Here is a 56,360-nt window from a genome sequence, read left to right on the forward strand (position 1 = left end):
GCTACTGCCGCACTGAGCGTGGCCGCACGCTACTGCCGCACTGAGCGTGGCCGCACGCTACTGCCGCACTGAGCGTGGCCGCACGCTACTGCCGCCTCCGGCGATTCAGGACGTCGGCATGAGGTCTTCAGCGAGGTCGGCGATATTGACGTACATGTCGTTGCTGAGGACGACGACCATGTCATTGGTCGGAGACGGCAGGATCATGAGCGATCCGTACCCGCCGAGCCGCCCTTCGTGGTGGATCATTCCGCCCTCGTCCTGCATGAGTCCCAGCCCGACGCCCATCCCGTCTTCGGCCAATGAGAAGTCGGTCATCTCAGCCAGGCTTTCGGCAGAGACCAGTTGACCATCGGCCAGCGCGGTGGCGAAGGTGACAAGGTCCGCGGCTGTGGAGACCATCCCGCCCGCAGCGCCTGTGGCGGTCTCCAACGCCCGGTAGGAAATACCCTCGGTGTTCCCCCCAGGCAGCGCGGGGGCGAAGCCGGTGACCGGTTCTGGCCGGTCCGGCCCCAACCCCGTATGGCCCATGCCCAACGGCTCGGTAATGCGGGCACGCAAAACCTCTGACAAGGGCTGTCCGGTGACCTCTTCCACGAGCATGCCAGCCACCAAGTAGTTCGTGTTGGAATAGCGGTGCTGGGCGCCCGGCGGTTCGAACTCGCGCTCCCCCTTGTCCAGCCGTGCCACGACCTCGGCCGCGGTCCAACTGCGGGCGAAGTCCTCTCGCACGGCCTGCTCGAAGGAGGTGTCGAGGAACTCTGGCAGGCCGCTGGAATGGTTGAGCAGCTGTCGAACCGTCACGCCCTTCGCCATCGTCAGATTGGGCAGCACGTCCGTCACCTGGTCCTCCAAACTCACGCGTCCCTCCTCGACCAGCTGCATCACCAATACCGCCGTGAACGTCTTGGTGACGCTGGCGATACGAAACACGTCGCCGGTGCTCAGCGGGGTACCGGCAGAGTCCGCGCGTCCGGCAGCGCAAAGCAGCACACCCTCAGCGGTGCCGAGCGCGACCACCACACCCCCGGACATCGACTGGGTGGCCTTCTCAAGGTGGTCCTGCACAGACAACGGGTTTGCGGTTCCGGCCGTGCTCGCCCCGCCGACGGGGGCCTCGCAGTCCAGTGGCTGGATCTGCTGCGAGGCTGCGGCACCCCCGTCCGAGGTGACCGGCCCCTCGGATGAGCACCCAGTGATCAACAGGCCCGAGGCCACCACTGCCATCCACGCCCGAATCATCAGCCGCCCACCGCCCTGAACCGTCTTCCTCGATGGTGCACCCACCGCCACACCCTGCACAACGCCTCACACGCCCGCAGCTCACGAAGGTGCCGTGCGTCCGCCTCCTCGTAGCAGCCGCCGAACCATCCGGAACTGCCGCGGGTCGGGCGCTAGGCCCAGGGATGAAGGAGTTGCGTCGCGTCCTCGGACCCGTTCCCGAAGATCACCAGTGCGGCGGCGGTAGGGTACCGGGCTACTGAGCGGTGAGACGGGTGCGCAGAGAGGGGATCGTCATGTGGGCACGTCGGCAACCACAGTCCCCGGAGTTCGACTTTTTTCAGCAGCGGGTAGGCCGCCTATTGCTGCGAGGAGAGCAGGTCGGACACGTCGCTTCTGTGCTCCTCTGGGCAGGCACGGGATTCGCCTTTCTACGCCGTGTCCCGATGCCGACGTTCGTGATCACCTGGCTAGACGGCACGCACGAGTTCTGCATCGAAGACACCGAGGCGTACGAGTTCTCCAAGGACGCGCGTGCGGGCCGAATGCGCTGGGAGGTGAAGCAGCTGCACGTCATGGCGGCTCTGGGTCTGCCGAGTGGAGCAGAGACGGACTTCACGATCTCTTGGTTGGACGAGGCGCAGTCCAAGGCGATCTGGGATGAGACCGGGATACCGGAGGACCCGCCATATTGGGAGCTCGGCCCGTGGGAAGAACCTGACTCCGACGAGCCGATGTCGGGCCCCCGACATTGAGATCGACCGGCGGCCCCGGCGAAGGTTGGTGGGTTTCACGCTCATGCCGCTGTCGGCGCGCAGCGTCCGACCATGAGTCTGGTGAGGAGGCTCGGATCGCCGTCGAGATGCGGACGGGTCTGGTCGCAACGTCACGGTTCGGTCGCGTTCTACCCTCTGTCCTGGTGCGGTCAGACGAACTGGCGCTACGTTCAGTCATGCGCAGCAGGGGAACCGCCGTCCTCGTCCTCACCGCCAGCTTCGGCCTAGCCTTCTGGCTCGGCACCGGACCACTGGCCCTGCTCTACACCCCCCACTGGGCCGCCGAGGCAATCCCCGTTCTATTTGGGCCCTTGGCCCTGATCGCGGCCCTGCTCGCGCCCCGCTCAGTGCCTTGGAGCCTTGGTGGATACGGCGTGGGAGTCATCCTCGGTGAAGTGATCGGCGAGCATACTTACGCGGCACAGCAGGCGCACTTGAACGCGCAGTTGGGCGACCCCGCGTACTTGCAGGACTGGGAACCGAGCCACCCCGGATGGTGGATCGCAACCCTTGCTTTTCTGACCCTGACCGGAACCGGCTGCTGGCGAGGGCGACGAGCCGCCCGCCGCTCGGACACAGCATCGAACCGGACTGCCGCCCTCGTCGGTTCATCTCCGGTCACTGGTCCATCCATCGCTCGCGGTTCCCGAAGGCTGCACTGAGGCCGACGTCCCGGCATCCTCTTCTGCCGCGCTCCGTCATGCGGGCAGACGGTATGCGGAGATGTGGCTGGTGCTCTCGGAGGTGAAGTCCGATCGGGCCCAGTCGGCCCACCGTCCGGCCGGTTCGAGCCCGGCGAGCTGGGCCATGAGGTCACACTCGGCCGGCCAGACGTAGCGGAAGTTGCTCGTCGAGTACCGGTATGACCCGTCGGGCTCCCTCGAGTAGTGGTGCGACGTGCCTTGCTGGGTGGTCATGTCGTAGGTGTCGAAGCCGGTGTGGCGTTCAGTGACCTCGAAGGGCACGGCCGTCTGCCCGGGCGGGAAGCGACGGATGCCCGGGACCCACAGCTCGATCACGAAGTGTCCACCAGGAGCGAGGTGGCGCGCTGCGTTACGGAAGCATGCGACGTGCTCCGCCTGCGTGCGCAGGTTCCCCAGTGTGTTGAACACGAGGTACACCAGGGAGAAGACGCCCTCTACCTGGGTGGTGGCCATGTCGCCGATAACTACGGGGATCTCGGTAGTGGATGCTTTCCGTCGCAGCTGCTCGACCATCGGTTCCGAGAGCTCGATTCCAGTCACTGGCACGCCGCGCTGGAGCAGGGGGACGGCTACCCGACCGGTCCCGATGGCGAACTCCAGCGCCTGCCCGTTTCCGGCCAGTTCGGCGAGAAAGTCCACCGTGGGGTCGAGGATCTCCGGGCTGAACATGGGCGACGAGGCGTCGTCATAGCGCCTGGCGGTACCGGCGTCCCACAAGTCACTGGAGGTCATCGCCCGAGCCTGACGAAGCGGCTCAACCTGAGCAAGTAGATATGCAAAACGTGCGGACTGCCGCGAATGGGGTCACGTCGGCCAGGCCACGCTTGCCGGAGGCCGGCATCTTGTACTGGTGGCCTCCCGTCAGACGGCAGCGTGAGTGAAGGACATTCAGCGCGCTTCACGTGGGCGCCGAACTTTGGGCAGCCACCTCGTCACCGCGTCCTCATCCGCGGTCGTCAGTCCGTGGCCGACGGGTAGCACGACCAGCGACGGTTCTGCGCCCGCGGACTCGAACTGACGCGCGAGCTCGGGTCCATCAGATGGGTTACGCCGTGCGTCGCTCTCTCCACTCACGAGGAGGACCGGATAGCCGCTCAGAGGCGGGAAGACCCTGTCAGGAAACGGGGACAACGGCCGCAGCAGAACCGCACCCGCTGACAGATCCGGGGCGCGCACGACTGCCGCCGCCGCTGCGATGGCCCCGTTCGAGAAACCGAGCAAGATCGGCAACTCGGAGTACGCGTCTTGTAGACCTTCAAGCAGGTGTTGGATGGCCGCAGCTCCGTGCTCGAGATCCTTCTCATCGAGAGTGCGGTCGGGGTTGCGGCGGAAGAAGGCGAACCCCTCCCCCCACGCGATGCGCCCCCGCACAGAAATGATCGTGTGGCCCGGGCAGGCGGCCCGGGCGAAGCTCAGAAGCGTTTTCTCGTCCTGTCCGCTGCCGTGCAGCAGGACCACAGGCGCCAGGTTCTCAGGCGTCGGCCATATCCACGAGCGCAGTTCGGTGGATTCGAGCACCACGCCATGGTGCCCCAGATGCTGAGGTTGGGGCGTCCGGACGACGACGTCAGGATCGGATGCAGTATCCGCTCCTAATGGGTTCTGCCGATGCCTCTGGCAGGCTCGGTCCTGGTAGCGGCCGGCGGGTCAGCACTCTCCGCTACTGACCCTCGAGGTCTCGCGGCAGACCGTGCGCCCGCCGGTCGTGAGGAGGCGTGACCGCTGCTGGGATGACGTGCCCCCGGATGGTGCGGGTGAGCACTTGACCATTAGGACGCCGGGAGTCTTCCGCCACGCTGCCGAGCAGAGGTCGCGACGAGGCGAGGGAGAACGGTGCGATGTTGTTCGTGGGTGATGACTGGGCCGAGGACCACCACGACGTCGAGATCGTCGACGAGCACGGGAAGGTGCTGGCGCGAAGACGACTACCCGAGGGGCTGGCCGGGGTGACGCGGTTGCACACGCTGCTCGGCGAGCACGCACCACCGGAGTGGGCCGACCTTGACCCGGCCAGCGCGGCCGCCCAGGTGGTGGTCGGCATCGAGACCGACCGTGGCCCGTGGGTCGGGGCGCTGGTCGCGGCCGGGTACACCGTGTACGGGTTGAACCCGATGTCGGTGGCCAGGTACCGGGAGCGGTACTCGACCTCCGGGGCGAAGTCGGACACCGCGGATGCTCACCTGCTGGCCGAGATCGTCCGCCTGGACCGGGCCCACCACCGCCCGGTCGCCGGCGACAGCGCCACCGGGGAGGCGGTCAAGGTGAGCGCACGCGCCCACCAGTCGCTGATCTGGGACCGGACCCGGCACGTGCTGCGCCTGCGCTCGGCGCTGCGGGAGTTCTTCCCGGCCGCGATGAGGGCGTTCGAGGGGCTGGACGCCCCGGAGGCACTGCAGCTGCTCGCCCTGGCACCGGACCCGGACACCGCCGCCAGGCTGTCCCGGGCAAAGATCGTCCGCGCGCTGACCGCCGCGAACCGTCGCGACGTGACCACCCGCGCCGAGACGATCCGGGAAGTGCTGACCGCACCCGAGCTGCGACGACCTGCCCCGGTGCAGGACGCCTACGCCGCGGTCGTGGCCTCCGAGGTAGCGCTCATCACCGTGCTGAACACCCAGATCGAGCGGCTCGGGCAGGTGGTGGACGAGCATTTTGGCCGGCACCGGGACGCTGACATCTACACCAGCCTGCCCGGTCTCGGTGTGATCCTCAGCGCCCGGATCCTCGGTGAGTTCGGTGACGACCCCGACCGCTACGCCGACGCCACGTGCCGCAAGGCCTACGCCGGCACCGCGCCCATCACCCGCGCCTCCGGCACCCGAAGTGGTCCTGGCCAGGTACGCCCGCAACCGGCGCCTCGGCGACGCCGTCCAGCAGTGGGCCTTCTGCTCCATGCGCGGATCGCCCGGTGCCCGCGCCTACTACCAGTCATTGCGTGCCCGCGGCATCGGTCTCCAAACCGCGCTCCGCCAGCTCGCCAACCGCTGGGTCGGCATCCTCCACGGCTGCCTCCGGCACCGCACCTTCTATGACGAGAACACCGCCTGGGCCCACCACCTCAGCACCGCGGCTTGACACCGCCAGAACCTGTGATGTCTGCCGCTGTGAACGCGTAGCGTCCGACCATGCCGCTTGCGGCACGTTGCGTCCGGGGCAACCCAGTTGGTGTTCTAGCTCAATTTACGGGAGGGATCCGTCGCAGTTTCTTGCGCAAATGCGGACCTGAGAGAGGGGTCGGCGGGTGCGGCGAGGGGGAGAGCGACTGCTCCGACGAGTGCGGCGAGGGCAGACTCTTTGTGCGTTCGAGCCCCGTGGCCGCTGCCGGACCGTCGACAGGTCGCTCGGGCGGGAGTAGCCTGAAAACTACGCGGCGTTCGCCGTGCAGGGCGGAAGGAATGCACTGATGCTTGTCATCCTCGGCCTGGTTCTCCTGCTGATCGCCCTGATCGTTGGCATCGCAGGGGTACTCACTAACAGCGATCCACTGACCGACGCCTTCTCTGTGTTCGGTTTCGCCGTCGACGGTACGACGGGGACGCTCTTCCTCTATGGCATCGTGGTCGGGGCAGTGGCGATGCTGGGCCTGAGCCTGGTCCTCGCTGGCGCGAGCCGATCCTCGCGCCGCGGTCATGACGCTCGCCGTGGGCTCAAGGAGTCCCGCAGGGAAACTGCTTCGGCGGTCCACGAACGGGACAACATGCGCGATCAGCGGAACGTCGCACGCGGGGGCAGTTCGACCTGACGCGTCGAGCGTGGGCCGCACGCGAGGGCCTCAGTCCGTGGGACGCGCCGGCTCGAACACGCAGAGCTCGGGCGGTTGACACCTCCGTTCATCCAACGTGTCCGGACGGTGGATGAACGGTGTCAGTGTGTGCCTAGCGCGTCCCGCGCCGCCGGTGCCCCAGTTCATCACTGATGGGCGCCTGCACCGGCAGACTCTCGTTAGTCCCGACGCACGAAGCGCCTCCATCGGTCGGCGCCGACGGCGAGTGCGTGCTCGACCCGGTCGTAGAGGGCCCCTCTAGCCTGACGACGATTGACGCGGCAGCCAGCACGCGGCGCGTGTCAGTCCTTCGCCTCAGGCGCGTCGTCTTGGCTCACCCACCAACGGTGACCGCCACGACCCCACCGCTCATCTCCGAGCGGCGGGCCAGGACGAAGGCGTGCCCAGAGATGAATCCGCGCAAGTGTCAGTACTTCTCAGGTGCATCCGCTCATGTAGCCGCACTGCGGACGCGGTAGCGTCCGCTCCTGCCGCTGACGGGATGGGCCGGACTCGTCGATGGACGCGCCGGCACCGGCGAAGCGGCATGTCCTGTCACACTGCTGTCGGGCGGTCACCGGAACGGCTTCGGGCGGCTTGCCGTGGCACGAGAACCAGCTGACACCGTTGAAGTCTCCTTCGAAGGTGCGCTAGCCGAAACGCGGGCCTCCCCATCGTTCGGCCCCTCGCCGACGCAGTTGTCTAAACATTTCACCCAGTGCGACTCCCGGACGTTGAGTTAGTGATTGTGCAGTGGAACCAGCTGGGCCGTTGCTCCTCGGAGGGTCGGCCACTGGCGTTGCAGCATCTGGGCCGGAGCGGGCCAGCCTGGTCCTCGGGGTGCTGGAGGCAGGGGCCGAGAAGATCGTGAGTGGAGGGAGGCTGACAAGCGCCGAGTTGCGGTCTGAGCGAAACAGCGCTGACTTGCCGCAGCATGTACTGGTGTGAGTCCTGATGCGGAGCACTTCGAGGGCGTCTTCCGAGCGACGTACGTGGACCTGACCCGGTTCGCGGCTCGTCGCGTGGAGTTGTCTGTCGCCGAGGATGTCGCGGCTGATGCCTTTACGGTCGCGTGGCGACGACGTGGCGACCTGCCGGACGACCCCGGTCAGGCACGGGCCTGGCTGTTCGGTATTGCGCGCAACCTCATCCTGGCCCGGCACCGACACGTCCGTCGTGACCAGGCGCTCACCGTCCGACTCATAAGCCACGATCGCGCCTGTTCGACAGTTCCCGGGCACGAAGCTGGCGTGATCGCGGGCGCGGACCTGGAAGCCGCATGGACCCGGTTGACCACGGCCCAGCAGGAAACCATCGCCCTGACCGTGCTCGACGGGCTCAGCAGCCAGCAGGCGGCCATGATTCTTGGCGTCTCACCCGTGGCGTATCGCCTGCGGTTGATGCGGGCGCGGCGTGTGCTCGGGGCCCACCTGCGGGTGTCCAAGGACCCGGCTCCCCCCACCACCGCCCGTCAGCAGCACACTCCACCGGACACCTACCAGAGCGAAGGGCGTTGACATGACTCTCGAGGACCGCATTCGTGAGCTGGACCCTGGGCGCCACGTCGACGCCGACCTCGCGGAGGGAGCCCGGGCCCGCAACCTCCTGCGCGAACTCATCCGCGAGAACCCCCACTGGGCCTCAAGCAGTTATACAGATTCTTCCACGACACCAGCGCCTCGAACCCTGGCCCGCACCCGCTGGCTGGTGGCCGCTGCGGCCGCCAGCCTGGGCGTGACCACCTTCGTCCTGCTCGACTCTGATGAGGGTGCCTACGCCTCGTGGACCGCCTACCCCAGTGGTGTTGCTGCCAGCACTGACAGCGCCGGGGCGCAGTGGTGTGCCACCTGGTGGCGAAGTGGTCCTGAGACCGTGGGCACCGACCTCCACCCGGTTCTGACCGAGCAGCGGGGCGACCTCACACTGGTCGTCGGTGAGGGCACACGGGGCCACGAGTCCACTTGCCTGGTGGAAACCAGCGCAGATGACCCGGAGGCCATTGGGGCCGTCGCCGCTCAGGCACATCCCGGACCAGCGCAGCCATCCCAGCGTTCCATCACCCTGACCCTCTACGACACCATATCCACCGGGTCGAGCAACCCCTCGCCCGACGACGTCGTCGAGGCGATCTCAGTCACAACCGGACGCGTCGGTACCGACGTCGCCCGGGTCGTCGTGAACACGCCCTATCTGGGTCCAGTCCAAGCAAGCATCGTGCATGACAGGTTCGCCGCGTGGTGGCCGTGGGAGAAGGCCTGGTCCGACAGCGGATACCCAGCCCTGACGTTCGACCTCGAGCTGAAGGATGGAACAGTGCTGGAGAAAGTGCCACTGAGCCAGGTGGACGATCGACCGAACGTCCCGTAGTCGCCTCACCGAACGCACTCATCTGCCGCGAACCGGTCGCTCCAAAACCGACTCTGGGTGTTCCGCGGAACACCCCTTGCCGCGTGGGGATGGTCGCAAACGGGGTGTCACTCGCCGTAAGCGGCGTCAAGGGCGCTTCGGAAGGCGGTGACCTCGTCGGGTTCACCACTGAGGACCCAGAAGCTGATCGTGTCGGCGTCTTCGAGCTCCCAGGCGATTCGAAGCGAACCAACACTCAGGTCGCCCGCGTCATCGGTCAGTGCGCCTGAAGGCATGCTCACGAGCTGTTCGAAGAGGTCTCGGTCGACGGAAGCGGAGAACAGGTCAGCGGGCGCTGTTGGTGGCCCGCTCTCTGGCGCAGCGCTTGACGTGAGCGGCGCGCGCTGCAACGTGAAAACCTCGTAGTCATCCATCATCGGCTCGTTGAGGACTGGCACGAGGGCGACGAGACCGTGTCGTTTAGCAGCAGACTGCCAGCTCTTGTTGCCGGTGAGGCGAACGAGGACGCCGTTGGTTCCCGCGCCGGCCACGGATAAGGCACCTTCTTGACGTTGCTGCCGGCCTGGGAGCGGCTCGGCCAGTTCAAACTCGACGTCCAAGTCGGAGCGCAGTTGCTCTAGCAAAACCGGGGGCAGCGCATCGGGAGCGGTCCTGATTACAGCCACCCGTTGGTCGAGCACGTAGACGCACGAGGCGATCTCCTCCTGGCCCAAGCCCATGCGGGCGACACTAACGTTGATGGCTCGAACGCGCACTCATCTGCCGCACTGAGCGTGGCCGCACGCTACTGCCGCGTGGAGCGTGCGCGCACGCTGCCGTGTGCGGTGCTGTCATCGCCTGCTGGCTCAGCTCAGTCTGACGAGTCCGTACCCTTGTGAGATGCAGGTTGTGATCGTCGACGGGGCCAATGTCGTGGGCAGTCGCCCTGACGGCTGGTGGCGTGATCGAGCAGGCGCAGCCCGGCGGCTTCATGATGCTCTCTCAGCCACCGACCTGGCCGGCCAGGACGAGGTCGTCTTGGTCCTCGAGGGAGACGCCAGGCGTGGCCCCCGTGCCGGCCAGGAAAGACGCCTACGCACGGTCCATGCCGCAAAGTCGGGCGACGACGCCATCGTTGAAGAGGTCAAGAGTGAGATCGCCATCGGCGACGGGCGCGGAGTCACTGTGGTGACCGCCGACCGGGCGCTGCGCGACCGGGTCGAGGCGGCCGGCGCCAGCAGCAGAAGCCCGCGGTGGCTTCTCGATCAGCTGTGACCGAGCAGCCGCCAGGACGTCCCTAAATGCCGCCAACATTGACGAGACTGAGCGCCCTGGTGCTGAGTCTGGGGGCGGGCGACGAGGTAGCCTCGGATCGTGTCGAGCAAGGCGGATCGGCGAGCTGCGAGGGAGGCCGTCGCTGCCTATCACGAGGCCCAGTTAGCCCGATTGCTGCACCGGGTCGGTGAGGCCATCGATGCCTTCCGGTCGGACCAGCTGGACGCCTTTGAGGTCGACCAGGTGCTCTTCCAGTACTCGCGGGCTGCCAAGGAGTTGTGGAAGTTCTGCAACATCGGGTCGGTCGAGTTGACTGCGTCCCTAGTCAACCGCAACGAGCCTTCGATCGATTGGTGGGATCGTGGCGCACCAAAGGGGCGATGATCCTCCAGTCAGAGGAGCCATCCCTGCGTCCGACTTTGCAGGGTTGAGGCAGTAGGCGTCCGACCGCGGACCTCGAGCCATACGCGACGGTCGCGTGGCAAGGTGGTTACGTGGCGCAGGTGGAGAGGTTCCTTCTCGAGGGCTGTTCCTTCGATCCGTTGTTGGATGATGAGGAACAGCGGGAGCGGGTCCTAGAAGCTGATCGGCGCGGGCTCGTAATGCTCCTTGTCACCGAACTGACGTACCAGGACCTGTGGGCGATCAAGGACGACGCCCGGCGTGAGAAGCTCCTCGCGATTGTGGAGCAGATGTCACCGCTCGTCGTGGGGCTGCCCGCTGTAGTAGTGGACCCAGGTACCAAGCGGGCGCGCCCGACCTACCCGGGTGCTGTCTACCCTGTGGGCGAGGAAGATGCTCTCCTTCTGAGGAGGCTAGGCCTCAGTCAACGAGCGGATGCCCGCCAAGCTGTTGCGGCCCACTGGGCTGGCGCTTGCCTGGTCACAGACGACCAGACCCTCGTTCGCCGAGCGCGGGCAGAGGCGATACACGCCATGTCGACGTCCGAATTCACCGCCGAGATCGCGCGGTTGCTTGGAGCGGCCGCCAAGAACTGAGCACCCTGTTTTGCCGCTGGTCGCTCGGCGGTTGCGCTGGGGACCCGAGTCTTCGGGCGTGGTTGGGGCCATGAACCCCTTCCGCCGCACCTTCGTTACATGTAACGTGGTGGGTATGACGGTAAAGCATCGAGTCAGCGAGTACCGGCGCAGGATGCGCGCACGCGGCCTTCGACCTGTGCAGATCTGGGTGCCGGACGTTCGTAGCGAGCGCTTTGCACTGGAAGCGGAACGTCAGGCGGCCCTGGTCGCCAGGGCGGACGAGCAGTCCGATGACCAGGAGTTCGTCGAAGCCGTCACCGCCCCCTGGGACGAGGAGTGAGGCGCGGCGAGCTGTGGACCGTCGCCGGGGGTGTCTACGCCTCCAAGCCGAGGCCCGCGCTGATCGTGCAGGACGACCTCTTCGAGGGCACTGCCTCGGTGACCGTGGCGCCCCTGACGACGACCCTGGTCGACGCCCCTCTGCTTCGCGTACGCGTCGCCGCCGATGATCTCACCGGTCTTCAGCACGACAGCCAGGTCATGATCGACAAGGTCACCACAGTCCGCCGCGAGAACGTCGGTACGCGCGTTGGCCGCCTGGCGCCTGAGAGTCTCGTGGAGGTCGAGCGCGCCCTGATGGCTTTCCTCGGCCTGGCTAGGTAGCTGAGGAGCGAGACCACTGCGAACGTCCGCATTTGCCGCCGCGAGCTCATCCGTAGTGGTACCGACAGGCGGCGATCCGAACCTCATCCCCTGCGAGCTTGTACACCAGGCGGTGCTCATCGGTGATGCGACGCGACCAGTAGCCGGCGAAGTCGTGCTTGAGCGCTTCCGGCTTCCCTATTCCCTCGTTGCCGTTCCGCTGGATGTCCTTGAGCAGCAGGTTGATGCGCTTGAGGACCTTGCGGTCCTGCGACTGCCACCAGAGGTAGTCCTCCCAGCCGTTCTCGTCCCAGACCAGGAGCACTCGGTCAGTCCGTCTCGAGCAGCTGGCGCGTCTGCCCCCGGCCCGCCTCGAGGCGCTCCATGGCATCAAGCAGCCGCCGGGCGTTGGCGGGTGAGCGCATGAGGTAGGCCGTCTCGCGCAGTGACTCGTAGTCCGCCAAGGAGACGATGACGACCGGTTCATGCCCCGCACGGGTGATCACGACCTCCTCGCGGTCATCCGTCACGCTGTCGAGGACCTCCGCATACCGGGCTCGCGACTCGGTGTAGCTCATCGTCTTCATGTCGACCTCCTGTACAGATAACCGTACGTCGTCGGGACGCGTGCGTCAACGCTTGGCCACAGGCCCCACGACCGTTGAGTCCGTCGCCTCGGGACGCCGCCGCTGATCCCTTGGATGGGTCGCCGGTCATTGGGCCGGTAGAGACCCACCACGGACCGCGCCCATCCGACACGTATCCGACACGCGGGAGAAACAACTCACGGCCTGCCCCAGCGTTTCCGCTGGTCAGGCCGTGATCGGTGGTGTGGACGTGAAGGGACTCGAACCCCTGACCTCTCGCGTGTGAAGCGAACGCTCTAACCAACTGAGCTACACGTCCAGGCACGCCCTGCGGGCGCGAGGACACACTTTAGCGGCCATCACCCCCCGGGCGAAATCCGGGTCCTCACGGGTCCAGGTCCTCGGCGCTGCGGCGGGTGAAGACGTCCTGGGCCAGCCGGGCGACTGGCCCGGGACTCTCCCCCAGCACCCGGGCGGCCACCGGCGGGGCGGGCAGGGTCACACCGGCCGGCGTGCTGGCCGGACCCGTCACCTCCAGCCGGGTCACCGCGCACACGTCGCGCACGCTGGAGGTGATCCACACCTCGTCGGCGTCGTCCAGGATCGTCATCGGCAGGTGGTCCTCGACCACCTCCAGCCCCTCGTCGCGGAGCCACTCGATCGTCAGCTCCCGGGTGACCCCCGCCAGCGGACCGCTGCGCAAGGAGGGCGTCATCACCACCCCGTCCAGGACGACGAAGACGTTGGACCCGGTCCCCTCGCACAGCCAGCCGCCCGTGTTGGGCAGGAGCGCCTCGCTCGCCCCGACCCGCGCTGCCGCCGCCAGGGCGACGACGTTGTCGGCGTAGGAGGTGGTCTTGAGGCCGGCCAGCGCCCCGACGTCGTTGCGGGCCCACGGGACGACGGCGACGGTCGCCACCCGCGGAGGGCGCGGGACCTCCGTGGCGGTCACGAGGTAGGTGGCACGGCCCGGCTCGCGGGCGCTGCCCAGCGGCCCGGGACCGGCTGTGACGGTGTAGCGCAGCCGCCCGAACGGCAACGGCCCCAGCGACAGGACGGCGTCGATGCCCTCTTGGAGCCGGTCCCGGTCCAACGGGGGCAGCCCGAGACCGGCGAGCGAGCGCTCCATACGCTCCCGGTGCCGGGTCGCGGCGAACAGGTGGCCGTCGACGAGCTTGCCCGTCTCGAAGACGCCGTCCCCGACCGTGATGCCGTGGTCGAGCGCGCTGAAGGACGGCTCGTCACCGACGACCCGCCGCCCGTCGACCCAGACCCGTACCTGTGGCACCGCGGAACCCATGCGCCCCACTCTGCCACCTGGCAGGTCCGCCCCGGGGGCGGCCCGGCCGCACGGCTAGGGTGGCGCTCGTGGCGACAACGCTCTACCTGTCCTCGGCCGAGACCCAGTCCGGCAAGTCCGCCCTCGCCGTCGGCCTGCTGGCCGAGCTGTGCGCCAGAGGGGGCAGGGTGGGTGTCTTCCGCCCGGTGGTCGGCGACACGGCCCACGACCCGCTGCTGGAGCTGCTGCACCCGATGTCCACCTCGCCCAGCAAGATCGGCGCCGCCGTCGGGGTCACCTACGACGACGTGCACCACCGGCACGACGCGGCGGTCGGCACGGCCGTCGAGCGCTTCCACGCCTACGCGGCCGACCACGACACGGTGCTGGTCGTCGGCTCCGACTTCACCGGGGTGCCGGCACCGACCGAGTTCGCCGTCAACGCCGCCGTGGCCGCGCACCTCGCAGCACCCATGGTGCTGGTCGTCCCCTGCTTCGACCGGTCTGTGGAGGAGAGCGTCACCGCCGCGCAGGTCATCGTGCACGAGGCGCGCAGCCGGCACGCCGAGGTCGCGGCGGTCGTGGCCAACCGCGTCCCGGACGGCCAGGCCGAGGCCGTGCGCGCGGGCGTCGTCGAGCGCCTCGTGTCCGAGACCACGCCGACCGGCAAGCGCCGGGGACGGGTCTCCGGACCCGTGCCGGTCTTCACCCTGCCGGACGACCCGCTGCTGAGCGCCCCCACCGTGCGCGACCTCATGACCGTCGTGGACGGGCGGCTGCTGCTCGGGGAGGAGAAGCTGCTCGACCGCGAGGTCACCGGCATGGTCGTGGCCGGCATGACGATGCCGCACGTCCTGGACCGGCTCACCGAGGGGTGCGCGCTGATCTGCGCGGGCGACCGCGAGGAGGTGCTGCTGGCCAGCCTCCTCGCCCATCGCTCCTCCACCTTCCCCTCGCTGTCCGGAATCGTGCTCAACGGTGGGTTCCTGCCCAGCGAGCAGGTGCACCGGCTCGTCGAGGGTGTCGGTGTGGAGCTGCCGATCGTGCACTGCAGCACCGGCACGATGGACACGGCCACCGCCATCTCCCGGGTGCAGCCCCGCATCGGCCCCGGCTCGGCACGCAAGATCGAGCGCGCCCGAGCCCTGGTGCACCAGCACCTGGACATCGACACGCTGCTGCCGGCCGACGGCCACCAGCCTCCTCCCCCGCCCGGCGGTCGGGTGGTCACCCCCTTGATGTTCGAGCACGAGCTCACCGCCCGCGCCCGCGCCGCGGACGCCCACATCGTGCTGCCCGAGGGCACGGAGGACCGGATCCTGCAGGCGGCCCACACCCTGCTGGCCCGCAGAGTCGCCCGGATCTCGCTGCTCGGTGACGAGAAGGCGGTCCGTGCCCGCGCCGCGGCGCTCGGCCTGCACCTGGACGAGGCTGCGGTCGTCGACCCGCAGACCAGCCCCTGGCGCAAGGAGTTCGCCGAGGCGTATGCCGAGCTGCGGGCGCACAAGGGCGTCACCCTCGACCACGCCCACGACGTGGTCGCCGACCCCGCCTACTTCGGCACCATGATGGTCCGGGCGGGCCGCGCCGACGGGATGGTCTCAGGGTCGGTCACCACCACCGCCCACACGATCCGGCCGGCCCTGGAGGTCATCCGGACCGCCCCGGGCGTCTCGGTCGTCTCCAGCGTCTTCTTCATGGCCCTGTCCGACCGCGTGCTGGTCTACGGCGACTGCGCGGTCAACCCGGACCCGACGGCCGAGCAGCTCGCCGACATCGCCATCTCCTCGGCCGGAACGGCCGCGAAGTTCGGTGTCGAGCCGCGGGTGGCGATGCTGTCCTACTCCACCGGAGGCTCCGGCTCGGGCGCCGACGTGGACAAGGTGCGCCGGGCGACGGCCATCGTCCGCGAGCGTGAGCCCGACCTTCTGGTCGAGGGGCCGCTGCAGTACGACGCGGCCGTCGACCCCGGGGTCGCGGCGACGAAGATGAAGGGCTCCCCCGTCGCCGGCCACGCGACGGTGCTGATCTTCCCCGACCTCAACACCGGCAACAACACCTACAAGGCCGTGCAGCGCAGCGCCGGCGCGGTCGCCATCGGACCCGTGCTCCAGGGTCTGAACGCCCCGGTCAACGACCTGTCCCGCGGTGCCACCGTGCGCGACATCATCAACACCGTGGCCATCACCGGCATCCAGGCGAAGGGCTGACATGACCACTGCGCACACCCGGCGCGTCCTCGTCGTCAACGCGGGCTCCTCCTCGTTGAAGTACCAGCTGGTCGACCCGGACACGGGACGCTCGGACGCCACCGGGCTGGTCGAGCGGATCGGCCTGCCCGCCGGGCGCGCACGCCATACCTGCTCCTCCGGCACGCACGTGCACGAGCTGACCGTCCCTGACCACGCCCGGGCCATGGAGCTGCTGCGCGACGCCTTCGCCGAGCACGGACCGGACCTGGCCGAGGTCGAGCTCGTCGCGGTCGGTCACCGCGTCGTGCACGGCGGTGCCGACTTCAGCGAGCCCACGCTGATCACGCCGGCCGTGGTCGACGCCGTCCGCCGGCTCATCCCCCTGGCGCCCCTGCACAACCCCGGCAACCTCGAGGGCATCGAGGTGGCCCAGCGGACCTTCGCCGACGTGCCGCAGGTGGCCGTCTTCGACACCGCCTTCCACCAGACCATGCCGGCCGAGGCCTCCACCTACGCGGTGCCGCGCGCGTGGCGCCTGCAGCACCGGGTCCGCCGCTACGGCTTCCACGGCACCTCCCACGCCTACGTCTCCCGCCGCGTCGCCGAGCTGCTGGGGCGCCCGGTGGAGGAGGTCCGCTCGGTCGTCCTGCACCTGGGCAACGGTGCCAGCGCCACCGCCGTCGACGGTGGCCGCAGCGTCGACACCTCCATGGGGCTGACCCCGCTGGAGGGTCTGGTCATGGGCACCCGGCCCGGTGACCTCGACCCCGGCCTGCCGCGTCACCTCGCGGAGGTCGCCGGCATCAGCGTCGAGGACTACGACCGGGCGCTGTCCAAGGAGAGCGGCCTGCTCGGCCTGACGGGCTCGGCCGACATGCGCGAGGTCATGGAGCGCCGCGAGGCCGGTGACGCCGACGCGGCCCTGGCCTTCGACGTCGTCGTGCACCGGCTCCTGCACTACGTCGGAGGGTATGCGGCCGTGCTGGGCCGGCTGGACGCGCTCGCCTTCACCGCCGGCATCGGCGAGCACAGCCCCGAGATCCGGGCCGCGGTCCTCTCCCGGCTGGCGGGCTTCGGGGTCGAGCTGGACGAGGCCGCCAACGCCTCCGCCGACGGCGAGACCCTGATCACCACCCCCGGCAGCAGCGTGGCGGCGTTCGTGGTGCCGACCAACGAGGAGTGGGAGATCGCGAGCCAGGCCGCCGAGGTCGTCGGGGCGGGCTGAGGCGCTGCTGCCCGGCCGAACGCCCCCGGCGTCCTCAGGCGAGGTCGACGACCAGGGCGACCGCCCCCAGCAGGACGGCGAAGCGCAGGGTGCGCCCGACCGCGATGCAGGTCACCGTGGCCCACCGGCCCGCCCGCAGCTGGCCGGCGATCGTGGGGGCGACGGCCAGCGGAGGCAGCCCGGTCAGCGCCGAGGCCAGCACCATGACCAGCACCAGACGCGGCCTGCGCTCGAAGGCCGCCAGCCAGCGAGTGTAGGAGGCCTTCACCCGCGGACGTTCGAGCCAGTCGCGGAACCGCTGCGAGCGGTGGGCCGCGACGCCCACCTCGTACCAGGCCAGCTTGCCCACGGCGTGGCCCACGCCGGCGAGCGTCGCGACCAACCACAGCCCGACCCCGCCCCCGACCAGCCCGAGCCCGGCCAGATAGGCCTCGATCGGCACCACCTGCGTCACCGCCGAGACGACCGAGACGCCGAAGGCGCTCACGGCGGCGAGCACGGGGTCCACGGGCACACGGTGCCACACCTGCCTGGGCGCTCGCCGAGCCGCCGGGGGCCCTGCGTCGCTACAGTGGTGAGGTGCCTCCCCGGCACCACCGGCTCGATCCCGACGGACGGAAGGCCTGCCACGGCGACGTCCTTGACCCCAGCGGCCCGAGCAGCCGTCCGACCGCGTGCGCGGCTGCTGGGGATCGACGCCGCCCGCGGGCTGGCCATCATCGGGATGATCGTCGTCAACGTCGGACCCACCAACGCCGAGTCGGTGCCGGAGCGGCTCTACCTGCTGCCCTTCGGTCGTGCCTCCGTGCTCTTCGTCGTCATCGCGGGCCTCGGGATGGGCCTGTTCCTGCGCAGCCGCAGCGGGACCGGGCTGTGGGGCCCCCTGCTGTGGCGCGTGCTCCTGCTGCTGTCGGTCGGCCTGGTGCTGCAGACGGTCACCGACAGCGTCAGCGTCATCCTCACCACCTACGCCCTGCTCTTCGTCGTGGCACCGCTGCTCCAGCGGCTGTCGCTGCAGGGACTGGGGGCTGTCGCGCTGGCGATACTGGTTGCCGGTCCGGTCTGGATCGTGGCGGACGACGTCACGAGCCCCGGTGAGCACGCCAAGGTGGGGGTCAGCCTGACGACCCCGCCGTCCGAGGCGCTGCACTCGCTGTTCCTCTCCGGGCCCTACCCCCTCGCCAGCTGGACCGTGCCCTTCGTCGTGGGGCTGGCCCTCGCCCGCGTGGACCTGGCCGACCGCGGGGTGCTGCGTCGGCTGGCCGTCGGCGGCGGCGTGGCCGCGGTCGTCGGCGCGCTCGTCGCCACCGTGTCCTACGACCTTCTCGGCCCGCGGGCCGACACCGGGTGGCTGCGGCTACTCACCGGGGCCGCGCACGGCCAGATGCCGCTGTGGCTCGTCAGCGCCACCGGCAGCGCGATCTTCGTCGTGGCGGTGTGCGTGCGGGTGGGGCAGGCCGCTCCCCGGTTGCTGCGCTGGCTCGCGGTCCTGGGCACCTACGCCCTGACCGTCTACGTCGCCCACGTGCTCGTGCTGGCGGTGGTCAAGCCGCCGGACGGCCTGCCCTCCTTCCTGCTGGGAGGGTCCATCAGCGCCGGCCTGGTCGCCACGTTCCTGCTCGCCTCGCTGCTGTGGGCGCGGACCGGCCGCTCGGGGCCCCTCGAGTGGGTCCTGCGCCACCCCTGGCTGCGTCACCCCGACGCGTGGGGCCGCACCGCCGGCGAACGGACCGCACGGTGAGGCCCGGACGCCCGGTGCGGGCCGGCCTCCTCGCGGCGCCCCTCGTCGTCATGCTGGTCGCCTGCACGGGCACGGGCACCGACGGCACCGTGCTCCCTCCCCCCGGGGCGACGTCGGCGCCGGCACCCTCGACCCCGGAGACGGTAGCCACGTCGACGCCGCCCGCGCCGACCCCCGACGACGCGTCGCGGACCAGCGAGGCCCCGGCGGCCGACCCCGAGCCGGCGCTGGGGGCGGCGGGGGTCTCCGCGGGCCACCCCCTTGCCGCGGACGCGGGTATGCAGATCCTCGAGCAGGGGGGCAGCGCCGTCGACGCGGTGATCGCCGCCGCGTTCGCCGACGCCGTGATCCAGCCCGTCACCTCCGGGATCGGCGGAGGAGGCGCGGCCCTGGTGCTCGTCGACGGCGAGGTGACCAGCTACGACTACCGGGAGGTGGTCAACGCCGAGGGGGACATCCCGTCCACGGGCGTCGGCATCCCCGGGTTCGTCGCCGGCATGGCACGGCTGCACCGGACGCACGGGACCCTGCCCTGGCCCGCGCTGCTCGCACCGGCGGTCGAGCTCGCCGAGGAGGGTGGGCCGGTGTCAGGCTTCCTCGCCATGACCCTGTCCATCCCGACGGGTCAGCAGTACACCGCATCCCTGGAGCACTTCCGGCGCGCGGACGGCGCGCCCCTGCGCGAGGGCGACAGGCTCGTGCAGCAGGAGCTGGCACGGACGATGCAGGTGCTGGCGGACGAGGGTCCCGAGGCGTTCTACGAGGGAAGCCTCGCCGAGGCCCTGCTCGAGGAGCCAGGCATCGACGCCGGCTCGCTGGCCGCCTACGAGGTGCAGGTGGCCGAGCCGGCCTCCGGCCCGGTCGACGACCACGTGCTGGTCTCGGCGGCCCCAGCCCTGCCCGGGGCCGCTCTGGTGCAGCTGGTGCAGCTCGCCGAGGCCGGCGGCATCGGTGAGGTGGCCCCCTACTCCCCCGACTTCGTGCGGCTGCAGTCCCAGGCATGGTCGGTCGCCGAGCGGTCGGTGCGCGAGCTCTTCGGCGACCCGGCCTTCGTCGACGTGCCGGTGGACAGGCTGACCGACGCCGGGCGCAACGCCGCGATCGCGGCCGAGGCGGTCGGCGCGGGGCTGCCCCTGGGGGCCTCCGGCTCCGACCCGTTCCGTGGGGGCGGCAACACCACGCACATCTCGGTGGTCGACGAGGACGGCGACGCCGTCTCGATGACCAACACGATCACGCACTACTGGGGCAGCGGCCGCTACGTCGACGGCTACTTCCTCAACGACCACCTGACCCGCTTCACCGACCTGAGCAGCCCCGGCAACACCCCCGCGCCGGGGCGGCGCTCGGTGAGCTGGAGCGCACCGTCCATGCTTCTCGACGGAGAGGGGCGCCCGGTCCTGGTGATCGGCACGCCCGGCGGCCAGCAGATCCCCAACACGATCGCGGCCGTCGTCCTGCGCCGGCTGCTCCACGACGAGCCGCTCGAGGACCTGGTCGCCGCGCCGCGGTTCATCTACACCGGCGGGGAGCTGGTCCTCGAGACCGACGACAACGCCGCCGAGCTGCGGGAGATGGGGTATGCGGTGCGTGTGGTCGACCCTGCGCTGCGCAGCGACTTCGGCTCGGTCAACGCGCTCGAGGTCGACTGGGACGCGAGGACCGTCAGCTCGGTGGCGGACCCGCACCGTTCCGCGGGCTTCCGGGTCACCGGGCCGGCCGGCTCCTGAGCCGGGGGCCTGCGGCTGCCAGGGCCGCGAGCGCGGTCGCCGCGACGGTGACGACGACGAGCAGGCGGTAGTCGACGACGACCAGCAGGGCCGCCGCCATGGCGGTGGTCGCGGTCTGGGGCAGGTTGACGGCGACGTTGGCCGCCGCGTTGGTGCGTCCCTGCAGGCGGGGCGGGGTGAGCCGCTGACGGATGACCATGAAGGCGACCACCGACCAGGTGACGCCGAGGCCGAGGACCACCAGCCCGGTGACGACCAGGGCCACGCTGGAGCCCACCACGGGCGCGATGCCGAGCGCCATCAGCGCGGCACCGACCGCGAAGACGCGGCTCTCCCCCCAGCGCCCGATCACCCACGCGGCCGTCAGGCCACCGGTCACGGCCCCGATGCCCTGCATGCCCACCAGGGCGCCCAGCGCGGAGGCCGGCAGCCCCAGTCCCTGCTCCAGCGCCGGGAAGACCGCCGCGTTGACCAGCCCCGTGGCGGCGCACACCACCGCGAGCAGCAGCGTGAGGCGCCCGAGCAGCGGGGTGCGCGCCAGGTGCCGGAAGCCGGCGGAGACCTCGTGCAGGTAGGAACCGCGGTCGGCGGCGGCCTCCGGCGCCGACTCGACGACCCGCACGGTGACCAGCGCCAACGCGGTCAGCAGGAAGCACGCCGCGGTGACCAGGACCACCGCGCGCGGGCCCGCCAGGGCGTAGAGACCGGTGCCGAGGACCGGTGAGACCAGCCGCAGGGACTGGTCCACGGAGGTCAGCAGACCGTTGCCGGAGGCGAGGTGCTCGTCGGGCAGGATGTCGCGCAGGAGGCCCGCCTGGGCCGCCGCGCTGAGGTAGCCCATCGCCCCGTAGGCGACGACCACGGCATACAGCAGCCACAGCCAGGACGCGGAGTCCACCAGCAGCAGGGTTGCCACGACCACGGTCACCAGCACGTTGGAGCCGATGAGCAGCCGGCGCCGGGAGAGCCGGTCCGCGACCTGGCCCAGCACCGGGGCCGCCACCGCGGGCAGCCCCAGCATGACGAAGACCATCGCCGCCGCCCCGTCGGAGCCGGTCAGCTCCTTCACCCAGACGGCCACCATGAGGTAGAGGGCGCTGTCGGCGAGGTTGGTGAAGACCCACGCCAGCGTCAGCCGACGGAACGCCGGGTGCACCCACGCGGCGGGGCGGCGGGAGTACCAACGCGTCGCACCGGCGACGGTGACGGGGGCCGGGGCGGCCACCTCAGTCCTCCTGCCGAGGGGCGGGGTCGGGGTTGACGGTCGCGAACAGGCGGGCGTGCCGCGCGCCCTCCGGCCGCAGCGCAGGGTCGGCCGAGCGGCCCGAGAACCGCTGCACCAGGTCGTGCACCTCCTGGCTGAGCTCGCGCAGCTCGGCGGCGGTGGCCCAGAAGCCGGCCGTGGAGACGGTCACGGCCTGCAGCCACTCGTCCGGCTCCTCCGACGCCTGCGCGAGGTAGCGGGCGACCCGGTCGGCCTCACGGGTGACCGTCAGCGCCGCCAGCTCCTGTACCGCGTGCAGCGACCCCGGCACCGCCCGGTCGGGCCGCGCGTCGAGCGAGGACCCGGGCCGGCGCACCCGCCAGGGCTTCTCGCGGCCCCGTTGCTGCGCCCGCTCGATGTAGCCGTACTTCTCCAGGATGCGCAGGTGGAAGGAGCAGCTGGCGACCGACTCCCCCACGCGCGCGGCGCACTCCGTCGCGGTCGCCTCGTCGACGTCCCGCAGGTGGTCGAGCAGCTCGAGACGGACGGGGTGGGCCAGGGCGCGGATCCGCTCGGGGTCGCTGATGGTCGAGGGCGTGTCCATGCCGGGCACGCTACATCCTCAAGACTCCTTGCACAAGATATCTTTAGCAATGAGTGTCGCGAGTCAGGACGGCGTGGTGACGTCTGGCCCGTCGGCCGCCGCAGCCTCCCCGCGCAGGCCGTCGAGGAGGAGCTCCAGGGCGTGCTCCGTGGCCCGCTCGACGACCTCGGCCGGGTCCCCGTCCAGCTCCACCCGGAAGGTGCGCGTGCCGCCGGGGACGGTGACGCCGACGTAGAGCGTCCCGGGCTCCTCCCCCTCCTCCTGGTCCGGTCCGCCGACGCCGGTGGTGGACACTGTCGCATCGGCCTCCAGGACGCGCGCGGCGCCGCGGGCGAGCTCGTCGGCGCACCGGTCGGTGACCAGCGGCCCGGGGGTGACGCCGAGGAGGTCGAACTTGACCCGCGGCGAGTAGGCGACGACGCACCCGTGGTACCAGGTGCTCGCCTCTGGCGCCGCAGCCAGGGCGGAGGAGACCGCGCCTCCGGTGAGGGACTCCGCGGCGGCCACCGACAGCCCGCGGTCGGTGGCCAGCCGGCCGATCTGCTCGGCCAGGTCTGCGCTCTTGGTCGTCATCGCGTCATCGTAGGGCGGGCCCGGCCGGTGTGCCCGGCGACTCCCGCGGAGCGACGCGGCCCCCGCAGTGCCTGTGTCGTCGTACGGTGACGCCATGCACAAGATCCTCTGGCAGATCCGCCGCTGGGGTGTCACGACCGCCGTCAAGGCCGCGCTCGCCTGCGGGCTGGCGTTCTACCTCGGCTCGCTGCTGCCCGCGCCGATCGACGAGTACAAGTACTACGCGGCCCTGGGCGCCTTCACCGTCGTCGGGCTGGTGCTGGCGGACTCGGTCAAGGAGTCGCTGCAGGTGTTCGGGGCGGTCACGGTCGGTGTGGCGGTCGCGGTGCTGGTCCAGGCGGTCGCGTGGACGAACTCCGTCACGGTGGCCCTCACGGTGGCGATCAGCTACATGCTGGGCATGACACGCTTCTTCGGCGTGCAGCGGTCCTGGGCGCCGCTGGCGGGGTTGTTCGTCCTGGCCGCAGGCGGTCCCGACCCCGAGCCGATGGCCCTGGGCTACCTGGTCCAGCTGCCCATGGGCGCCCTGGTCGGCGTCGTCGTCAACACCCTGCTCCTGGCCCCCCTCGGTGAGGAGGACCTGGAGCCGGCCGCCAACCAGACCCTCAAGCTCCTCGCCCACCAGATGGGCAGCTACGCCGACCTGCTGCAGGAGCAGCGATCGGCCGCCAAGCAGGTGGAGGACGGCGCCCGTGACGACGGGGCGGCGCACCGTGACGACATCGTCCACGCCAACGTCGTGCAGCTGGAGGACGCCCAGGCACGGCTGCGCACCGCCGTCGGGCGGGCCCGCCGGGCCGGGCGGGGCAACCCCCGGTCGCGGTTCAACGCCGCCCGCCAGTCCTCCGTGCTCAAGCGTGCCGAGGCCGTCAACCGGTGCTCGGCGACCCTGCTCGCGGCCGGCGTCGTGCTCGCCCAGTCCAGCGCACCGGCGGACGAGCAGGGGCTGGCCCTGCGCCGCCACGCCGAGGACGCCCTGCGCCGCGCCGGCACGGTCCTGGCCGACCCCCCGGCGGCGCGTGAGCAGCCGGACCTCGTCCGGGAGGCCGAGGAGTGCATCGACCGCATGCTGCGCGCCTCCGCGGCACCCTCGTCCGCCTCCGACGGCAGCCTCGACCACGTCCTCTTCGGCGCGCTCGCCGTCACCCTGCGCGACTGCGTCGAGACCTTCGCCCGGCAGATCGCCGACGTGGACCTGTCGGACCCCCAGGAGCGGTAGCGCACTCCGGCCGTGACGTGGCCCCGCTCCGGCACGAATCTGGCACGACGGAGAGACCAGAAGGGCCTCTGAGCAACGTTTCCGCTGCTCAGAGGCCCTTCTACGATGGTGGGCGATACTGGGTTTGAACCAGTGACCTCTTCCGTGTCAAGGAAGCGCGCTACCACTGCGCCAATCGCCCGTGGCCGGTGTTGCTGGCCGGTCCTGCGAGGTGGCGACGGGATTTGAACCCGTGTAGACGGCTTTGCAGGCCGTTGCCTCGCCTCTCGGCCACGCCACCAAATGAGGCATCGTGGTGGTGGTGCCTCCGAGCGGACGACCGGCCTCGAACCGGCGACCTCAACCTTGGCAAGGTTGCGCTCTACCAACTGAGCTACGTCCGCAGTGCTCCTCACCGGCTCCGGTGGGGTGCGAGAGAAGACATTAGCCGACGGACCGGTCAGGTCCAAATCCGCCACGGACCTGTGTCGCGGGCCGCGGCGTGATGCGGTCCGGGACCCAGGCGTCCCGCACAATGGGGCGAGCGACGACGGGTGGACCCCACCCCTGTTCCCGACCTGGAGGCACCCCCACGCATGGACGTCTGGCCCGGCAACGCCTATCCCCTCGGTGCGACCTTCGACGGCAGCGGCGTCAACTTCGCCCTGTTCTCCGAGCACGCCACAGCGGTCGACCTGTGCCTCGTCGGCCAGCGGGGCAAGGAGACCACGGTCCCCCTCACCGAGGTCGACGCCCACGTCTGGCACGCCTACCTGCCCAACGTGCAGCCCGGGCAGCGCTACGGCTACCGCGTGCACGGGCCCTACGCCCCCGAGCAGGGCCACCGGTTCAACCCGCACAAGCTGCTCCTCGACCCCTACGCCAAGGCGGTCAGCGGCCAGATCCGCAACCATCAGGGCATCTTCGGCTACGACTTCGGTGACCCCGCGTCCTTCAACGAGGACGACTCGGCGCTGCACACGATGCTCTCCGTGGTCGTCAACCCCTTCTTCGACTGGGGTCACGACCGCCCGCCCCGGCACGCCTACGCCGACAGCGTCATCTACGAGGCCCACGTCAAAGGCCTGACGATGAACCACCCCGACGTCCCGCACGAGATCCGCGGCACCTACGCCGGGGTCGCCCACCCCGCCGTCGTGGAGCACCTGACCCGGCTTGGCGTCACCGCCATCGAGCTGCTGCCCGTCCACCAGTTCGTCGACGACCCCCACCTGCAGGACAAGGGCCTGTCCAACTACTGGGGCTACAACACGATCGGCTTCCTCGCCCCGCACAACGGCTACTCCGCCTACGGCCACCGCGGCCAGCAGGTGACCGAGTTCAAGTCGATGGTCAAGACCCTGCACGAGGCGGGCATCGAGGTCATCCTCGACGTCGTCTACAACCACACCGCCGAGGGCAACCACCTGGGCCCGACGCTGTCCTTCCGCGGCATCGACAACGCCAGCTACTACCGCCTGGTCGACTTCGACAAGGCGCACTACTACGACACCACCGGCACCGGGAACAGCCTGCTGATGCGTCACCCGCACGTGCTCCAGCTCATCATGGACTCGCTGCGCTACTGGGTCACCGAGATGCACGTCGACGGCTTCCGCTTCGACCTCGCCGCGACCCTGGCCCGGCAGTTCCACGAGGTGGACAAGCTGTCGGCGTTCTTCGACATCATCCAGCAGGACCCGATCATCTCCCAGGTCAAGCTCATCGCCGAGCCGTGGGACCTGGGTGACGGTGGCTACCAGGTCGGCAACTTCCCGCCGCTGTGGACCGAGTGGAACGGCAAGTACCGCGACACCGTGCGTGACTTCTGGCGCGGCGCCCCCGCCACGATGGGCGAGTTCGCCTCCCGCCTCACGGGCTCCTCCGACCTCTACGAGAAGAGCGGCCGCCGGCCGATCGCCTCGATCAACTTCGTCACCGCCCACGACGGCTTCACGCTTCGGGACCTGGTGTCCTACAACGAGAAGCACAACGAGGCCAACGGCGAGGGCGGCCAGGACGGGGAGTCGCACAACCGGTCCTACAACCACGGCGCCGAGGGACCGACCGACGACGCGGAGATCAACGCGCTGCGCCTGCGCCAGCAGAAGAACTTCCTGACCACCCTGCTGCTGAGCCAGGGCGTGCCCATGCTGGCCCACGGTGACGAGATGGGCCGCACCCAGCTGGGCAACAACAACGTCTACTGCCAGGACAACGAGCTGGCGTGGATGGACTGGGAGCTGGACCCCGACCAGACCGCGCTGCTGGACTTCACCGCCCACCTCATCGCGCTGCGCAGCGAGCACCCGGCCTTCCGTCGCCGCCGTTTCTTCCTCGGTGACGCCGACCACGGCGGGCAGAGCGACCTCGGTGACATCGTCTGGTACTCCCCCGACGGCGCGGAGATGACCGAGGCGGGCTGGCACTCCACCGAGCAGGCGGTGACGGTCTTCCTCAACGGCGAGGCCATCCCGGACACGGACGAGCGCGGCGGACCGATCCTCGACGACCACTTCCTGCTGCTCTTCAACGGCCACCACGAGCCGGTCGTCTTCACCGTCCCCGACGGCATCGACACCACTACGTGGAACGTCGTGGTCGACACCACCGGGCAGCTCCCGCCCGAGACCACCTGGGAGACCGGCTCCGAGCACGAGCTCCCCGGCCGCGTGGTCATCGTCCTGCAGGCCACCCCGCAGCCCGAGCTGCAGCAGGGCGGCTGAGGGGAGGGTATGGGGTGCGCCCGCGGCGCACCCCATACCGGCGCCGGCTCAGAGCGTCGCGAGCCGCTTCTTCTCGCCCTCGACGTCGAAGTCCGCCGACGGCCACTGCAGGTCGAGCCCGCGCAGGTGCTCCAGCAGCAGCTGCTGGACGGCCAGGCGGGCATACCACTTGCGGTCCGCGGGCACGACGAACCAGGGAGCGTGCGCGGTGCTGCACCGGTCGAACACCGCCTGGTAGGCCTCCTGGTAGGCGTCCCAGTGGGCGCGCTCGTCGAGGTCGCCGGGGTTGTACTTCCAGTGCTTGTCCGGGCGGTCCAGCCGCTCCTGCAACCGCTCCTTCTGTTCCTCGGGCGAGATGTGCAGCATCACCTTGACGAGGGTGACGCCGTCCTCGACCAGGCCCTGCTCGAAGTCGTTGATGGTCGCGTAGCGCCGCTTCCACTGCGCCGGGGGGACGAGGTCGTGCACCCGCACGACCAGCACGTCCTCGTAGTGGGACCGGTCGAAGACGCCGATCATGCCCGGTCCCGGCAGCGCCTTGCGGATGCGCCAGAGGAAGGGGTGCGAACGCTCCTCCGCCGTCGGGGCCTTGAAGGCGGTCAGGTCCACGCCCTGGGGGTCGACGGAGCCGACGACGTGGCGCATGATGCCGCCCTTGCCGGAGGTGTCCATGCCCTGGATGACCAGCAGGACCCGCCGGGTCCCACCCGCCCGGGACTCGGCGTAGAGGCGCTCCTGCAGGTCGTCCAGCTCGTCGTCGGCCGCCGCCAGCGCCTCCTTGCCCGCCGCCTTGTCGCCGTCGAACTGCGGCGTGGAGCGCTGGTCGACGTCGGCGAGGACGAACCCCTCACCCGCCCGGAGGGCGTCGGTGAACGGCGTGCTCGACACCCCCGTGCTCGTCGTCTCTGTCTTCGTCTTCCTCTTCTTGCCCATCCGGCCATCCTGGCACGCGTGCCCCCACGGCGTGCCCCAGAATGAGGTGATGAGCACGCGCACCGCCTCCGGGCCGCTCGAGCCCGCCCAGCTCGCCGACTGGTATGCCGTACCGCCGGAGGCACAGGGCCGCACCTGGGTACGTGGCAGCTTCATCACCACCCTCGACGGGAGGGCCACCGGGCCCGACGGCCTCAGCGGTGGGCTCAACCGGGGGTCGGCGGGCGACCACGCCGTCTTCGCCCACCTGCGCGAGTGGGCCGACGTGGTGGTGGTCGGCGCGGGGACGATCCGCGCCGAGGGTTACGGCCCGCTCCCCCGGGTCAACCTGGTGGTCGTGACCCGCAGCGGCGAGGTGCCGGAGGCGGTCCGCGCCCGCACCGCCGGCGACGGCGAGGTCGTGGTGGTCGGCGGCGAGGGCCGGCCGGTCTCCCCGGAGCAGGTCCTGGACGAGGTCGGGCGGCGCGGGTGGCACCGCGTGGTGGTCGAGGGCGGTCCGCGCCTGTTCGCGCCGTGGGTCGAGGCAGGGCTCGTCGACGAGCTCTGCGTGACCGTCCGGCCGGTGCTCGCCGGCGGCGACGGCCCGCTGCTCGTGCCCCAGGACGCCGGCTTCGGGCAGCTCGTCGGCGCGGCGACCCACGTGCTGACCTGGGACGGCGACGTCCTGGTCCGCACGCGACTGAGGTGAGCGGCCTCGGACCGACCCCGACTCAGCGCAGGAAGCTGGCGACGAGGTCCTCCCACAGGGAGGGGTTGGTGTTCCACTCCTGGCAGTGCCGGGCGCGCGGCCACACGAAGGTGTGGACGAGCCCGGGCCGGCGTCGCGCCAGGTCCTGCGAGGGCCGGTAGGGCACGGTCTCGTCGGTCGCCGAGTGGATGATGAAGATCCGGTGGGTCACCTCGTCGGCCCGGTCCACCCAGTTGGTGGCCGCGACGTCCACCGGCTCGGAGATGCGCAGCAGGTGCCGGGACATCCGGCTGCGCAGGAGGGACCTGGCCAGGTGGTCGATCGGCCGCGGGATGAAGTGCAGGTCGGCCTGGTGGGCCAGCACCGAGCCCCAGTCGATCACCGGTGCGTCGAGCACCACCCGGTGCACCTGCGAGGCCACCTCCGAACGGTTCAGCGCCTGCAGGACGATCGCGCCGCCCATCGACCACCCGAGGAGGACGAGACGACGTGCCCCGTGCTCGAGGGCGTAGCGCATGGCCGCGTCGACGTCGCGCCACTCCGAGAGTCCCAGGCTGTAGCGGCCGTCGGCGCTCGGCGGCGCCCCTGGGTCGTTGCGGTACATGGGCACCAGGCTGGTGAAGCCCTGGCGGTGCAGCACGGGCAGCGCGCGCAGGCACTCCTCGCGCTGGGCGCTGCGCCCGTGCACGAGGATGGCCCAGTCCCCGTCGTCCTTCCCGGCGGCGGGGGGCACCCGCCACGCCGGCAGGTCACCGATCTCGGAGGGCACCAGGACGTCCTCGTGCTCCAGCCCGACCGCTGATCGCGGTGTCCCGCAGTAGAAGTACTTGTTCCACCGGGCCGGCCCCGGCGCCAGCTCGCCCAGGTCCACCCCGAGCACGCGCCGGGTCACCGTGGCCCTGCGCCCGGGCCGTCCGTGCCGCGCGCCGTCCCTGGCCGGACCCCGTCCCCTGCCCTGCTCGGCGGCCGCCGTCTCGGCCGGCGGGTCCACGATCTCGCCCAGACGGGCATGACCCTGGCCCTTGTCGAGCCACAGCCCGTAGCGTCCCGGCGAGGTGGTCTCCGGCGTGGCCCGCAGCGTCACCGTGCCCTCGCCGACCTCCACGACCGTGGTGTCGTCCTTCTTCTCGTGCTCCGGGGTGATGATCCGGTGGGCGAAGTAGGTCGCGGTGCCCATCGAGACCGCCCCGCCGACCGCTGCCCCGACCGCCACGCCGGTGCCCACGGAGGCCGCGCGGCGCGCCGTCGTCGTCACCGTCCCACCCCCAGGACCTCGGACAGGTCGAAGTCGGCCGGCCGGTCCAGCTGGTCGTAGGTGCAGCTGAGCGGGTCTCGGTCCGGCCGCCACCGCACGAACTGGGTGGTGTGCCGGAAGCGCTCCCCCTCGAGGTAGTCGTAGCGCACCTCCACGACCCGCTCGGGGCGCAGCGCGGTGAAGGACAGGTCCTTGCCGCCGGTCCACCGTGAGCCCGTGCTCCTGCTCGGCGTCCGCTCCCCCTCCAGGTGCCGGGCCCAGTCCCACGGGTGCCCGTCGAGGTCGGTGACCAGCTCCTGCAGCTCGACGAACAGCTCGCGCCGTCGAGCCATCGGGAAGGAGGAGCACACGCCCACGTGGGACAGGGTGCCGTCCTCGGCGTAGAGGCCCAGGAGCAGCGAGCCGATCGCCTCCTCGTCGGTCTTGTGGGTGCGGTAGCCGGCGACGACGCAGTCGGCGGTGCGCTCGTGCTTGAGCTTGGTCAGCACCCGCTTGCCCGGCTGGTAGGACGCGTCGGGGTCCTTGGCGATGAGCCCGTCGAGCCCGGCCCCCTCGAAGTCGCGGAACCACCGCATCGCGACCTCCTGCTCGCCGGTGACCGGGGAGAGGTGGACGCTGCCCCCGGTCGCGGGCAGCGAGGCGCCGAGCGCCTCCTCCAGACGCGCGCGACGCTGCCGGAACGGCATACCCGTCAGGTCCTCGTCCCCCAGCGCCAGCAGGTCGAAGGCGACGAACGCCGCCGGGGTCTGCTCGGCGAGCAGGCGGACCCGTGAGTCGGCGGGGTGGATGCGCTGCTGCAGCGCCTCGAAGTCCAGGCGCGACCCGTCGGCGGTCGCGACGACGATCTCGCCGTCGACGACGCACCGCTCGGGCAGCTCGCGGCGGGCCGCCTCCACCAGCTCGGGGAAGTAGCGGGTCATCGGCCGCTCGTTGCGGCTGCCGAGCTCGACCTCGTCGCCGTCGCGGAACACGATCGAGCGGAAACCGTCCCACTTCGGGTCGTAGAGCCAGCCCTCGGGCAGGGTCTTCAGCGGCTTGGCCAGCATCGGCGAGACGGGCGGCATCAGCGGCAGGTCCACGGCGCCAGTCTGCCCCACGCCGGTGACGGACCCTAAGACTCCACCCGGTTGCCGTGCTCGTCCCAGTGCTCGGCGACCTTCTTGCTGGGCTGCACGCGCGGCGGCTCCCCCGGCATCTTGGGGTGGTCGGGCGGGAAGCTGAGCTCGCCCAGCCCCCGCTCGAGGTCGGCCTCCCAGAGGGCGTAGGCACCGTCGACCTCGTCCGGCTCGTCGTGCATCCGCTCCCACGGGTCGCCGTGCTGGGCGAGCCAGCCGGGCACGGTGTGCACGGTCAGCTCCGCGGGGGCGACCTCGCCGAGCTGGTCCCAGGTGAGCGGCACCGACACCGGCGCCCCGGGCAGGATCCGGGGGCTCCAGGCCGCCGCCAGGGTGCGGTCGCGCGTCGCCTGGTTGAAGTCGACGAAGATCCGCTCGCCCCGCTCCTCCTTCCACCACGCGGTCGTCACCAGGTCGGGCAGGCGCCGCTCCAGCTCGCGCGCCAGGCCGATGACGGCGTGCCGCACCTCGAGGAACTCCAGCCGCGTCCGGACCGGGGCGAAGACGTGCACGCCGCGGCTGCCCGTGGTCTTGACGTAGGGCGTCAGCCCCGCCTCGGTCATCACCTCGCGCAGGCCCCGGGCCGCCTCGACGACGTCGGCGAAGGCCCGCCCCGGCTGGGGGTCGAGGTCGATCCGCACCTCGTCGGGACGGTCGTTGTCGCCGCTGCGCACCGGCCACGGGTGCCAGGTCACGGTGCCCATCTGGGCCGTCCACAGCAACGTCGCCTCGTCGTCGATCACCAGCTGCGGGTGACGCCGCCCCGACGGGTAGGTCACCATCGTCGTCCGCGACCACTGCGGGACCCCCTTCGGCGGGTTCTTGGAGTAGAACTCCTCCCCCTCGATCCCCCCGCGGACCCGCTGCAGGGTCACCGGGCGGTCCGCCAGCCCGCGCAGCATCGGGGCCGCGACCGCGCTCAGGTATGCCGTCAGGTCGGTCTTGGTCACGGCTGGACCGTGGTCCGTCGCGGGCCAGACGACCTTGTCGGGGCTGGTCAGGCGGACCTCGACGGTGGCGCCGTCAGGGCCGCTCGCGGTCAGGGTGACGGCAGCGTCTGGCATGGCGCCCACGCTAGCGGGCGGTCGTCGACCGGCGCTGGCGGAGCAGACCGCCCGGGCTGCTCCCGCCGGTCGGGAACATCACAGGCTCACCGTGGTTGACTCAAGGTATGACCACCCACCACAGCACCCCCGCGACCGACGCCGCCCGCGGCAGCACGGCATACCCCACCGCGAGGTCGGAGGAGGAGTGGCGCGAGCAGCTCTCCCCCGCCGAGTACCACGTGCTGCGCGAGGCCGGCACCGAGCGCCCCTTCACCGGTGAGTACAACGACACGAAGACCGAGGGCGTCTACGCCTGCCGCGCCTGCGGCGCCGAGCTCTTCCGCTCCGAGACCAAGTTCGAGAGCCACTGCGGCTGGCCGAGCTTCTACGCCCCGCTCGCCGAGGACCGCGTGCAGTACATCGAGGACAGCTCGCTGGGGCGCACCCGCACCGAGGTGCGCTGCGCGGCCTGCGGCTCCCACCTGGGTCACGTCTTCGAGGGCGAGGGCTACGAGACGCCGACCGACCTGCGCTACTGCATGAACAGCATCGCGATGACGCTGCAGCCCAAGGAGTAGGTTCCTCGGCGACGACCGAGGCCCGGCGGGAGCTGTCCCGCCGGGCCTCGCTGCGTCTGTCCTCGTCTCAGGGCAGGCGGGTCACCAGGTCCTCGACCTCGACGCGGGGGCCGGTGAAGAAGGGGATCTCCTCGCGGACGTGGCGCCGGGCGTCGACCGCGCGCAGCTCGCGCATGAGGTCGACGATCCGGTGCAGCTCGTCGGCCTCGAAGCACAGCAGCCACTCGTAGTCGCCGAGGGCGAACGAGGAGATCGTGTTGGCCAGCACGTCCTTGTAGTCACGGGCGGCCTCCCCGTGCTCGCGCAGCATGCGGCCGCGCTCGGCGGCGTCCAGGACGTACCACTCGTAGGACCGCACGAACGGGTACACGCAGGCGTAGGCACGCGGCGCCTCGCCCGAGAGGAACGCCGGGACGTGCCCGCGGTTGAACTCCGCCGGCCGGTGCAGCCCCACGTTGGACCAGACCGGCTCCAGGTGGCGGCCCAGCTCGGTGCGACGGAACTGCTGGTAGGCCCCCTGCACGGTCTCCACCGTCTCCGCGTGCCACCAGATCATCAGGTCGGCGTCCGCGCGCAGGCCCGACAGGTCATACAGGCCGCGCACGACGAGTCCCTCTCCCTCGAGCCGGCCGAGCAGCTCACGCACCTCGGCGGCCAGCGCCGCCCGCCCCGTCGGCAGCGGCGTCACCGCGCGGAACACCGAGTAGGCGGCGTAGCGGATGGAGGTGTTGATCTGCTCGACCTGGTCCTGGGTCGGGTGGGTGTACTCGCTCATACCGCCCATTGTGGCCCGGCTCCTCCGGGCTGCCGCAGGGCGGGTGCGCGTGCCTCGCCCCGGCGGTGCGCGCGGGAGTGCGGGGCCTCAGCCCGTGAGCTCGGCGACGGCCCGGTGCGCCGACTGCACGCAGGCCGGGATGCCGACCCCGTCGAAGACCGCGCCGCAGGCGACCAGCCCCGGCACGCGCTCCAGGGCGTGCCGCACGGCGGCGACGCGTGCGTGGTGGCCGACGGCGTACTGCGGCAGCGCGCCGCCCCACCGCTGCACGTGGGTCGCCACCGGCGCCGGCAGCGGGCGACCGAGCGCCTCGGCGAGCTCGGCGCGCGCGGCGGAGACCAGCTCGGTGTCGGGGGCCTGGAGCGTGGCCTCCTCGCGGTGCCGCCCGGCGGAGAGCCGCAGGAAGGTCAGGTCGCCCCCGTCCGGTGCCGCGCCACGGCCGGCCTCGGCCACCCAGTCCCACTTGGCCGCGCTGAACGTGGAGGCCTTGACGACCCGCCCGTCGACCGGCGGCACCAGGAAGCCGGACGCGCCCAGCTCGCCGAGCTCCTCGGCCCGGTAGGCCAGGGTCAGCACGGCCATCGAGGCGGTCTCGACGTCCGCCAGCAGGCCCGCCGCGTCGGGGCTCACCTGCGCGATCAGACGCGACGCGGGGGCTGGCGGCAGGGCCAGGACGACACGGTCGGCCCGGTATGCCGTGGGGCTGGGCCGCGGCCCGGTGACGACTGCATAGCCCCCGTCAGGCTCACGGTGCAGCTCGCGCGCCAGGGTTCCGGTGACGACGCGGGCGCCGCGGGCGACGAGCTGCTCGGCGAGGGCGGCCGGGAGGTGGTGCAGTCCCCCCTCGACGGTGGCGAACACCGGTGGGCGTGCCCCGGTGTCGGCCCCGGGCGGAGGGGGCGGGAGCATCTGGTCGACGGTGGACAGCAGCGACACGCCCTGCCTGGCCGCGTCGAGCAGACCCGGCAGGGACGCGGCGGCCGACAGCAGGGAGGCGTGGCCGGCGTAGACCCCGCCGAGGAGCGGCTCGACGAGGCGCTCGACGACGGCCTGCCCGAGCCGGGAGCCGACGAGCTCGGCGACCGACACGTCCGGCTCGCGCGTCTCGTGGACCTCCTCGGCCCGGGCCCGCTCGACCTCCTCGGGGGTCAGCAGCCCGGCGAGGGCGTCCGGGTCCGCTGGCACCCCCATCACCGTGCGCGCCGGCACGGGGTGCAGCCCGCCACGGGACCAGATCTGCGCGCGGGCCTGCGTGGGGTGGACCACCCGGTCCGCCAGGCCCGCCCGGCCGATGAGCTCCACGGCCTCGGGGCGCCGGAAGAGCACCGCCTCGGCGCCCACGTCCACCTGACGACCGGCAACCTCCGCCCCGCGCAGCTTGCCACCCACCCGGTCGGACCCCTCCAGCACGGTCACCTCCGCGGAGGGGTCAGCGCGCAGGATGTCGTCCGCCGCCGTCAGTCCGCTGATCCCGGCGCCCAGCACGAGGTAGCTCGTCATGCCCTCAGCGTCTCACCGCGCGACGACGGTCCGGTCGGCGGGCAGTGCCTGCGGGCAGGGCGGATCGTGACCCGACCGTGACCCGACGTCGGGAGCGGGCCCTGCCCGCGGTCCGTCCCAGGGCCGTCGGTCACGTTCGAGGAGGAACCCATGTCGACCACCGCGCACCGCTCCAGCCGTCCGGCACCCGTCCCGGACCATGCTCCGCCTCACCGCCGCCGGCGGTCGGCCGTGCTGGCCCTCGTGACGGCCCTCGCGCTGCTGGTGCTCGGTGCCTGCTCCTCGGCAGACCTCGCCGAGCCGGGCGCCGGCGGCTCGGACAGTGCCGGGCAGGCGGCCATGCCTGCGGACGGAGCCGAGGAGGCCGGGGCCGCGGATCTTGCCGAGGGCGACGACTCCGCGGTCCAGGACCCCGGTGCCGACGTCCTCGTGCCGGGGTCGGCGCCGGCCGGCGAGGGAGCGCTCATGGTCCGGACGGTCACGGTGGAGGTGCTGGTCGAGGACGTGCTGGCCGCGGTGAGCCGGGCCCGGGCTGCAGCGGTCACCGTGGACGGGTGGGTCTCCACCGAGGAGGTCCGACCCGGCCGGGGCGAGGGCACGGGCCGGGAGGCGGGGTGGGCCACGGTCGTGCTCCGTGTCCCCTCCGAGGACCTCGACGCCGTGGTGAGCGGACTTGCCGACCTCGGCGAGGTCACCTCCAGCCGGAGCAGCTCGGAGGACGTGACGACGGAGTACCGGGACGTCGAGGCCCGGGTGGCGACCCTGGAGGCCGGCGCCCAGCGGCTGCGCGAGCTGGTCGAGGAGGCGGGCAGCGTGGAGTCCATCGCCGGGCTGGAGCGCGAGCTCTCCGCGCGCGAGGCCGACCTCGACGCGCTCAAGGCGCGGATGAAGGTGCTGGCCGAGGACGTCAGCATGTCGACCGTCACGCTGCACCTGGCCGAGGACGCCGCCACCCTCGCCGAGACCGTTCCGGACGACGGCTTCCTGGCCGGTCTGCGCCAGGGCTGGGACGCCTTCGCGGGCTCGGTCACCCTTCTGCTGACCGCTCTCGGGGCCGTGCTGCCCTTCGTCATGGTCGCGGCGCTGCTGGCGCTGCCGGTCCTGGCCTGGCGCCGTCGGCGCCGCTCCCGCCCCGTCGCACCGGATGCCACCGGCGGGACGGGTGGTGCGGCGGGGGCCGCGGCTTCCGACTGACGGGCCGTCGCGGCGCCGTTAGAGTCGGCTGCGTGACCGACACCCAGACGCAGAACGAGATCCGTGCCGCCCTCGAGGTCGTCGACCCGCTCACCTTCGACCCGGCTGCGGAGTCCGAGCGCCGGATCGGCTTCCTGGCCGACTACCTGCGGGACTCGAGCGTCAAGGGCTACGTGCTGGGCATCAGCGGAGGGGTCGACTCCACGATCGCCGGCCGGCTGGCACAGGTCGCCTGCGAGCGGGTCCGTGCGCAGGGCGGGGACGCGCGCTTCGTCGCGGTCCGCCTGCCCTACGGCGAGCAGCGCGACGAGGACGACGCGCGACGCGCCCTGGAGTTCATCCGCCCCGACGAGGTGATGAGCGTCGACATCAAGCCGGGCGTCGACGCGCAGTGGGAGGCCCTCCTCGCCGCCGGTCTGGACGTGCACGACGACGTCGACGACTACCACAAGGGCAACGTCAAGGCCCGGCACCGGATGGTGGCGCAGTTCGCGATCGCCGGCGTCCGCAGCATGCTCGTGCTCGGCACCGACCAGGCGGCGGAGGCCGTCGTCGGCTTCTACACCAAGTACGGCGACGGCGCAGCGGACCTCACCCCGCTCTTCGGCCTGCCCAAGCGGCGGGTGCGCGACATCGGCCGGCACCTGGACTGCCCCGAGGACCTGGTGACCAAGGTGCCGACGGCCGACCTCGAGAGCGACAAGCCGCTCCTGGCCGACGAGGCGGCGCTCGGCGTCACCTACGAGGCGATCGACGACTACCTCGAGGGCAAGGACGTCTCCGACGAGGACGAGGCGACGATCCTCGGCTGGTACCGCCGCACCGCCCACAAGCGGGCCCTGCCCGTCACGCCGGACGGCTACCTGCAGGACCGGTGAGGGGCGGCCGGGCCCGGCGGCGTGCAGCGCTCACCGGCGATGAGTGGTACGTGCACGCCCATACCCCCGGCCGCGTGCACCACCCACTCACCTGGGTGGCGCACGCACGGGTCAGCGGCGCGAGACCTCGTGCACCAGCTCGACGACGCGGGTGAGGACGTCGGGGTCGGTGCTCGGCAGCACCCCGTGGCCGAGGTTGAAGATGTGCCCGGGGGCCTGGCGGCCCTCCTCGACGATCTCGCGCACCCGCTGCTCGAGGGCGTCCCAGGGCGCGAAGAGCAGCGCGGGGTCCAGGTTGCCCTGCACCGCATACCGGCCGCCGGTGCGCTCCACGGCGTCGGCCAGGCTCACGCGGTAGTCGACGCCGATGACGTCGGCGCCGGCCTCCGCCATCTGGGGCAGCAGCTCGCCGGTGCCGACACCGAAGTGGATGCGCGGCACCTCCGGGTGGGACTGCGCCATCCCCGACAGCACGCTGCGGCTGTGCGGCTCGACGTGCCGCAGGTAGTCGGCGCGGGACAGGTGCCCGGCCCAGGAGTCGAACAGCTGCACGACGCTGGCGCCGGCGTCGGCCTGCACGCGCAGGAACGCCAGGGAGATCTGCGCCAGCCGTGCGCACAGGTCGGACCACAGCCCGGGGTCGCCGTGCATGAGCGCCTTGGTGCGCTCGTGGTTCTTCGACGGCCCGCCCTCGACCAGGTATGACGCGAGCGTGAACGGCGCACCCGCGAAGCCGATGAGCGGCGTCGCCCCGAGGTCGGCCACGAGGCGGCGCACCGACTCGCTGATGTCCGGGACGTGCTCGGGGGTCAGCTCCGGCAGCCGCTCCAGGTCGGCCCGCGTGCGCACCGGGTGGGCGACGACGGGCCCGGTGCCCGCGACGATGTCCAGGTCCACGCCGACCGCCATCAGCGGCACGACGATGTCGCTGAAGAAGATCGCCGCGTCGACGCCGTGGCGCCGCACCGGCTGCAGGGTGATCTCGGTGACCAGGTCGGGGGTCCGGCACGACTCGAGCATCGAGACGTCCTCGCGGATCGCGCGGTACTCCGGCAGCGACCGCCCGGCCTGGCGCATGAACCACACGGGGGTGAAGGGCACCTCCTCGCGGCGGGCGGCCCGCAGGAGGGCGCTGTCGCGGGGTGTCTGCACGTCAGGAGAGGTCACGCCCCGATCCTCGCACGGGTCGGTGGCACACTCGCCCCGGTGAGCCACCGACGCCCCCAGCCCCCTGCGGCCGCCCCCGGTGACCGGTCCGACGCCACCGCCCTGGCGGCCCGTGCAGCCGCGGACCGCGTGCGCGCCGCGCTCCCCCGGGACGCCGGTCGGTGCCGGCTGCGTCCCGCGCGGTCCGCCGACGTCGCGGACCTGCAGGCCTACCGTGGCCTGCCGGAGGTGACCCGCTTCCTGGGCCACCCGCCCGTGGACGCCGAGGGTATGGCGCAGCTGCTCGACGGGTGGGTGGCCGACCTCACGGCGGTGACCGTCGTGGCCGAGCTCGACGGGCGGGTGGTGGGTGACGTGCGGCTGACCGTCCTGCCGTGCCACGCCCTGGCGCCCGCGGCGACGGACGAGGTGGAGGCACGCGTCGGCTACGCCTTCCACCCCGCGGTCGGTGGCCGCGGCCTCGCCACCGCGGCGGTGGGCACGGTGGTGGACCTCGCGCTGGCCGAGGGCGGTGTGCGGCGCGTCACCGCCCGCGTCTTCGCCGCGGCGCGCCCCTCGTCGCGCCTCCTGGCCCGGCTGGGCTTCCACCTCGACGGCGTCGACCGGGCCGCGGTCCTGGCGCCCGACGGGTCCGGCTGGTGGGACGACGAGTGCTGGTCGCTGCTGCGCGGCGACCGGGGTCCCGGCACCGTGCCGGGGCCTGGCTGAGGGTGCGCCCCACCCGATGGGGTGAGCCCGTGGGCGTGGCGCTGCTGCGGGCGGGCCGCTCGCGGCTCTACTCTGGACGGTGTGGTGAGCAGAGTCCCGGGATCCCGCTCGCGGTCACGTGCCGCGAGCACCGCGGCGCTGCCCGCCGAGACGACCGTGTTCGGACGCGCTCTGGAGGGGTTGCGCGGCGTGGCCGCCCGCCCCGAGCTGGTCCTGGAGGAGGTGCCCGCGCCCACCCGGCTGGCGCCGCACGCCGTGGCTCTCTCTGGCGAGGTCGTCCCCTCCTACCTCGACGAGGACGACGACCCGGCGGCGACCGGGCGTTTCGTCCTCCTGCACGACCCCGACGCGCCCGAGCCGTGGGAGGGCGAGTGGCGGGTCGTCACCTACGCCAAGGCGCGGATGGAGCCCGAGGTCGGGCAGGACCCGCTCGCGGGGCAGGCCGGCTGGTCGTGGCTGACCGACGCGGTCGAGGCCGGGGGACTCGACTGGGCCGCCCCCGCCGGGACCGTGACCTGCGTCTCCTCGGAGAGCTTCGGCGCTCTCGACGGGCGCGAGCCCAGCGTGGAGCTGGAGATCCGGGCCTCCTGGACACCGGTCCTCACCCCGGGCGCCGAGGGCCGCGAGCTGGCGGGGCACCTGGGTGCGTGGGGAGACCTGCTGTGCACGCTGGCCGGACTGCCACCTTTGCCCGAGGGCGTCGTCGCGCTCTCCGGCCCGCGCCGGTGAGCGGGGCTGACGCGGCGCGGGAGCCAGCGGACGACCCGGACCTGGCTGTGCCCGTCCCTGGAGACCCCGACCTCGACCCTGACCCCACCTCCGACTACGAGCGGGTCGACGTGCCTGCCGAGGGTGTGCCGCACGTCGTCGACACCGAGCAGGGTCTCGCCGAGGTCGTCGACGCCCTGAGCCGGGGCACGGGGCCCATCGCGGTGGACGCCGAGCGGGCCTCCGGCTTCCGTTACGGGCAGAAGGCCTATCTCGTGCAGCTGCGCCGCCGGGGGTCGGGCACGTGGCTGATCGACCCCGTCCCCTTCGAGGACCTGTCGGCCCTCGACGAGGTGCTCGCCCAGGACGAGTGGGTGCTGCACGCCGCGACGCAGGACATCCCGTGCCTCGACGAGGCCGGCCTGCGACCCCGGGCCCTGTTCGACACCGAGCTCGGCGCCCGGCTGGCCGGTCTGCCGCGGGTGGGCCTGTCCGCCTCCCTGGAGTACTACCTCGGCGTCACCCTGGCCAAGGAGCACTCCGCCGTGGACTGGTCCACCCGGCCGCTGCCGGAACCCTGGCTGCGGTATGCCGCGCTCGACGTCGAGCTCCTCGTCGAGCTGCGCGACCGGATGGAGCGCGACCTCGCCGAGCAGGGCAAGCTGGAGTGGGCACGCCAGGAGTTCGCGGCGCTCGTCGACTTCACCCCGCGCGACCACAACGCCAACGGCGACGCCTGGCGTCGCACCTCCGGCATCCACCGCCTGCGCAAGCCGCGCAACAACGCCGCGCTGCGCGAGCTGTGGCTGGCCCGCGACGAGATCGCCCGCGAGCGGGACGTCTCCCCCGGGCGTGTGGTGCCCGACAGCACCCTGGTCGACCTCGCCACCCGCATGCCGCGGCAGGCCGCGGCCCTGGCCCCCGCCAAGCCCGATCGGTCGCGTTCACGCCAGCGCCGCGCGGAGCAGGGCCTGCTGCGCTACCAGCGCACCTGGTTGGCCGCCCTCAGACGGGCCGCCGAGCTGCCCGACGACGAGCTGCCCGAGCCCACCCCGCGGGGCGACGGCCCGCCGCCTGCGAGGGCCTGGCCCGAGCGCGACCCCGCGGCCGCCGACCGGCTCGCGCTGGCCCGGACCGAGATCGCCGCCCTCTCGGAGCGGCTCGACATCCCGGCCGAGAACCTGATGACCCCCGAGAGCGTGCGCCGGGTGCTGTGGCGACCGCCGCGGCCCGCCACCGAGGAGGCGGTCGACCAGGCCTTCGCCGACCTGGGCGCGCGGCCGTGGCAGCGCGAGCTCATCACCCCCGTCGTGGTGGCCGCCGTCGACGCACACCCCTGACCTGCCAGGACGGCGCCGTCCGTTCGTCACCGTTATCTCATATATGTGATCTAGAGTGGGGCAGCATGACTGAGAGCTACCTGTCGCGCATCGGCGGCCTGATCCGTGACGCCCGGCGCCACAAGGACCTCACCCAGGCCGAGCTGGCCGAGCTGCTGGGCACCAGCCAGAGCGCGGTCGCCCGCATCGAGCAGGGCAAGCAGAACCTGTCCCTGGAGATGATCGCCCGCATCGGCGAGAAGCTCGACTCCGAGATCGTGCAGGTCTCCTCCGGCGTCCCGCAGAACCTGCGGATCGAGGGCGGCGTGAAGCTCTCGGGCGAGATCGACGTGCGCACCTCCAAGAACGCCGCGGTCGCGCTCCTGTGCGCCTCCCTGCTCAACAAGGGCCGGACGACCCTGCGCAACCTCGCCAGGATCGAGGAGGTCAACCGCATCACCGAGGTGCTGACCTCGATCGGCTTCAAGATCCGCTGGCTGCCCGACTCCTCCGACCTGGAGATCGTCCCGCCCGAGCGCATCGACCTCGACGCGATGGACGAGACGGCCGCGCGCCGCACCCGCACGATCATCATGTTCCTCGGCCCGCTGCTGCACGAGTACGAGCGCTTCGAGCTGCCCTACGCCGGCGGGTGCGACCTCGGCACCCGCACGGTCGAGCCGCACATGATCGCGCTGCGCCACTTCGGCCTCGACGTGACCGCGACCACCGGCTCCTACCACGCCTCCGTCGACCGCACCAAGAGCCCGGCGCGCCCGATCGTGCTCACCGAGCGCGGTGACACCGTCACCGAGAACGTCCTGCTGGCCGCCGCCCGCCACCCGGGCACCACCGTCATCCGCAACGCCTCGTCCAACTACATGGTCCAGGACCTGTGCGTCTTCCTGCAGCAGCTGGGCGTGACGGTCGAGGGCCTGGGCACCACGACGCTGACCGTCACCGGTGTCCCGGAGATCGACAAGGACATCGAGTACTCCCCCTCCGAGGACCCCATCGAGGCGATGAGCCTGCTCGCCGCCGGCGTGGTCACCGGCAGCGAGATCACGATCCGCCGGGTGCCGATCGAGTTCATGGAGATCGAGCTGGCCGTGCTGGAGTCGATGGGCTTCGCCTGCGAGCTGTCCCCGGAGTACGTCTCGGCCAACGGCCACACCCGGCTCGTGGACCTGCGCACCATCCCCGGTCCGCTCAAGGCGCCGCTGGACAAGATCCACCCGCTGCCCTTCCCGGGCCTGAACATCGACAACCTGCCGTTCTTCGCGATCATCGCCGCGTGCGCTCAGGGCTCGACGCTCATCCACGACTGGGTCTACGAGAACCGCGCCATCTACCTCACCGAGCTCACGACCCTCGGTGCCAAGGTGCACCTGATGGACCCGCACCGGGTGATGATCGAGGGTCCGACGCGCTGGCGTGCCGGCGAGATCATGTGCCCTCCGGCGCTGCGCCCCGGGGTCGTCATCCTGCTGGCCATGCTCGCCGCCCCGGGCACGTCGGTGCTGCGCAACGTCTACGTGATCAACCGCGGCTACGAGGACCTGGCCACCCGGCTCAACGCCCTCGGCGCCCGGATCCAGACCTTCCGCGACATCTGAGCCCGGCGACGAGCACGAGCACCCCGGTGCGTCGGGCGACGGCACGGCATACCCGATGACCATCGTCTGGGACGAGCGCGGCGGCGCCACGGTCGAGCGGGACGGCCACCCGCAGTCCTACGTGAACCCGGATGACCCGTTGCTGCTGGTCTTCGAGTACGTCCAGCAGTTCGCGCTCGTCCTCGAGGCGCTGCGCCCCGACCCCGCCCCGCTGGCGGTGACGCACGTCGGCGGGGCGGGTATGACGCTCGCCCGCTGGGTGCACCGGGTGCACCCGAGGTCCCCCCAGATCGTCCTCGAGCCCGACACCGCGCTCACCGAGCTGGTCCGGCGGGAGCTGCCGCTGCCCCGCGGGCACCGCGTCCGGGTGCGCCCGGTGACGGGCCAGGAGGGCGTCGCCGGGCTGCGGGACGCCTCGGCCGACGTGGTGGTCGTCGACGCCTACGACCAGGGTCGCGTTCCCCCGGAGCTCGCCGGCTCGAGGTGGGTCCGCGAGCTGGACCGCGTCGTCGCCCCGGACGGGCTGGTGCTCGTCAACGCCGCCGACGAGCGCGGCCTGCGGTGGGTGGCACGGCTGTGCGCGACCCTGCGGGAACGTTTCGCCCACGTCGGCCAGCTCGTCCTGCGGGAGGTCGCCGCCGGCAAGCGCTACGGCAACGTCGTCGTCGTGGCCTCGCGCCGGCCGCTCGACGACGTCAGTCTCACGCGGGCCGCCGCCCGGGCCCCCTTCCCCTCCACCTGGCGCAGCAGCGAGCAGGTGGTCCGCCTCAGCGCAGGCGCGCCGCCGTTCGGCGAGATCGGCGAACCCTCGCCTCCCCCGCCGGACGGCGGCGTGCTGCGGCTGCGGTGACGTTCGTCGAGGCGACCTCACCCCCAGGGGCGTGATCTGCGCCCGGTGGCGTGCTGATGGGTGATGTCCGGCCCCGTCCGCCGTAGGCTGGCGCCGTGCGCACGTCATACCTGGACCACCCCGGGCCCATCCCGATGGCCCACCGGGGGTTCGACGTCGGCGGGCTGGAGAACTCGATGCGCGCCTTCGAGGCGGCCGTTGCGCTGGGCTACCGCTACGTCGAGACCGACGTGCACGCGACGAACGACGGGCACGTGGTCGCCTTCCACGACGAGACCCTCGACCGCGTCACCGACCGCGTGGGCACGATCACCGAGATGTCCTGGCGCCAGGTCTCCCGCGCCCGGATCGGCGGCGTGGAGCCGGTCCCGCTGCTGGAGGACCTGCTCGGGTCCTGGCCCGAGCTGCGCCTCAACATCGACATCAAGTCCCCCGGGGCGATCCTGCCGCTGGTGCGCGCCATCGAGCGCACGCGGGCGCACGACCGCGTGTGCGTCACCTCCTTCTCCGACCAGCGGCGCCAGGCCGCGGTGATGCGGCTGACCCAGCCGGTGGCGACGTCCGCGGGGCAGAGCAGCACCGCGGCGTTCCGCGCCGCGGCCTCCCTGCCGCCGCTGGTGCGCTCCTCGGTCGTCTCCAAGGCCCTGCGGTCCGTGGACGGCGTCCAGGTCCCGCCGCACCGTTACGGCATCGAGGTCGTCAACCCCACGACCGTGACGGCGGCGCACGAGGTGGGCCGGTTCGTGCACGTGTGGACCGTCAACGACGTGCCGGAGATGGTGCGCCTGCTCGACCTCGGTGTGGACGGGATCATGACCGACCGCGCCGACCTGCTCAAGGACGTGCTGGTCGCCCGCGGCCAGTGGCCCGGGTGAGACTCATCCGCAGCCGCTGAACTCCCACAGCGAGGCGGAACCGCCCTCGTCGACCTTGCGCCAGCCGGGGCCCATGGGGTCGAGGTTGCGCAGCCCCGGGGTGGTCTCCTCCCACTTGGCGTTGAGCTCGTCGTGGAAGGTGAGGCTGTCGGCGTAGACATGGGTGATCCCGAGCTCGCGCACCGCCTCGCAGACGTCGGGGCGCGTCTCCCACTCCTCGAAGCTCTCCTCGAGCAGGGTGCGCTCCGGGGAGTCGGGGATCGGGCTGAGCTGGGGGTGCACCACCTGCACGTCGGCCCGGTGCAGCAGGTAGGGCGACCCGGCCACGGGCTCCCCGAGCACCACCGCGTCGGGCGGCAGCGACTCGGCGGCCCGGTCGATCATCTCGATCTCCTCGGGCTCCAGGATCGTCCCCCACGCGATCGGGTAGGTGGTGTAGGTCGAGGCCATGACCTGGGTCTGGCTGGTCCAGCGCAGGCCCGAGGTCAGGACGGCGACGAGGACGAGCAGACCGGCCGCGGCCGCGGGGACCGGCACGCGCAGCCGGGCCGCCGCCAGGCGTGCCAGCCACGCGCCCCCACCCGCCGCCAGCACCAGCGCCGGGACGACGACCAGCTGGTTGAGGCGGGACGCCTGGGTGTACCAGAAACCGGCCAGGACCCGCCACGGGTTCTCGGGTGGCCCGGCGGCCAGGAGGGTCAGGACCACCGCGGCGAGCAGGGAGGCCACGAGCCAGCGGGCGTGGGTCCGCCGCACCGTGAGGGCCGCGCCGAGGAGCACCAGGAGCGTGACGACGAGGTTGACCGAGGTGATCTTGTAGACGTAGATCAGCGGGTGGTCCAGGAGCATCGAGCCGATGCCGGGCAGGTAGGAGTCCTGCCCGCCGCGCTCGTAGTCCATGATCGAGCGCACCGGCGGGAAGGTGACGAGGAAGAGCAGGACTCCCGCCACCCCGACGACCCAGGCCCCCATGACGGACCAGGCCAGCACGGGCGAGCCCAGCCGGGCCTGCCGCCGCAACTGCCGGGCGAGCAGCACGGTCAGCAGCGGCAGCCCCAGCAGCATGAGCGAGAACAGCCCCGAGGGGTGGGCCAGCACGACCCCGGCGACGGCGACCACGAGGCCGGCGGCGAGGGCGAGGTGCATCCGCCAGGACAGGACGCCGCGCATGGTCGCGATGACGAGGGCCAGCGTGCCGGGCAGGCAGGCCACCGACAGCGCGAACGGCCAGACCGCGAGCATCGACACCGCGATCGCCGGGAAGGTGACGTAGGTCGCGGCCAGGACCGGCACGAGGACGGCGGGCAGCGCCCGGGCCGGGAACACCACCCGCGCCAGGGCGACCAGACCCGCGATCCAGACCACCGAGCCGATCACGAGCGAGGAGGCGTTGGCCGCCTCGGTGACCCGGTCGAACCCCGGCGCCACGGCCACGAGCGCGTGCCAGACCGCGGGGTAGAACGGGCTGACGGTCTCGGCGTACATCGGCGACAGGCCCCCGAGCGAGCTGGCGTTGCCGGTGTCCCGCACGAACCACAGCGCGTTGAGGTGGAAGACGGCGTCCCAGGCCTGCGGGGGCTGGTCGGCCCGACCCATCCCGTGCATCATCGCCCCCGCGAGGACCCCGCCGCCCAGCAGCCAGGTCAGGGCCAGCCACCCACGCTCGACCGGGCGCAGGCGCCGCTCCCCCGCCACGGTCACGCCGGCGGGATCGGTGGTGGTGCCGAGCAGCCGGCCCGCCGCCGCCGCGGTCCCCGCCGCCAGCAGCAGCCCCAGGAGCATGGTCGTCAGGGACCAGGGGACCCCCACCAGGTCGTAGACGATGCCGAGCACGCCGACCAGCCCGGACGTCACGCCCGCCCCCGCGCCCAGCGCGAGCAGCCCGCGGGCGCCGAGGAGCCGGAGCACGGCATACCCCGGGAGCACCCAGATCAGCGCGAGCCCGAGGATGCCCGGCGCGACCTCCGACCAGCTCATGCGGGGAGGGGCTCACCCCCGCCGATGGTCAGGCGGGGCACGCCGGTGAAGCGGGCGGGGTCGGTGACGCGGCGGCCGTCGAGCAGCAGGCGCAGGCCGGGCAGGTCGGTGGCGGCCAGGGTGGCGTACTCGGGGTGGTCGGCCTGCACGATCGCGACGTCGACCGGGTCGCCGAGGGTGTAGGGCTCCCAGCCGTAGCCGGCCAGCTCGGCGTCGGTGTACATCGGGTCGTGGACCAGGACCTGGGCACCGCGCTCGCGCAGGGCCGCGACGGTGGCGAAGACGCCGGAGAAGGCGGTCTCCTTGACCCTGCCGCGGTAGGAGGCGCCCAGCACGACCACGCGCAGCCCGTCCAGGGAGCCCAGGAGGGACTCGGCGCGGGCCACGGCGTACTCGGGCATGGCGGCGTTGGCCTCGCGGGCGGTGCGGACCACGGTGGCGTCGGCGTCGGTGGACAGGTACAGCCGCGGGTAGACCGGGATGCAGTGCCCGCCCACGGCGATGCCGGGGGTGTGGATGTGGGAGTAGGGCTGGGAGTTGCAGGCCTCGATGACCTTGTGCACGTCGATCCCGGCGGTGTCGGCGAAGCGGGCGAACTGGTTGGCCAGGCCGATGTTGACGTCGCGGTAGGTCGTCTCGGCCAGCTTGGCCATCTCGGCCGCCTCCGCAGAGCCCATGTCCCACACCCCGTTGGGGCGGGGCAGGTCGTCGCGGTCGTCGAAGGAGAGCACGGCCTCGTAGAACTCCACCGCCCGCCGGGTGCCCTCCTCGCTCAGCCCGCCGACGAGCTTGGGGTAACGGCGCAGGTCGGCGAAGACCCGCCCGGTCAGCACCCGCTCGGGGGAGAACACGAGATGAAAGTCGGCGCCCTCGGTCAGGCCGGAGATCTGCTCGAGCATCGGCTTCCACCGGGTGCGGGTGGTGCCCACCGGCAGCGTCGTCTCGTAGGAGACCAGGGTGCCGGGGGTCAGGTGCGCCGCCAGGGAGCGGGTGGCCTCGTCCATCCAGCCGAAGTCGGGGGCGCCGGTGGCCTCGTCGACGAACAGCGGCACGACGAGCACGACCGCGTCCGCGCCCGGGATCGCCTCGGCGTAGTCCGTGGTGGCCCGCAGCCGCCCGGCCGGCACCAGCTGCGCGAGCTTGTCTGCCAGGTGCGCCTCCCCCGGGAACGGCTCGGTCCCGGCGTTCACCAGCTCCACCACGCGCGGGTTGACGTCCACCCCCACCACCTCGTGCGAGGGATCGGCGTCGGCGAACTGCACCGCCAGCGGCAGACCGATCTTGCCCAGCGCGACGACCGCGATCTTCATGGTGTGTGATTCCGTCCTTCAGGGGGCCAGTGCACGGACAGGATACGTGCCCGACCAGCACCTATCCTGTCGCCATGCAGGGCACCACGCTGAGCCACACCGTTCCCGACGGCACCGTCCTCCACGTCCACCGCTGGCTGCCGGACGGGCGGCCGCGGGCCGTGGTCCAGGTCGTCCACGGGATGGTCGAGCACGCGGCCCGGTACGCGCACGTCGGGGAGCGGCTGGCCGCGCGGGGGTATGCCGTGTACGCCTCCGACCATCGCGGCCACGGGCGGACCGCGCCGGGGGCCGAGCACCTGGGTCACCTGGGCGACGAGCACGGCTTCGCCGACGTCGTCGACGACCTGGTCGCCCTGACCGACCACCTGCGCGGGGAGCACCCGGGCGTGCCGCTGGTGCTGCTGGGTCACAGCATGGGGTCCCTCCTGGCCCGCGCCTACGCCGCGCGTCACGGCGAGCGGCTCGCCGGGCTGATCCTGTCGGGGACGGCGGGCGACCCGGGCCTCCTGGGTCTGGTCGGTCTGCGGCTGGCCGAGCTCGAGGCGCGTCTGCGGGGACCGCGTGCTCGCAGCCGGCTGATGGAGGCGCTGGTCCTGGGGCCCTACAACCGACCGTTCCGTCCCAACCGGACGCGGTTCGACTGGCTCTCGCGCGACGAGGCCCAGGTCGACAGCTACGCCGCGGACGAGCTGTGCGGCGGGACCGCCACCGCGGGGTTCTACCGCGACCTGCTCACGGGCACACGCTGGGTCAGCGAGGAGTCGACCTACGCGATGACCCCGCAGGACCTCCCGGTGCACGTGGTCGCCGGCGAGGTCGACCCGGTCGGCGGTGCCGCCGCCGTGGCCGAGGTGTCCCAGCGGCTCCGGCGCGCCGGTGTGCGGGACGTGACGACGAAGGTCTGGCCCGACGCCCGCCACGAGGTCCTCAACGAGGTCAACCGCGACGAGGTGGAGGACGACCTGCTCGCCTGGCTCGACGCGCGCTTCTGACCCGACCCACCGAGGACGCCGGCCGCACGCCTGATCGCTCGAGCGTCTCGACCGGCGTGCACAACCGGGGCCTTCCTGGGGTTTCCCGTCCGTCCGGGCCGTTGTGCGCGCCCGTCGGTGCAGCCTGCCCGCGCACCCGGGGTCAGCGACGGGCAGCCAGCGAGGCCACGATGAGCCGCAGGGGGGCCTCCCGGTCGAGGGTCCGCCTCCAGTCCCGGACCAGGAGAGTGCGCGGGGTGCCGTGCCGCCGCCGGGCGTGCGCACGGCCGACGAGCGTCTCGGCCGGCACCGACGGGTCGAGGACCGCCTCCAGCAGGTCGTGGTCGGCCAGGCTCAGCGCGCCGGTGGCGCCGGGGCCCGCCTCGAGCAGACGGCGGGTGACCGAGGCGAGGTCGGCCCGCTCCTGCGGGGTCCACCACCCGGGGTCCGCGCGGGTGAGGATCGCCCCGAAGACGTGGATCCGCAGCAGCTTGGTCACGACGGCGGTGCGCTCCCGCACCGGCCGGACGGCGAGCCACGGGTCGTCCAGCAGGGCCGTCACCGCGACGAGCTGCTCGCTCACGGGGCGCGGCACGTAGGTCGTCCGGTCGACGGCGTCGGTGCCCACCAGGTACGGAGCCTGATAGGCCAGGGCGACACGGGCGCCGGCGAAGAGCCGCGTGACGAAGGGCACGTCCTCACCCACCTGCGCACCGGGGAGCAGGCGGGCACCGGTCCTCTCCACGGCCGCCCGTGACAGCAGCCCGAGCGGTGCGGAGCGATAGCTGAGCCGGTCACGGACCAGGTCGAGGTCGGTCCGGCGGCGCAGGCCGACGCCGAGGTCGAGCTGCCCCGGACGGTGGCGCAGCGTGGCCCGCGGACGCACCCGGGTCGGCGGTGTCGCCACCGTCGCCCCCTCGAGGCGGACCTGCGCGAGCACCACCTCGGCACCAGTGTCCCGGGCCACCTCCAGCCAGTGCTCGATCGCGCCCGGCGACAGCCGGTCGTCGCTGCCCATAATGCTCACCCACGGCGCCGTCGCGGCGTCCAGCCCGGCGGTGAACGGGCCGGCCGGGCTGGGCACCCCGTCGCGGTGCTCCAGGATCCGCAGCCTGGGGTCGCCCAGCGTGGCGGGCGTCATCGACGCCTCGACGTCCGCCCGGGCCAGGTCGTGGGCCACGACGGTGACCCGGACGTCCGCACCCTCGGACCCGTCGAGCACCGAGCGGACGGCGCGCTCGGTCTGGCGGCGCGCGTCGTGGACCGCGACCACGACGTCGACCGTCGGACCGGCCCCCGGGGCACCGCCCTCACGAGAACCCCGCTGCTCGCCCGTCCCGGCCACCACCGACCGGTAGACCGCGTCCACGCGGTCGGCATAGCTCTCCGCGCCGTACCGCTCCCGGACGTCACGGCCGACCTCCTCCGCGGACATCCCGGCAGCCCCGTGCCACACCTTCTCGACCGCGTCCGCCCACGCAGCGGCCGGCGCGCCGGGCGGCACGAGCCCGCCCGCGGGAGAATGCACGAACTCCCGCGGTCCGGCGGTGTCCCCGACGACGGCCGGACGCCCGGCCGCCAGCGCCTCCGCCGCGGCGACGCAGAAGGTCTCTGCCCGGGTCGGCAGGAGGAAGACGTCCGAGGCGCCGAGGGCCGCGGTCACCTCGGCAGGCGGTAGGGGCCCCGTGAGGCGCAGCGGCACACCGAGGGCGTCGGCCCTGCGCTGCACGGCGTCGCGCAACGGTCCCTCGCCCACCCAGGACAGCCGGGCGTCGACACCACGACGGCGCAGCTCAGCGGTCGTCTCGACCGCCGTGAGCGGGTCCTTGCGCGGGATGAGCCCACCCACCCCCACGAGCTCGAGCGGACCCCGATCGCGCAGGTCCTCCTCCGGCCGACGCCGCGGGACCGGCTCCGCCGCCTCGACGATGTTCGGCACGACCACCACCGGGCCGTCACGCAGCCCGCGCACGCCGGCGGCCAGGCCCTCCCCCACGACGACCACCGCGTCCGGACGGCGCAGCAGGGGCCGCACGGCCACCCGGGCGGCCCGCAGCAGCGGCGTGAGGGTCTCCGGCGCCGTCAGCCCGGACCAGTGCTCGGTGTGGACCCAGGGCGCACCGGGACGCCGGCCCGCCATGGGCAGGAGCGCGGAGACGGCCATCGTGTGCACCAGGTCGGCCCCCGTGAGCAGCTGCCGGACCCTGCGCGCGGCACGCCGGACGTGGTCGGGACGCCGCGGGTCCATCACCAAACGCTCGACAGGGGTCTCCGTCGCGTCGGTCCCGCCCCGCTCCCCCGGAGCGACGTCATACCCCTGCGGGTCGTGCGACCCCGGGGCCAGGGCGGGTGCCACGAGGTGCAGCACCTGCACCTCGTGGCGCGTGGCGACCGCGGCGACGTCGCGCGCCACGAAGATGCCGGTGCCGGGGGACGCCGGGGTCGGGTACCAGGTCGTCACCACCAACACGCGCATGCCTCAAACGTATCCCGCCCGCCCCCACCTACCCTTGACCCTCGTGAGGATCCTGAGCGTCGTCGGTGCCCGTCCGCAGTTCGTCAAGCTCGCCCCGGTGGCGGCCGAGTGCGCCCGGCGGGGGGTGGAGCACGTGATCGTGCACACCGGGCAGCACTACGACCCGATGCTCTCGGACGTCTTCTTCCGCGACCTGGGCATCCCGGACCCGGACGTGCACCTGGGCGTGGGCTCGGGCGGGCACGGTGCGCAGACCGGCTCGATCCTCGGCGCGATGGACCCGGTGCTGGAGGACCGGCGCCCGGACTGGGTGCTGGTCTACGGCGACACCAACTCGACGCTGGCCGGCGCGCTGTCGGCGGTCAAGCTGCACCTGCCGGTGGCGCACCTGGAGGCGGGGCTGCGCTCGTTCAACCGGCGCATGCCCGAGGAGCACAACCGGGTGCTGACCGACCACGCCGGCGACCTGCTGCTGGCGCCGACCGAGGTCGCCGTGGACCACCTGCGGGCCGAGGGTCTGGGCGAGCGTGCCGTGCTGGTCGGGGACGTCATGATCGACGTTCTGTACCGGGTCCGCGACGAGCTCGCCGACACCGACGCGGTCCTGGAACAGCTGGGTATGCAGCCCGGCGGGTTCTCGGTCGCGACCATCCACCGGGCGGAGAACACCGACGACCCCGCCCGCCTGGGCGCGATCGTGGCCGCGCTCCAGGAGGTCGACCACCCGGTGGTGCTGCTGGCCCACCCGCGGCTGCGGGCCCGCGCCGAGGAGCACGGGCTCGACCTCGACGGCGGCTCGCTGACCACCCGCGCGCCGCTGCCCTACCCCGCCCTCGTCGGGGCGGTCAGCCAGGCCCGTGGCGTCATCACCGACTCCGGGGGCCTGCAGAAGGAGGCGTTCGCGCTGCGCACGCCCTGCACCACCGTGCGCACCGAGACCGAGTGGGTCGAGACCGTCGAGCTCGGCTGGAACGTGCTGGTCGAGCCCGGTCCCGCCCTGCGCGACGCCCTCGCCCGGCCCGCGCCCGCACCGACCGCCGCGGCGCCGTACGGGGACGGCCACGCCGCGGCGGCGGTCCTCGACGCGCTGGGCGCCTGACCCCGCCGCGCGGCGGCGCACAATTTCCTTGCCGCGCGGGCGACGGCTCGGGACACTCGACCCATGAGCATCCGGGTCGTCGACGTCCCGCGTCTGCAGAAGGGTGCCGACCCCCCGCCGGTCGTCGCCGACATCGGCGAGCTCTCGCGGCGCAGCCGCCTGGCGCTCACGGGCGACGACGACCTGGCCGACCCCGCCCCGATGCTCGCCGTCGCCCTGGCCGAGCAGGGCTACCGCCGCAAGCTCGTCCTGGTCGCCTACGACGCCGCCCGGCCGGTCGGCGCCCTGTGGTTGGGCCTGCCGCTGAAGGACAACCTGACCTCCGCGCACGGCGAGGTCCTGGTCGACCCCGAGGCGGCACCGGGGGTGATCCTGCCCGCCCTGTGGGACCACGCGCGCAGGCGTCTGTCCCAGGAGGGGCGCAGCGTGGTCCAGCTCGTCAGCCTGCACCGCTCCACCACCGACGGTGAGCACCGCGCCCCACGCACCGGTGTCGGGCGACTGCCGGTCGACCCGATGACCACCGCCTTGGAAGGCCTCGGGTTCGTGCTGGAGCAGGTGGAGCAGCACAGGGTCCTCGAGGTCGCACCGGCGCTCGGCGTGGCCGAGGTCGCGGGCCCGCGGGCGCGGGAGGTGGCGGGCACGGCATACCGGACGTTGAGCTGGGTCGGACGCACCCCGCCCGAGCACCTCGACGGACTGGCGGCGCTCCTGGCTCGGTTGAGCACCGACGCACCGCTCGGCGAGCTGCAGGTCGAGCTGGAGAGCTGGGACGCGCAGCGGGTCGCCGAGCACGAGCGGATGGGCGCGGAGATGGGCCGCGAGCTGGTCACGACCGTGGCCCAGCACGTGGCGACCGGCGAGCTGGTCGCCTTCACGCAGCTCGACCGGCCGCTGGACAAGCCGGTCATGGCGTTCCAGGCGGGCACCCTCGTGGTGCGGGAGCACCGGGGCCACCGGCTGGGCATGCTCGTCAAGGCGGTGAACCTGCACCAGCTGGCCGAGCTCGCGCCGTCCGTCCGGCGCGTGCACACCTGGAACGCCGGCGAGAACGCCCACATGCTCGCGATCAACGTCGCGCTGGGCTTCCAGGAACGCGGCGCGGGCGGCACCTGGCAGCTGACCGGGGTATGACGTGCCGGGGGTGCGCCGCAGCGCGTGCTCCCGCGACGCTCACCCGTTGACGCGCGCGGCCAGCGTGTCGACCGCGCGGGCCCAGCCGCGCACCTGCTCCTGCGCCGACAGCTCGCGCGCGGCACGGTGCGAGGCCGCCTTCCAGCCCCGGACCGACTCCGGGTCGAGCGCGTCGAGGGCCCGGGCCAGCGCCTCGGGGGTGAAGTCGTCGGTGACGACCCCCAGCCCGTGCCGCCGCACCAGCGCCGCCATCTCCGGGCTCGGCCCCACGACGAGGGCCAACCGCCCCTGGACGAAGTCGAAGACCTTGTTGGGCAGCGCCCACAGGTGGTTGAACGACACCGGCGGCAGCACGTAGACCCCCACGTCGTGGGCGTTGAGGGTGGCCGGCAGCTCGTGCGGCGCGACCGGAGGGTGGATCCGCACCCGGTCCGAGGCCGCGTACCGGGCACGCAGCTCCTCCAGGTAGCCCGGGTCGTTGGACATCAGGTAGAGGTCGAGCGTCATCGGGGCGGTGACCAGGTCCATCGCCTCGAGGATGACGTCGAGCCGGTGGCGCTGGGCGTTGCCCGAGTGCACCAGGCGCAGCGGGGAGCTCACCGGGGTCGGCTCCAGCTCGACGAAGTGCGGCGCGTTGACGACGACCCCTGCGCGGATCCCGAAGCGGAGCCGGTACTCCCGGGCGATGCCCTCCCCCACGGTGGTCACCGAGTCGGCCCGCGTGCCGTAGGTCCGCACGAGCCAGCGGTAGTAGGGCGCGACGAACAGGCGCCAGCGGCGGTTCTCCTCGTTCTGGCGCGGGTGGTACTCGTGCAGGTCGGCGTGGACCCCCGCCGCCGCCTGCAGGTCGAGCGCCAGCGGCACCGTGTCGATGTCGTCGGCCAGCACGACGTCGAAGGTGCGGGCCCGGCCCGCGAGCAGCCGGGCGGCCGCGACGACCACCGGCGCGCTCCGGTATGCGGTCTCGAACCGGCGCCCGACCAGGAGCCGACGGTCCTTGTGCCAGCTGACCACGTCGTCGGGCAGGCGCAGGTGCTCCACCACCCCCTCGGGGGCCTCGCCGTAGCCGAGGGTGGTCACGGCATACCGGTCGCGGAAGAGCTGCACCTGGCGCAGCACCCGGGCGTCCGAGCGCAGCGGGCTGAAGGACATCACCAGCAGGCGCGGCCGGGGGTCCGGCCTCACAGCGGCACCTGCCCCCGGACGATGTCGCGCACCGACTCGACCCAGGCCCGGGACTGCTCGGCGTCGGACAGCTCGTGCGCCGCGGCGTGCGACGCGGCCTTCCACACGGCGACCGCCTCGGGGTCGAGGCGGGACACCGCGGTGGCCAGGGCGTGGGCGTCGAAGGACCCCGCGACCGGGCCGAGACCGTGCCGGTGCACCACCGTGGCCATGTCGGGGCTGGGGCCCACGAGCACGGCGAGCCGGGCCTGGACGTAGTCGAAGATCTTGTTGGGCAGGGCGTTGGCGTAGTTGAAGTTGACCGGCGGCAGGACGAACACGCCGACGTCGTGCCGGTGCAGCGTGGCGAAGAGCTCGGTGTAGGGCACCGGGTCGTGGACGCGGACCCGCCCGTCCGAGGCCTGCGCCGCCGCGCGGAGCTCGGCCAGGTAGTCCGGGTCGTTGGGGGTCAGGTAGAGGTCGAAGGTGCAGTCGGCACCGTCCTGCAGCGCCTGGAGGACGCCCTCGACCATGACGTGGATGCCGCGGCTGCGCAGGCAGGCCCCGGAGTGCACGAGACGCAGCGGGCTCGACACCGGCTGGGGCAGGAGGTCCTGGTAGGGACTGGCGTTGGTGACCACCCCGACGTCGACCCCGACCAGGGCGGAGTACTCCTCGGCGATGCGGTCGCTGACGGTGGTGACGGCACCGCACCGCGGCAGGTGCCGCCGGCAGAGCCACTCCTGGTAGGGGCCGATGCGGGCCAGCCACTGCGGGTGCTCCTCACGCCAGCGCGGCCAGTACTCGTGCAGGTCGGCGTGCACGCCGGCGGAGGGGCGCAGGGCGAGCGCGAGCGGCAGGGTGTCGGTGTCGTTGGCGACGACGACGTCAGCGGTGCCCGGCGCGACGTGGCGGCGCACCCAGCGGACAGCCTCCTGCGCCCAGTAGGCGGCGCGGTAGGCGTGCAGGGTGATCAGCCGCCCGTCGAGCTCGTTGACGACGCCGTCGGGCACCCGCACGTGCGCGGTGACCCCGTCGGGGGCCTGCCCGTAGCCGACCGTGACCACGTCGGCGCCCGCGGCCAGCAGGTGCCGCACCTGCTTGAGGACCCGGGCGTCGCCGCGGACCGGGCTGAAGGCCAGCACCAGGACGCGCGTGCCGGCGAGCACGCCGGCCGCCGCGGCGGGGTCGGCGTGCGGGCGCTGGGACCCGGGCGTGCCGTGCCGGCGCTGTCTGGCCGCGAGCCAGGCCGAGGACAGGGCCGTGTCCAGGTGGGACCGGACGGTCGACTCGCGGTCGAGGTTGGCCAGCGGCCCGCGCGTCAGCAGGATGTCGAACCGCCCCGCCGCCGCGCGTCGGGCCGAGGCCGCGGCCAGGTCGTCGGCGTCCTGCGCCGCCAGGACCTCCTGCACCAGGTCCTCGTCCGCCCGGTGCAGGGCCCGGCCAACACCCGGCGCGAGCGCGAGGTAGGCGGCGACGACCTCGCGGGCGGTCTCGGCGTCGCCCGGCTGCCACAGCCGGGCCTCGTCCCGGCGCCGCACCGCGGCCAGGACGTGGATCCGCAGCAGCTTGACCGCCAGCGCCCGGCGCTCGTCCTTGGGCAGCCTCCCCACCCACGGTCGCCGCACGAGCGCGGCGAAGGGCGCCAGCTCGCTCTCCAGCGGGCGCACCGCCTCGGTGATCCGGTCGCCACCGGTGGTGCCGATGACGTAGGGCGGCAGGTCGAGCCCGTAGTCGACCCGCACCGGGCCGCTGGCCAGGCGCAGACCCAGCTCGATGTCGCCGCCGGTGCGCATCCCCGCGGTCAACGGGCCGGAGCCGTCCCCCGGCAGCAGCCCGAGCCCCTCGAGGGTCTCCCGCCGCAGCAGCCCCAGCGGCGCGGTGCGGTAGGCCAGCCGGTCGCGCACCAGGTCGAGGTCGGTCGTGCGGCCGGGACGGACCCGCGGCGTGGGGATGTGCTCACCGTCCTGCGTCTCCAGCCGTGGCAGCAGCCAGCCGGACCCGAGCTCGTCCGCGCGCGTGGCCCAGGCGCCCAGCGCCCCGGGGGCGAACCAGTCGTCCGAGCCGATGATCGACACGTAGCGGGCGTCGGAGGCCGCGATGCCGGCGTTGAACGGCCCCGACGGGCTGCCGAGCCCGTCACGCACCTCCAGGTAGCGCACGTGCGCCCCCAGGTGCCCGAGCCCGGCCTCCGCGAGCGCGGCCTCCACCCGACGGCGCACGGGGTCCGGCTCCAGCTCGTGGCAGGCGACGGT

General features: G+C 72.3%; 52 protein-coding genes and 4 tRNA genes (1 of these 56 only partly in view). 29 read left to right on the forward strand and 27 right to left on the reverse strand.

All coding sequences use genetic code 11. The features are described from left to right. Positions 1–105: 105 nt before the first annotated feature. Entirely contained in the window at positions 106–1,287 is a 1,182-nt protein-coding gene (locus tag K330_RS22580; protein WP_156875734.1) for a serine hydrolase domain-containing protein, read from the reverse strand. Positions 1,288–1,667: 380 nt separating this feature from the next. Between K330_RS22580 and K330_RS0107495 the strand changes: the two genes are divergently transcribed. Further along, positions 1,668–1,976 carry a hypothetical protein gene (locus K330_RS0107495; protein ID WP_156875735.1) on the forward strand — a complete coding sequence of 103 codons (309 nt, stop codon included), beginning with the start codon at positions 1,668–1,670 and terminating at the stop codon, positions 1,974–1,976. A 719-nt stretch (positions 1,977–2,695) separates the two neighbouring features. On the opposite strand, the gene K330_RS0107500 is transcribed toward K330_RS0107495, so the two are convergent. Continuing rightward, complete coding sequence (locus tag K330_RS0107500; RefSeq protein ID WP_022921222.1) at positions 2,696–3,433, reverse strand: class I SAM-dependent DNA methyltransferase; 738 nt, start codon at positions 3,431–3,433, stop codon at positions 2,696–2,698. Between the two features lie 156 nt (positions 3,434–3,589). Further along, positions 3,590–4,219, reverse strand: coding sequence for an alpha/beta hydrolase (locus K330_RS0107505; RefSeq protein ID WP_156875736.1), 630 nt, complete (start codon positions 4,217–4,219; stop codon positions 3,590–3,592). 329 nt (positions 4,220–4,548) lie between these two features. Between K330_RS0107505 and K330_RS19910 the strand changes: the two genes are divergently transcribed. The 4 genes from K330_RS19910 (at position 4,549) to K330_RS0107525 (ending at position 8,831) form a co-directional block, all read left to right on the forward strand. Continuing rightward, entirely contained in the window at positions 4,549–5,733 is a 1,185-nt protein-coding gene (locus K330_RS19910) for an IS110 family RNA-guided transposase (protein ID WP_229665788.1), read from the forward strand. A gap of 371 nt (positions 5,734–6,104) precedes the next feature. Continuing rightward, positions 6,105–6,443: a hypothetical protein gene (locus K330_RS19915; RefSeq protein WP_022921224.1), complete on the forward strand. Its 339-nt coding sequence runs from the start codon at positions 6,105–6,107 to the stop codon at positions 6,441–6,443. A 965-nt stretch (positions 6,444–7,408) separates the two neighbouring features. Further along, positions 7,409–7,981: an RNA polymerase sigma factor gene (locus K330_RS19920; protein ID WP_022921225.1), complete on the forward strand. Its 573-nt coding sequence runs from the start codon at positions 7,409–7,411 to the stop codon at positions 7,979–7,981. Position 7,982: 1 nt separating this feature from the next. Continuing rightward, complete coding sequence (locus K330_RS0107525) at positions 7,983–8,831, forward strand: hypothetical protein (protein ID WP_022921226.1); 849 nt, start codon at positions 7,983–7,985, stop codon at positions 8,829–8,831. 107 nt (positions 8,832–8,938) lie between these two features. On the opposite strand, the gene K330_RS0107530 is transcribed toward K330_RS0107525, so the two are convergent. Further along, on the reverse strand, positions 8,939–9,550 hold the full coding sequence (locus tag K330_RS0107530; RefSeq protein ID WP_022921227.1) for a hypothetical protein: 612 nt from the start codon (positions 9,548–9,550) through the stop codon (positions 8,939–8,941). Between the two features lie 160 nt (positions 9,551–9,710). On the opposite strand from K330_RS0107530, the gene K330_RS0107535 reads away from it, so the two are divergent. The 5 genes from K330_RS0107535 to K330_RS0107555 all read left to right on the forward strand — a co-directional run bounded on the left by K330_RS0107535 (position 9,711) and on the right by K330_RS0107555 (position 11,728). Beyond that, positions 9,711–10,085: an NYN domain-containing protein gene (locus K330_RS0107535; RefSeq protein ID WP_022921228.1), complete on the forward strand. Its 375-nt coding sequence runs from the start codon at positions 9,711–9,713 to the stop codon at positions 10,083–10,085. A 99-nt stretch (positions 10,086–10,184) separates the two neighbouring features. After that, a complete protein-coding gene (locus K330_RS0107540; RefSeq protein ID WP_022921229.1) occupies positions 10,185–10,469 on the forward strand; it encodes a hypothetical protein in 285 nt (94 codons plus the stop codon). A gap of 110 nt (positions 10,470–10,579) precedes the next feature. Continuing rightward, a complete protein-coding gene (locus K330_RS0107545; RefSeq protein WP_022921230.1) occupies positions 10,580–11,083 on the forward strand; it encodes a hypothetical protein in 504 nt (167 codons plus the stop codon). A gap of 70 nt (positions 11,084–11,153) precedes the next feature. Continuing rightward, positions 11,154–11,405: an antitoxin MazE-like protein gene (locus K330_RS0107550; RefSeq protein WP_229665787.1), complete on the forward strand. Its 252-nt coding sequence runs from the start codon at positions 11,154–11,156 to the stop codon at positions 11,403–11,405. Further along, positions 11,402–11,728, forward strand: a complete 327-nt coding sequence (locus tag K330_RS0107555) for a type II toxin-antitoxin system PemK/MazF family toxin (protein WP_022921232.1) — start codon at positions 11,402–11,404, stop codon at positions 11,726–11,728. The genes K330_RS0107550 and K330_RS0107555 overlap by 4 nt, the downstream gene beginning before the upstream one ends. Before the next feature lie 46 nt (positions 11,729–11,774). On the opposite strand, the gene K330_RS0107560 is transcribed toward K330_RS0107555, so the two are convergent. From K330_RS0107560 to K330_RS0107575, 4 genes are all read right to left on the reverse strand, one after another. After that, the gene (locus K330_RS0107560) at positions 11,775–12,032 is read right to left on the reverse strand and encodes a Txe/YoeB family addiction module toxin (protein ID WP_022921233.1); all 258 of its coding nucleotides are present in this window, start codon (positions 12,030–12,032) and stop codon (positions 11,775–11,777) included. A 4-nt stretch (positions 12,033–12,036) separates the two neighbouring features. Next, positions 12,037–12,294 carry a type II toxin-antitoxin system Phd/YefM family antitoxin gene (locus tag K330_RS0107565; protein WP_022921234.1) on the reverse strand — a complete coding sequence of 86 codons (258 nt, stop codon included), beginning with the start codon at positions 12,292–12,294 and terminating at the stop codon, positions 12,037–12,039. A gap of 245 nt (positions 12,295–12,539) precedes the next feature. Next, positions 12,540–12,613, reverse strand: a tRNA-Val gene (locus K330_RS0107570). Between the two features lie 66 nt (positions 12,614–12,679). Next, a complete protein-coding gene (locus K330_RS0107575) occupies positions 12,680–13,594 on the reverse strand; it encodes an aminotransferase class IV (RefSeq protein WP_022921235.1) in 915 nt (304 codons plus the stop codon). A 68-nt stretch (positions 13,595–13,662) separates the two neighbouring features. Here K330_RS0107575 and pta point away from each other — a divergent pair, with 68 nt between their 5' ends. Then, positions 13,663–15,783, forward strand: a complete 2,121-nt coding sequence (gene pta / locus K330_RS0107580; protein ID WP_029202432.1) for a phosphate acetyltransferase — start codon at positions 13,663–13,665, stop codon at positions 15,781–15,783. Between the two features lies 1 nt (position 15,784). After that, positions 15,785–16,990, forward strand: a complete 1,206-nt coding sequence (locus tag K330_RS0107585; RefSeq protein ID WP_022921237.1) for an acetate/propionate family kinase — start codon at positions 15,785–15,787, stop codon at positions 16,988–16,990. Between the two features lie 34 nt (positions 16,991–17,024). On the opposite strand, the gene K330_RS22585 is transcribed toward K330_RS0107585, so the two are convergent. Beyond that, positions 17,025–17,498 (reverse strand): hypothetical protein, encoded by a 474-nt coding sequence (locus K330_RS22585; protein WP_156875737.1) that lies wholly within the window; start codon positions 17,496–17,498, stop codon positions 17,025–17,027. 132 nt (positions 17,499–17,630) lie between these two features. Here K330_RS22585 and K330_RS19930 point away from each other — a divergent pair, with 132 nt between their 5' ends. Beyond that, positions 17,631–18,731, forward strand: a complete 1,101-nt coding sequence (locus K330_RS19930) for a DUF418 domain-containing protein (protein ID WP_022921239.1) — start codon at positions 17,631–17,633, stop codon at positions 18,729–18,731. Then, positions 18,728–20,461: a gamma-glutamyltransferase gene (locus K330_RS0107600; RefSeq protein WP_156875738.1), complete on the forward strand. Its 1,734-nt coding sequence runs from the start codon at positions 18,728–18,730 to the stop codon at positions 20,459–20,461. The genes K330_RS19930 and K330_RS0107600 overlap by 4 nt, the downstream gene beginning before the upstream one ends. Here K330_RS0107600 and K330_RS19935 read toward each other — a convergent pair. The 3 genes from K330_RS19935 to K330_RS19945 form a co-directional block, all read right to left on the reverse strand. After that, positions 20,439–21,686 (reverse strand): MFS transporter, encoded by a 1,248-nt coding sequence (locus K330_RS19935; protein WP_022921241.1) that lies wholly within the window; start codon positions 21,684–21,686, stop codon positions 20,439–20,441. The two genes, K330_RS0107600 and K330_RS19935, sit on opposite strands and share 23 nt — an antisense overlap. A 1-nt stretch (position 21,687) precedes the next feature. Next, on the reverse strand, positions 21,688–22,269 hold the full coding sequence (locus K330_RS19940; RefSeq protein WP_051145521.1) for an ArsR/SmtB family transcription factor: 582 nt from the start codon (positions 22,267–22,269) through the stop codon (positions 21,688–21,690). A 63-nt stretch (positions 22,270–22,332) separates the two neighbouring features. Continuing rightward, a complete protein-coding gene (locus tag K330_RS19945; protein WP_051145522.1) occupies positions 22,333–22,842 on the reverse strand; it encodes a CinA family protein in 510 nt (169 codons plus the stop codon). 94 nt (positions 22,843–22,936) lie between these two features. Here K330_RS19945 and K330_RS0107620 point away from each other — a divergent pair, with 94 nt between their 5' ends. After that, a complete protein-coding gene (locus K330_RS0107620) occupies positions 22,937–24,061 on the forward strand; it encodes a hypothetical protein (RefSeq protein ID WP_022921244.1) in 1,125 nt (374 codons plus the stop codon). A gap of 106 nt (positions 24,062–24,167) precedes the next feature. On the opposite strand, the gene K330_RS0107625 is transcribed toward K330_RS0107620, so the two are convergent. The 3 genes from K330_RS0107625 to K330_RS0107635 all read right to left on the reverse strand — a co-directional run bounded on the left by K330_RS0107625 (position 24,168) and on the right by K330_RS0107635 (position 24,444). Next, a tRNA-Val gene (locus tag K330_RS0107625) sits at positions 24,168–24,242 on the reverse strand. A 28-nt stretch (positions 24,243–24,270) separates the two neighbouring features. Continuing rightward, positions 24,271–24,341, reverse strand: a tRNA-Cys gene (locus K330_RS0107630). 30 nt (positions 24,342–24,371) lie between these two features. Continuing rightward, a tRNA-Gly gene (locus K330_RS0107635) sits at positions 24,372–24,444 on the reverse strand. A gap of 192 nt (positions 24,445–24,636) precedes the next feature. Here K330_RS0107635 and glgX point away from each other — a divergent pair. Then, positions 24,637–26,766, forward strand: a complete 2,130-nt coding sequence (glgX, locus tag K330_RS19950) for a glycogen debranching protein GlgX (protein ID WP_022921245.1) — start codon at positions 24,637–24,639, stop codon at positions 26,764–26,766. 48 nt (positions 26,767–26,814) lie between these two features. Here the strand turns inward: glgX and K330_RS0107645 are convergent, their stop codons facing one another. Beyond that, the gene (locus tag K330_RS0107645; RefSeq protein WP_022921246.1) at positions 26,815–27,699 is read right to left on the reverse strand and encodes a polyphosphate kinase 2 family protein; all 885 of its coding nucleotides are present in this window, start codon (positions 27,697–27,699) and stop codon (positions 26,815–26,817) included. A gap of 49 nt (positions 27,700–27,748) precedes the next feature. On the opposite strand from K330_RS0107645, the gene K330_RS19955 reads away from it, so the two are divergent. Next, complete coding sequence (locus tag K330_RS19955) at positions 27,749–28,387, forward strand: dihydrofolate reductase family protein (protein WP_022921247.1); 639 nt, start codon at positions 27,749–27,751, stop codon at positions 28,385–28,387. A 22-nt stretch (positions 28,388–28,409) separates the two neighbouring features. On the opposite strand, the gene K330_RS0107655 is transcribed toward K330_RS19955, so the two are convergent. From K330_RS0107655 to ligD, 3 genes are read right to left on the reverse strand one after another with little or no spacing between them, the layout of a single operon-like run. Continuing rightward, positions 28,410–29,642: an alpha/beta hydrolase gene (locus K330_RS0107655; protein WP_022921248.1), complete on the reverse strand. Its 1,233-nt coding sequence runs from the start codon at positions 29,640–29,642 to the stop codon at positions 28,410–28,412. Next, positions 29,639–30,721, reverse strand: coding sequence for an ATP-dependent DNA ligase (locus K330_RS0107660; RefSeq protein WP_022921249.1), 1,083 nt, complete (start codon positions 30,719–30,721; stop codon positions 29,639–29,641). Before K330_RS0107660 ends, K330_RS0107655 begins: the two co-directional genes overlap by 4 nt. Before the next feature lie 32 nt (positions 30,722–30,753). Continuing rightward, on the reverse strand, positions 30,754–31,821 hold the full coding sequence (gene ligD / locus K330_RS0107665) for a non-homologous end-joining DNA ligase (protein WP_029202433.1): 1,068 nt from the start codon (positions 31,819–31,821) through the stop codon (positions 30,754–30,756). A 107-nt stretch (positions 31,822–31,928) separates the two neighbouring features. Between ligD and msrB the strand changes: the two genes are divergently transcribed. After that, on the forward strand, positions 31,929–32,381 hold the full coding sequence (msrB, locus tag K330_RS0107670; protein WP_022921251.1) for a peptide-methionine (R)-S-oxide reductase MsrB: 453 nt from the start codon (positions 31,929–31,931) through the stop codon (positions 32,379–32,381). A gap of 67 nt (positions 32,382–32,448) precedes the next feature. Here the strand turns inward: msrB and hemQ are convergent, their stop codons facing one another. Then, positions 32,449–33,156 (reverse strand): hydrogen peroxide-dependent heme synthase, encoded by a 708-nt coding sequence (gene hemQ / locus K330_RS0107675; RefSeq protein WP_022921252.1) that lies wholly within the window; start codon positions 33,154–33,156, stop codon positions 32,449–32,451. Positions 33,157–33,243: 87 nt separating this feature from the next. Then, positions 33,244–34,656 carry a protoporphyrinogen oxidase gene (hemG, locus tag K330_RS0107680; RefSeq protein WP_022921253.1) on the reverse strand — a complete coding sequence of 471 codons (1,413 nt, stop codon included), beginning with the start codon at positions 34,654–34,656 and terminating at the stop codon, positions 33,244–33,246. Between the two features lie 150 nt (positions 34,657–34,806). On the opposite strand from hemG, the gene K330_RS22590 reads away from it, so the two are divergent. Both K330_RS22590 and nadE read left to right on the forward strand, forming a co-directional pair. Next, positions 34,807–35,850 carry a DUF4349 domain-containing protein gene (locus K330_RS22590; protein ID WP_022921254.1) on the forward strand — a complete coding sequence of 348 codons (1,044 nt, stop codon included), beginning with the start codon at positions 34,807–34,809 and terminating at the stop codon, positions 35,848–35,850. A gap of 32 nt (positions 35,851–35,882) precedes the next feature. Beyond that, complete coding sequence (gene nadE, locus K330_RS0107690) at positions 35,883–36,728, forward strand: ammonia-dependent NAD(+) synthetase (RefSeq protein WP_022921255.1); 846 nt, start codon at positions 35,883–35,885, stop codon at positions 36,726–36,728. A gap of 111 nt (positions 36,729–36,839) precedes the next feature. On the opposite strand, the gene hemE is transcribed toward nadE, so the two are convergent. Continuing rightward, a complete protein-coding gene (hemE, locus tag K330_RS0107695; protein WP_022921256.1) occupies positions 36,840–37,895 on the reverse strand; it encodes a uroporphyrinogen decarboxylase in 1,056 nt (351 codons plus the stop codon). A 39-nt stretch (positions 37,896–37,934) separates the two neighbouring features. Between hemE and K330_RS22595 the strand changes: the two genes are divergently transcribed. The 6 genes from K330_RS22595 to K330_RS0107730 all read left to right on the forward strand — a co-directional run bounded on the left by K330_RS22595 (position 37,935) and on the right by K330_RS0107730 (position 43,971). Further along, positions 37,935–38,603: a GNAT family N-acetyltransferase gene (locus K330_RS22595; protein ID WP_022921257.1), complete on the forward strand. Its 669-nt coding sequence runs from the start codon at positions 37,935–37,937 to the stop codon at positions 38,601–38,603. An 81-nt stretch (positions 38,604–38,684) separates the two neighbouring features. After that, complete coding sequence (locus tag K330_RS0107710) at positions 38,685–39,332, forward strand: DUF3000 domain-containing protein (protein WP_084617310.1); 648 nt, start codon at positions 38,685–38,687, stop codon at positions 39,330–39,332. Positions 39,333–39,379: 47 nt separating this feature from the next. Next, positions 39,380–40,651: an HRDC domain-containing protein gene (locus K330_RS0107715; RefSeq protein ID WP_022921259.1), complete on the forward strand. Its 1,272-nt coding sequence runs from the start codon at positions 39,380–39,382 to the stop codon at positions 40,649–40,651. A gap of 65 nt (positions 40,652–40,716) precedes the next feature. Continuing rightward, complete coding sequence (locus K330_RS0107720) at positions 40,717–42,246, forward strand: helix-turn-helix domain-containing protein (protein WP_029202438.1); 1,530 nt, start codon at positions 40,717–40,719, stop codon at positions 42,244–42,246. Positions 42,247–42,301: 55 nt separating this feature from the next. Beyond that, positions 42,302–43,096, forward strand: coding sequence for a spermidine synthase (locus tag K330_RS0107725; RefSeq protein WP_022921263.1), 795 nt, complete (start codon positions 42,302–42,304; stop codon positions 43,094–43,096). 95 nt (positions 43,097–43,191) lie between these two features. After that, a complete protein-coding gene (locus tag K330_RS0107730) occupies positions 43,192–43,971 on the forward strand; it encodes a glycerophosphodiester phosphodiesterase family protein (protein WP_022921264.1) in 780 nt (259 codons plus the stop codon). A gap of 3 nt (positions 43,972–43,974) precedes the next feature. Here the strand turns inward: K330_RS0107730 and K330_RS19970 are convergent, their stop codons facing one another. Continuing rightward, a complete protein-coding gene (locus K330_RS19970) occupies positions 43,975–45,948 on the reverse strand; it encodes a DUF6541 family protein (protein WP_022921265.1) in 1,974 nt (657 codons plus the stop codon). Further along, positions 45,945–47,258: a nucleotide sugar dehydrogenase gene (locus tag K330_RS0107740; RefSeq protein ID WP_022921266.1), complete on the reverse strand. Its 1,314-nt coding sequence runs from the start codon at positions 47,256–47,258 to the stop codon at positions 45,945–45,947. The genes K330_RS19970 and K330_RS0107740 overlap by 4 nt, the downstream gene beginning before the upstream one ends. Positions 47,259–47,332: 74 nt before the next feature. On the opposite strand from K330_RS0107740, the gene K330_RS0107745 reads away from it, so the two are divergent. Further along, a complete protein-coding gene (locus K330_RS0107745; RefSeq protein WP_022921267.1) occupies positions 47,333–48,253 on the forward strand; it encodes an alpha/beta hydrolase in 921 nt (306 codons plus the stop codon). A gap of 142 nt (positions 48,254–48,395) precedes the next feature. Here the strand turns inward: K330_RS0107745 and K330_RS22600 are convergent, their stop codons facing one another. Continuing rightward, complete coding sequence (locus K330_RS22600; protein ID WP_051145523.1) at positions 48,396–50,708, reverse strand: glycosyltransferase; 2,313 nt, start codon at positions 50,706–50,708, stop codon at positions 48,396–48,398. A 43-nt stretch (positions 50,709–50,751) separates the two neighbouring features. Between K330_RS22600 and wecB the strand changes: the two genes are divergently transcribed. Together wecB and K330_RS19985 are read left to right on the forward strand one after the other, a co-directional pair. Beyond that, entirely contained in the window at positions 50,752–51,807 is a 1,056-nt protein-coding gene (wecB, locus tag K330_RS0107760) for a non-hydrolyzing UDP-N-acetylglucosamine 2-epimerase (protein WP_022921268.1), read from the forward strand. A 63-nt stretch (positions 51,808–51,870) separates the two neighbouring features. Beyond that, entirely contained in the window at positions 51,871–52,941 is a 1,071-nt protein-coding gene (locus K330_RS19985) for a hypothetical protein (RefSeq protein ID WP_022921269.1), read from the forward strand. 39 nt (positions 52,942–52,980) lie between these two features. Here K330_RS19985 and K330_RS0107770 read toward each other — a convergent pair whose 3' ends face one another. Together K330_RS0107770 and K330_RS24030 are read right to left on the reverse strand one after the other, a co-directional pair. Further along, a complete protein-coding gene (locus K330_RS0107770; protein ID WP_022921270.1) occupies positions 52,981–54,126 on the reverse strand; it encodes a glycosyltransferase in 1,146 nt (381 codons plus the stop codon). Further along, positions 54,123–56,360, reverse strand: partial view of a glycosyltransferase gene (locus K330_RS24030; protein ID WP_022921271.1) — the 3' portion only. 132 nt of this gene lie beyond the right edge of the window; only the last 2,238 of its 2,370 coding nucleotides appear in the window; the start codon falls outside the window, past its right edge; the stop codon is at positions 54,123–54,125. Before K330_RS24030 ends, K330_RS0107770 begins: the two co-directional genes overlap by 4 nt.

It is taken from the genome of Ornithinimicrobium pekingense DSM 21552, assembly GCF_000421185.1.
Taxonomy (GTDB): domain Bacteria; phylum Actinomycetota; class Actinomycetes; order Actinomycetales; family Dermatophilaceae; genus Ornithinicoccus; species Ornithinicoccus pekingensis.

Bases quoted from the DNA above. Each gene is read 5' to 3' on its own strand.
- K330_RS0107720 (WP_029202438.1), top strand. From the start codon at position 40,717: ATGACTGAGAGCTACCTGTCGCGCATCGGCGGCCTGATCCGTGACGCC.
- K330_RS19915 (WP_022921224.1), top strand. From the start codon at position 6,105: ATGCTTGTCATCCTCGGCCTGGTTCTCCTGCTGATCGCCCTGATCGTT.
- K330_RS0107550 (WP_229665787.1), top strand. From the start codon at position 11,154: ATGAACCCCTTCCGCCGCACCTTCGTTACATGTAACGTGGTGGGTATG.
- K330_RS0107740 (WP_022921266.1), bottom strand. From the start codon at position 47,258: ATGAAGATCGCGGTCGTCGCGCTGGGCAAGATCGGTCTGCCGCTGGCG.
- K330_RS0107565 (WP_022921234.1), bottom strand. From the start codon at position 12,294: ATGAAGACGATGAGCTACACCGAGTCGCGAGCCCGGTATGCGGAGGTC.
- K330_RS0107525 (WP_022921226.1), top strand. From the start codon at position 7,983: ATGACTCTCGAGGACCGCATTCGTGAGCTGGACCCTGGGCGCCACGTC.
- K330_RS0107745 (WP_022921267.1), top strand. From the start codon at position 47,333: ATGCAGGGCACCACGCTGAGCCACACCGTTCCCGACGGCACCGTCCTC.
- K330_RS19970 (WP_022921265.1), bottom strand. From the start codon at position 45,948: ATGAGCTGGTCGGAGGTCGCGCCGGGCATCCTCGGGCTCGCGCTGATC.
- ligD (WP_029202433.1), bottom strand. From the start codon at position 31,821: ATGCCAGACGCTGCCGTCACCCTGACCGCGAGCGGCCCTGACGGCGCC.
- K330_RS0107725 (WP_022921263.1), top strand. From the start codon at position 42,302: ATGACCATCGTCTGGGACGAGCGCGGCGGCGCCACGGTCGAGCGGGAC.
- K330_RS0107645 (WP_022921246.1), bottom strand. From the start codon at position 27,699: ATGGGCAAGAAGAGGAAGACGAAGACAGAGACGACGAGCACGGGGGTG.
- K330_RS0107535 (WP_022921228.1), top strand. From the start codon at position 9,711: ATGCAGGTTGTGATCGTCGACGGGGCCAATGTCGTGGGCAGTCGCCCT.
- K330_RS0107620 (WP_022921244.1), top strand. From the start codon at position 22,937: ATGCACAAGATCCTCTGGCAGATCCGCCGCTGGGGTGTCACGACCGCC.
- K330_RS0107500 (WP_022921222.1), bottom strand. From the start codon at position 3,433: ATGACCTCCAGTGACTTGTGGGACGCCGGTACCGCCAGGCGCTATGAC.
- K330_RS0107575 (WP_022921235.1), bottom strand. From the start codon at position 13,594: ATGGGTTCCGCGGTGCCACAGGTACGGGTCTGGGTCGACGGGCGGCGG.
- K330_RS0107530 (WP_022921227.1), bottom strand. From the start codon at position 9,550: ATGGGCTTGGGCCAGGAGGAGATCGCCTCGTGCGTCTACGTGCTCGAC.
- hemQ (WP_022921252.1), bottom strand. From the start codon at position 33,156: ATGAGCGAGTACACCCACCCGACCCAGGACCAGGTCGAGCAGATCAAC.
- msrB (WP_022921251.1), top strand. From the start codon at position 31,929: ATGACCACCCACCACAGCACCCCCGCGACCGACGCCGCCCGCGGCAGC.
- hemG (WP_022921253.1), bottom strand. From the start codon at position 34,656: ATGACGAGCTACCTCGTGCTGGGCGCCGGGATCAGCGGACTGACGGCG.
- K330_RS19955 (WP_022921247.1), top strand. From the start codon at position 27,749: ATGAGCACGCGCACCGCCTCCGGGCCGCTCGAGCCCGCCCAGCTCGCC.
- K330_RS0107585 (WP_022921237.1), top strand. From the start codon at position 15,785: ATGACCACTGCGCACACCCGGCGCGTCCTCGTCGTCAACGCGGGCTCC.
- K330_RS22590 (WP_022921254.1), top strand. From the start codon at position 34,807: ATGTCGACCACCGCGCACCGCTCCAGCCGTCCGGCACCCGTCCCGGAC.
- K330_RS22600 (WP_051145523.1), bottom strand. From the start codon at position 50,708: ATGCGCGTGTTGGTGGTGACGACCTGGTACCCGACCCCGGCGTCCCCC.
- K330_RS19945 (WP_051145522.1), bottom strand. From the start codon at position 22,842: ATGACGACCAAGAGCGCAGACCTGGCCGAGCAGATCGGCCGGCTGGCC.
- K330_RS19985 (WP_022921269.1), top strand. From the start codon at position 51,871: ATGAGCATCCGGGTCGTCGACGTCCCGCGTCTGCAGAAGGGTGCCGAC.
- K330_RS19940 (WP_051145521.1), bottom strand. From the start codon at position 22,269: ATGGACACGCCCTCGACCATCAGCGACCCCGAGCGGATCCGCGCCCTG.
- glgX (WP_022921245.1), top strand. From the start codon at position 24,637: ATGGACGTCTGGCCCGGCAACGCCTATCCCCTCGGTGCGACCTTCGAC.
- K330_RS0107495 (WP_156875735.1), top strand. From the start codon at position 1,668: ATGCCGACGTTCGTGATCACCTGGCTAGACGGCACGCACGAGTTCTGC.